The organism is Haloquadratum walsbyi C23 (genome assembly GCF_000237865.1).
GTDB classification, from domain to species: Archaea; Halobacteriota; Halobacteria; order Halobacteriales; family Haloferacaceae; genus Haloquadratum; species Haloquadratum walsbyi.
In genome coordinates this window covers 3,107,397-3,148,033 of record NC_017459.1, presented here as the reverse complement: position 1 = coordinate 3,148,033, position 40,637 = coordinate 3,107,397, and the positions used below count along the sequence as shown (strand labels likewise).

General features: G+C 46.6%; 37 protein-coding genes and 1 pseudogene (1 of these 38 only partly in view). 15 read left to right on the top strand and 23 right to left on the bottom strand.

What is annotated here, in order from left to right; translation table 11 throughout:
• Window positions 1–225 precede the first annotated feature (225 nt).
• The 5 genes from HQRW_RS14210 (at window position 226) to HQRW_RS14195 (ending at window position 3,486) form a co-directional block, all read left to right on the top strand.
• Window positions 226–867, top strand: a complete 642-nt coding sequence (locus HQRW_RS14210) for an Era-like GTP-binding protein (protein WP_011572905.1) — start codon at window positions 226–228, stop codon at window positions 865–867.
• Between the two features lie 5 nt (window positions 868–872).
• Window positions 873–1,274 (top strand): DUF2073 domain-containing protein, encoded by a 402-nt coding sequence (locus tag HQRW_RS14205; RefSeq protein WP_011572904.1) that lies wholly within the window; start codon window positions 873–875, stop codon window positions 1,272–1,274.
• Between the two features lie 93 nt (window positions 1,275–1,367).
• The gene (locus HQRW_RS14200; protein ID WP_014557140.1) at window positions 1,368–2,315 is read left to right on the top strand and encodes an OapC/ArvC family zinc-ribbon domain-containing protein; all 948 of its coding nucleotides are present in this window, start codon (window positions 1,368–1,370) and stop codon (window positions 2,313–2,315) included.
• Between the two features lie 104 nt (window positions 2,316–2,419).
• Entirely contained in the window at window positions 2,420–2,509 is a 90-nt protein-coding gene (locus HQRW_RS17190) for a hypothetical protein (RefSeq protein ID WP_455429224.1), read from the top strand.
• A gap of 179 nt (window positions 2,510–2,688) precedes the next feature.
• Complete coding sequence (locus tag HQRW_RS14195; RefSeq protein ID WP_014557139.1) at window positions 2,689–3,486, top strand: DUF7089 family protein; 798 nt, start codon at window positions 2,689–2,691, stop codon at window positions 3,484–3,486.
• A gap of 192 nt (window positions 3,487–3,678) precedes the next feature.
• Here the strand turns inward: HQRW_RS14195 and HQRW_RS14190 are convergent, their stop codons facing one another.
• Complete coding sequence (locus HQRW_RS14190) at window positions 3,679–4,257, bottom strand: DUF7090 family protein (RefSeq protein WP_011572901.1); 579 nt, start codon at window positions 4,255–4,257, stop codon at window positions 3,679–3,681.
• Between the two features lie 184 nt (window positions 4,258–4,441).
• Here HQRW_RS14190 and HQRW_RS14185 point away from each other — a divergent pair, with 184 nt between their 5' ends.
• The 3 genes and pseudogenes from HQRW_RS14185 to HQRW_RS14180 all read left to right on the top strand — a co-directional run bounded on the left by HQRW_RS14185 (window position 4,442) and on the right by HQRW_RS14180 (window position 6,654).
• Window positions 4,442–5,122: a class I SAM-dependent methyltransferase gene (locus HQRW_RS14185; protein WP_014557138.1), complete on the top strand. Its 681-nt coding sequence runs from the start codon at window positions 4,442–4,444 to the stop codon at window positions 5,120–5,122.
• A gap of 108 nt (window positions 5,123–5,230) precedes the next feature.
• Window positions 5,231–5,380, top strand: coding sequence for a DUF2080 family transposase-associated protein (locus tag HQRW_RS15740; RefSeq protein WP_014557137.1), 150 nt, complete (start codon window positions 5,231–5,233; stop codon window positions 5,378–5,380).
• Between the two features lie 3 nt (window positions 5,381–5,383).
• A pseudogene (locus HQRW_RS14180) lies at window positions 5,384–6,654 on the top strand (RNA-guided endonuclease InsQ/TnpB family protein).
• Window positions 6,655–6,675: 21 nt separating this feature from the next.
• On the opposite strand, the gene HQRW_RS14175 reads toward HQRW_RS14180, so the two are convergent.
• A complete protein-coding gene (locus HQRW_RS14175) occupies window positions 6,676–7,620 on the bottom strand; it encodes a sulfurtransferase (protein WP_014557135.1) in 945 nt (314 codons plus the stop codon).
• A 254-nt stretch (window positions 7,621–7,874) separates the two neighbouring features.
• Between HQRW_RS14175 and HQRW_RS14170 the strand changes: the two genes are divergently transcribed.
• Complete coding sequence (locus tag HQRW_RS14170) at window positions 7,875–8,741, top strand: sulfurtransferase (RefSeq protein WP_014557134.1); 867 nt, start codon at window positions 7,875–7,877, stop codon at window positions 8,739–8,741.
• A gap of 89 nt (window positions 8,742–8,830) precedes the next feature.
• Here the strand turns inward: HQRW_RS14170 and HQRW_RS14165 are convergent, their stop codons facing one another.
• Complete coding sequence (locus tag HQRW_RS14165) at window positions 8,831–10,366, bottom strand: stage II sporulation protein M (protein WP_014557133.1); 1,536 nt, start codon at window positions 10,364–10,366, stop codon at window positions 8,831–8,833.
• Window positions 10,367–10,573: 207 nt separating this feature from the next.
• Between HQRW_RS14165 and HQRW_RS14160 the strand changes: the two genes are divergently transcribed.
• Window positions 10,574–11,233, top strand: coding sequence for a hypothetical protein (locus tag HQRW_RS14160; protein ID WP_014557132.1), 660 nt, complete (start codon window positions 10,574–10,576; stop codon window positions 11,231–11,233).
• Window positions 11,234–11,302: 69 nt separating this feature from the next.
• Here the strand turns inward: HQRW_RS14160 and HQRW_RS14155 are convergent, their stop codons facing one another.
• Entirely contained in the window at window positions 11,303–11,596 is a 294-nt protein-coding gene (locus tag HQRW_RS14155; protein ID WP_014557131.1) for a DUF7553 family protein, read from the bottom strand.
• 443 nt (window positions 11,597–12,039) lie between these two features.
• On the opposite strand from HQRW_RS14155, the gene uvrB reads away from it, so the two are divergent.
• The 4 genes from uvrB to HQRW_RS14135 all read left to right on the top strand — a co-directional run bounded on the left by uvrB (window position 12,040) and on the right by HQRW_RS14135 (window position 17,367).
• Complete coding sequence (gene uvrB, locus HQRW_RS14150) at window positions 12,040–14,142, top strand: excinuclease ABC subunit UvrB (protein WP_011572893.1); 2,103 nt, start codon at window positions 12,040–12,042, stop codon at window positions 14,140–14,142.
• Window positions 14,143–14,598: 456 nt separating this feature from the next.
• Window positions 14,599–15,699, top strand: coding sequence for a sulfite exporter TauE/SafE family protein (locus HQRW_RS14145; protein WP_014557130.1), 1,101 nt, complete (start codon window positions 14,599–14,601; stop codon window positions 15,697–15,699).
• 3 nt (window positions 15,700–15,702) lie between these two features.
• Window positions 15,703–16,140, top strand: a complete 438-nt coding sequence (locus HQRW_RS14140) for a universal stress protein (protein ID WP_011572891.1) — start codon at window positions 15,703–15,705, stop codon at window positions 16,138–16,140.
• A gap of 675 nt (window positions 16,141–16,815) precedes the next feature.
• Window positions 16,816–17,367, top strand: a complete 552-nt coding sequence (locus HQRW_RS14135) for a 2'-5' RNA ligase family protein (protein WP_014557129.1) — start codon at window positions 16,816–16,818, stop codon at window positions 17,365–17,367.
• On the opposite strand, the gene HQRW_RS14130 is transcribed toward HQRW_RS14135, so the two are convergent.
• The 16 genes from HQRW_RS14130 to HQRW_RS14055 form a co-directional block, all read right to left on the bottom strand.
• Window positions 17,354–18,715 carry a cytochrome P450 gene (locus tag HQRW_RS14130; protein WP_014557128.1) on the bottom strand — a complete coding sequence of 454 codons (1,362 nt, stop codon included), beginning with the start codon at window positions 18,713–18,715 and terminating at the stop codon, window positions 17,354–17,356. The genes HQRW_RS14135 and HQRW_RS14130 overlap by 14 nt on opposite strands.
• A 39-nt stretch (window positions 18,716–18,754) precedes the next feature.
• Entirely contained in the window at window positions 18,755–20,950 is a 2,196-nt protein-coding gene (locus tag HQRW_RS14125; protein WP_014557127.1) for an ATP-dependent DNA helicase, read from the bottom strand.
• A gap of 126 nt (window positions 20,951–21,076) precedes the next feature.
• On the bottom strand, window positions 21,077–21,979 hold the full coding sequence (gene argF / locus HQRW_RS14120; protein ID WP_014557126.1) for an ornithine carbamoyltransferase: 903 nt from the start codon (window positions 21,977–21,979) through the stop codon (window positions 21,077–21,079).
• Between the two features lie 164 nt (window positions 21,980–22,143).
• The gene (locus HQRW_RS14115) at window positions 22,144–23,493 is read right to left on the bottom strand and encodes a [LysW]-lysine hydrolase (protein ID WP_014557125.1); all 1,350 of its coding nucleotides are present in this window, start codon (window positions 23,491–23,493) and stop codon (window positions 22,144–22,146) included.
• Window positions 23,490–24,629, bottom strand: a complete 1,140-nt coding sequence (locus HQRW_RS14110) for an aspartate aminotransferase family protein (protein ID WP_011572885.1) — start codon at window positions 24,627–24,629, stop codon at window positions 23,490–23,492. Before HQRW_RS14110 ends, HQRW_RS14115 begins: the two co-directional genes overlap by 4 nt.
• Entirely contained in the window at window positions 24,626–25,618 is a 993-nt protein-coding gene (locus HQRW_RS14105; protein ID WP_014557124.1) for an acetylglutamate/acetylaminoadipate kinase, read from the bottom strand. Before HQRW_RS14105 ends, HQRW_RS14110 begins: the two co-directional genes overlap by 4 nt.
• Window positions 25,618–26,658, bottom strand: coding sequence for an N-acetyl-gamma-glutamyl-phosphate reductase (gene argC, locus HQRW_RS14100; protein ID WP_014557123.1), 1,041 nt, complete (start codon window positions 26,656–26,658; stop codon window positions 25,618–25,620). The genes HQRW_RS14105 and argC overlap by 1 nt, the downstream gene beginning before the upstream one ends.
• Window positions 26,659–26,687: 29 nt before the next feature.
• Window positions 26,688–27,587, bottom strand: a complete 900-nt coding sequence (gene lysX, locus HQRW_RS14095; protein WP_014557122.1) for a lysine biosynthesis protein LysX — start codon at window positions 27,585–27,587, stop codon at window positions 26,688–26,690.
• Between the two features lies 1 nt (window position 27,588).
• On the bottom strand, window positions 27,589–27,768 hold the full coding sequence (gene lysW, locus HQRW_RS14090; protein WP_014557121.1) for a lysine biosynthesis protein LysW: 180 nt from the start codon (window positions 27,766–27,768) through the stop codon (window positions 27,589–27,591).
• A gap of 219 nt (window positions 27,769–27,987) precedes the next feature.
• Window positions 27,988–29,496, bottom strand: coding sequence for an argininosuccinate lyase (argH, locus tag HQRW_RS14085; RefSeq protein ID WP_014557120.1), 1,509 nt, complete (start codon window positions 29,494–29,496; stop codon window positions 27,988–27,990).
• A 6-nt stretch (window positions 29,497–29,502) separates the two neighbouring features.
• Complete coding sequence (locus HQRW_RS14080; protein WP_014557119.1) at window positions 29,503–30,696, bottom strand: argininosuccinate synthase; 1,194 nt, start codon at window positions 30,694–30,696, stop codon at window positions 29,503–29,505.
• Window positions 30,697–31,008: 312 nt separating this feature from the next.
• Window positions 31,009–31,836 carry a diacylglycerol/polyprenol kinase family protein gene (locus HQRW_RS14075; protein ID WP_014557118.1) on the bottom strand — a complete coding sequence of 276 codons (828 nt, stop codon included), beginning with the start codon at window positions 31,834–31,836 and terminating at the stop codon, window positions 31,009–31,011.
• A 9-nt stretch (window positions 31,837–31,845) separates the two neighbouring features.
• A complete protein-coding gene (gene glyS / locus HQRW_RS14070; protein ID WP_014557117.1) occupies window positions 31,846–33,654 on the bottom strand; it encodes a glycine--tRNA ligase in 1,809 nt (602 codons plus the stop codon).
• Window positions 33,655–34,085: 431 nt separating this feature from the next.
• On the bottom strand, window positions 34,086–34,793 hold the full coding sequence (locus HQRW_RS14065) for an L-threonylcarbamoyladenylate synthase (RefSeq protein ID WP_014557116.1): 708 nt from the start codon (window positions 34,791–34,793) through the stop codon (window positions 34,086–34,088).
• Between the two features lie 9 nt (window positions 34,794–34,802).
• Window positions 34,803–35,318: a redoxin domain-containing protein gene (locus HQRW_RS14060; RefSeq protein ID WP_011572875.1), complete on the bottom strand. Its 516-nt coding sequence runs from the start codon at window positions 35,316–35,318 to the stop codon at window positions 34,803–34,805.
• Complete coding sequence (locus HQRW_RS14055) at window positions 35,318–35,626, bottom strand: glutathione S-transferase N-terminal domain-containing protein (protein ID WP_014557115.1); 309 nt, start codon at window positions 35,624–35,626, stop codon at window positions 35,318–35,320. Before HQRW_RS14055 ends, HQRW_RS14060 begins: the two co-directional genes overlap by 1 nt.
• A gap of 459 nt (window positions 35,627–36,085) precedes the next feature.
• Here HQRW_RS14055 and HQRW_RS14050 point away from each other — a divergent pair, with 459 nt between their 5' ends.
• A complete protein-coding gene (locus HQRW_RS14050) occupies window positions 36,086–37,558 on the top strand; it encodes a hemolysin family protein (protein WP_014557114.1) in 1,473 nt (490 codons plus the stop codon).
• Window positions 37,559–37,674: 116 nt separating this feature from the next.
• Here HQRW_RS14050 and HQRW_RS14045 read toward each other — a convergent pair whose 3' ends face one another.
• From HQRW_RS14045 to HQRW_RS14035, 3 genes are all read right to left on the bottom strand, one after another.
• Complete coding sequence (locus HQRW_RS14045) at window positions 37,675–38,865, bottom strand: inorganic phosphate transporter (protein ID WP_014557113.1); 1,191 nt, start codon at window positions 38,863–38,865, stop codon at window positions 37,675–37,677.
• Between the two features lie 9 nt (window positions 38,866–38,874).
• Window positions 38,875–39,072 carry a DUF7859 family protein gene (locus HQRW_RS14040; protein ID WP_394324566.1) on the bottom strand — a complete coding sequence of 66 codons (198 nt, stop codon included), beginning with the start codon at window positions 39,070–39,072 and terminating at the stop codon, window positions 38,875–38,877.
• A 238-nt stretch (window positions 39,073–39,310) separates the two neighbouring features.
• Window positions 39,311–40,637: the 3' portion of a single-stranded-DNA-specific exonuclease RecJ gene (locus HQRW_RS14035; RefSeq protein WP_014557111.1), read on the bottom strand. It continues 143 nt past the right edge of the window; 1,327 of the gene's 1,470 nt are visible here — the last part of the coding sequence; its start codon lies beyond the right edge, outside the window — the gene reads right to left on this strand; its stop codon occupies window positions 39,311–39,313.

The following is a 40,637-nucleotide window of genomic DNA, read 5'->3' as shown; positions in this document are numbered from 1 at the left end:
GTTAATATCAATTACCTGTAAAAACAAGTGCAATAGTGCTATCCACTATATTCATCAAGGCTAGACCTAAGATGCCAGATGCTAGATATAATTTTGAGCGGGGAATCCTTAGATGTCATATTATATGTTGATGTCTGACGCGGTTTTAAGTGACCACAACAACGTGATACCGCCATACGCCACTTCGGGACAGTTGGTACCACTCAAGAGGCGTGGGAGGACAGGATGGGATTAATTACAAATCTACGTAAAAATATTGTACGGGTCGTCGACCGGCTCTTTTCGGATTCAGACCCGAAACGGATCGGTATTTATGGTCCACCAAACGCTGGGAAAACGACGCTCGCAAACCGAATTGCCCGTGATTGGACTGGTGACGCAGTGGGTCCTGAGAGTCAAATCCCACATGAGACGCGTCGCGCACGACGAAAAGAGAATGTTGAGATTAGCCGAGACGGCAAGACAGTCAACATTGATATCGTTGATACGCCTGGTGTCACAACTAAAGTCGACTATAAGGAGTTTCTGGAACATGATATGGAGAAAGATGATGCTGTCCGGCGCTCTCGTGAAGCGACAGAGGGAGTTGCTGAGGCAATGCACTGGCTCCGAGAAGATGTTGATGGTGTTATATATGTTCTTGATAGTACGCAAGATCCATTTACACAGGTGAACACAATGCTTATCGGAATAATTGAGAGTCAAGACCTCCCAGTGCTTATATTTGCAAATAAGACTGATCTCACAGCATCAAACGTCCAACAAATATCGAACGCGTTCCCACAACATGAAACTGTGCCACTGTCAGCACTTGAAGGAACGAACATGGATGAGGTATACGGCAAAATTGCGGAGTACTTTGGGTGAATGCAATGCCAGAAGTAACACCTGATGAAACTGAGGACCCACATATTGATGGCGTTCAGATTGATATGATCAGTGGATCTCGAATGGAAGATCTCGCGACCATGGAGAAGATTCGATTAATTCTTGATGGTGTTCGTGAGGGTAATATCGTTATTCTTGAAGAGGGACTCTCGCCAGATGAGGAATCTCGTCTTATTGAAGTAACAATGACCGAAATCAGCCCTGATGAATTCAACGGTATCGAAATTGAAACATACCCACAATCAACTGCTAACAATACCAGTCTCTTTGGACGACTAATTGGAGGTGAATCTCCGCAGAAACTCACAGTCATCGGACCAGCAGACCAGATTGAGACACTTCATAAGGATGAAAACCTCATTAGTGCGTTTATTTCACATAAATAATCCACCGTGAGAGAAAAGGCTCAACGTAAAAATAATCACATATTACGTCACACTACATCATACAACGACTATCATACGGACACCACTAATTAAATGCCACACGAATGTACAAACTGCGGTCGCGTGTTCCCTGATGGATCCAAACAAATGCTCTCTGGGTGTCCGGACTGCGGCGGAAATAAGTTCCAGTTTCGCCCATCATCACAGGAATCTGAATCTGGAATGCAATCTGACCCCCAACGGTCCGACCCTGACCGTGACTCACAACCACAATCAGATACGCACTCAGCAGCGAATCATCAAAATGAGTCCAAAATCAACACGAATACTCAACCTTCACGATCTAACAGTGATCCAGTTCCAAAACCAGACACGACAGAGTATGATGGCGTAGGTGCTGGGTCAAGTCCAGAGCACAAACACACCACGAATACATCCACGGATAACGAGCATACCAATCAATCAGATTCAGACTCTCAGTTTGACCCATGGCCACATGCTGATCCAAATCAAGGTAATGAGGAAAATGACGATAACACCGATCCGATTAGTACTCCTCACCATATTGATAATCCCACATCGGACACCACAACTTCGGCTGAAGATTCAAAATTACATAATCCCTCTGAGAAAGATGATGAAAATAACGCACAGGCAAGCGCTCGGGGAGATATTATTTCACCTGAAGAGCTTGCAGCCATGGGGGCATCCTCAGACGCCGAAGGGCACCCACAACAAGAGGTTCAATCACACTCGGAGTCATTAGACTCATCCTCGAAAGATCACTCTCAGACGTCCACAGGCGATTCTCAATCATCCTCTGAATCATCGACTGATACTGATGATCCAGGTCTCGATGACCTTCGAACTGAATTAAATCAGCAGTTCGAGAGTATCCGCATTGTCGCACCAGGGCAGTACGAACTCAATCTGATGGAATTGTATGACCGCTCGGAGTATATTATCTCATTACAAGAAGACGGACGATATGTCATTGAAGTCCCTAATGCCGGTCGTGAATTATCGGACAACACAAATTAATTCGCTTGTAGACAGAGTAATTAATCTCTGGAATATGATTCAGTAGTTATCTCTTGGCGAGCGATATTGAAGCATTTAAGAATAATGACTGAGTTCAGCCGAGCATGAGTCGCGCAACAAAGATTGTTCTTGGAACGATTAGCATATCGGCTGCTCTGACGATTTTTCTGATATTCGTTATTGCTTTTGGCTAGGCAATTATTAGTGAAATGATATTTCGATTCACTTCGAGTATATATACACTCCCTATTTCTATCAATATCTTTGATATGTTCATGCACAAATCTTCGCTAGTTTCGATTGATTTCTCATATGTTCTTTATCTTGTGTCGATAATCCGGATGCTGAAGACCCCGGACCACAAACACAGGATATGTTCGACCACCGAGAACTCTCATCCCCTGTTGCAGCAATTAAAGACGCGTATGCTCCTAACGCGATTATCCTTGATGTTGAATCGGACTTTGAGACAATTCCACCAGCAATAGCAGAAGGACTTGGAATATTCGTTGAGAGTGTTACCCCTTCCAGTTACCCAACAGATTGGCTTCCATCAGATGCTCCATCACCACTCATACAATATGCTGGATCAGAATTCACAATCGGTATGCCTGGTGATGGTACTGTTACATGGACCCGTCAAACAACCCCTCCAACAATATTGATTAAACAACGGGCGGCAGGAACACCAACACAATTTCTTGAATTTCTTATTGCAGAGGCAATTGTTCAAATCGATACTGGCGTTCCTGAGCATTTCCTCCCATTTTTCGAATCAGCGTACACTGAATTAGATTCAGCTGTTCCACTTGGACCAGCAGAGGTGTATCAACTTGCGGTTGCATTATATGACGCATGGGTCGGGTTGCAAACACGACCAACGTTCAATTCTTTGGATGAGACACACCCAGAATTATATACCGCATGGCATGATGCGGGTAATCGACTTAATGATCGACTTGAGGAACTCCCAGGTGCCGTTGCTCGGGGTGAAACAGGATTTGCTGATGCAACTGAATATGCATGCTCAGCAATTAAACATGATCTTGAACTTCCAACACCATTCACCGCGCTGGATACTCAGGCATTTCTTGAGTATGATGCTGAATATGCTGTTCGATGGGGACGAAAGACGTTCGAAAAGCTTGATGAGAGTGAAAGTCTGGATTAATTGATTCAATTCAAATGAATAATGAATACCACAACCGCAGTCATATGTCCCTCATTTACCCAAATCATCAGATATGAGTAATGTGTCATTCATATATACTGTTAATATATTTTGAGTTTTTGACTAACTACGGTAATGATGAGTTTGCAATCAAAAGATATCTGTCGGAAATATTAGCTGTGGATCATTTACTCAGAAATCAACAGTGACATTTCCATCAACACCAAGTTCAACAACAGCATCAAATCGATTACGGAAGCGTTCAATCGTTGCTGTCTCATGAACCTCCTTTGAAAGATGGAAAAGCCCGACTGCGTCATTTTCAACAAGCAGCTTCAGCAATTTATCAGTCGCCTCATACGCACCGTCAACATCAGCGTAATACGCCAATTCAGTCACTGAATCAAGACTTATCCGGCATTTTCCATCATATTTAGTTAAGAATTCGTCTGTCCGATCAACGATTCCATCAAGATCATCAGGTGCTGAAATATAATGAACACGGTCTGATTCCCGCCGTGAGTACCCTCGCTCAACTGAGAGCGCATCAAGAATGACGGCTCGTGACTCATCGACATCGTAGTATTCGAGTTTCTGATTAACCTCCCGAGCTGTCGTCCGCGTTGAAATGACCAAGAAATTATCAGTATCTGTTTTCAAAAAGTCTGTATCAATCCGGTCAGTTTCACCAATACTCGGATGTAATAATAATACTCCAGTTCCAGCAGGAATTGATTCTGGCGCACTCTCGATAGCGAGACCATACTCCATACCTGTAGCATTGATTCTGCTGACTTAATTTCACTGGAGTCATTTGCATAAATACTACTGTTCGATCATTACATTTTATTATCAATTAAGCTATAGTAGTCAGACTCAATTATCGTAGAGATTGTTACTAAGAACATATGTCTAAACCGACACCACCTTACAGAAATAGGAATAAATATCAATAATGAGTGTCCGACAGGAGTTCGACCAATGGGCAAATACAGGAAGGGACCGCGGAATGGAAGAGCGACATTGGCACACGGCAAAATATGCATTATCACGCATGCCCATTGAGGATGGGGAAACCATTCTCGACCTTGGAACAGGGTCAGGATATGCCCTGCGTGCTCTTCGGGAAACACAGGATATCGGAATGAGTGTCGGTCTCGATGGAAGTCCAAAAATGGTACAGAATGCACGAGAATATACGACTGACTCGCTATTATCATTCATTGAGGGGGATTTTCATCAACTTCCATTCGCTGATGGAGCTATTGATCACATCTGGAGTATGGAAGCCTTCTATTATTCTCAGGACCCGCTTCAGGTACTTACTGAAATTCGGCGAGTACTCCGAAGTGGTGGGAAATTCTTCTGTGCAGTCAATTTCTTTGATGAATCACAACACACACACAGGTGGCAGGATAGAATCAGCGTCGATATGCAATTATGGGATCAGACACAATACCGAGAGAAGTTTCGTGAAGCTGGACTATACATTGCCGAACAGGACACAATACCCGATGAGGAAACTGAAATACCGCCAGCTGATGATTTTCCAATAGAAGACTGGGAGACTCGCGAGGCAATGATCGACCGCTACCGGACGTGGGGTACACTCCTCACAGTAGGTGTCGCGCCGTGAATCATACTAAAATTATTTCCGCCAACTGCTGAAGCATTCTCCGGTATCGATTGTAAGCCGATATCGATTCATCTCTATTAACATATCATAATATAAATATGATTAGTAATGGATAGACATGAAATTGAAGATCACGAAGTCATCAAAGGCGAAATAAAAGCCACCGGCAACGGCGCACACGTCCTCGTTCCGAAAAACTGGCGAGACGCAGACGTGAAAAATGTCCAAAACGTCCGAACATCAGAACCCAACGAGTAATCCATGCATTACGCCTACAGGTATCGACTGCACCCGACCGAAGCCCAGCGAGAGACACTGGACTATCACCGTGATACCTGTCGGAAATTATACAACAACGCGCTTACCAAGTTCAACAAAATCGCCAAATCAGTGGGAACGCTCAACCAACGAGTGCGCCAAGTCCGCGACCAACTCACTGACCTCAAGGACTGGTGGACCGACCTCAACGACCTGTACTCTACGGTGTCGTAACCACTGTGATGCGCATTGAAAAGAGTATCAAAGCTTTCTCAGGACTCAAACAGAACGGGTACAACGTCGGGAGTCTCAATTGGAAATCACCAAGCGAGTTTCAGATTTTCACGTATGTACAGTCTGGCTTCGAGTTCGACAAGAAGAACGGTCAGACCGTCCTCTCACTCTCGAAAATTGCTGATATTCCTATTACTGTTCACCATGATTTTCCCGAGGATGTCACTGTCAAAGAGGTCTATATCAAGAAAGAACGGACTGATGAGTGGTGCGCCTCCTTCGCTGTCGAAGGCAAAAAAGAACCGAAGAAACCAGACAACCCCAACCGCTGTATCGGCATTGACCTTGGCATCCTCAAGTACGCTCACGACATGGGTGGGCGTGCGGTTGGCTCAGTTGACCTGAGAGGCGAACAAGAGCGACTCAAGCGCGAACAGAGGTCGCTCTCACGGAAACAACAGGAACAGGGGTCGAACAACTGGGAGAAACAACGGTTGAGGGTGGCTGAGTGCCACCAGCGAGTCAAGCGGAAGCGCCACGACTTCCTGCACAAACTCTCCAATTACTACGCTACCGAGTACGACTTGGTGGCTATCGAGGATTTGGATGTGAAATCGATGCTGGAGTCTGCTGGGAATAGTCAGAACACAGTTTCGGCAGCGTGGGACACATTCACCACACTGTTTGAACACAAGTGCAAGCGTGAAGGCACGCACTTCGTGGAGGTTGACCCGGAAGACACGAAAGGAATGTGCGTCATGTGGCGTCAAAACAGACAAGTCGCTGTGTGTACGTGACCACACTTGTCCTGTGTGGCTTCGAAGCGGACAGAGATGTGAACGCTGCGATTAACATGTTGTCGCGTGGTTTCAAGAAATGAGGACTGGACAGTCCGAAGACACAACACCTGTGGAGACTGCACTCCCGCTGGTTATGTTCATACCCTCTCGGGTAGTTCCGATGTTGTGGATGTACAGCGCGTCGTTGAGACAGGAAGCCTTAGTCTCAAGGAGCGACCGGCATCAACTGTGAGCGAGTAGGGTAAGGTAGGGTAGGGTAGTTCACGTTGTCCCCTCGGTTTCGAGTGCTCCATCACGAGCCCGCCATTCGGTGAGACTTCCCTCATAGAAGTCAATATCTGTGTATCCGAGTGAGCGCAAAACAATATATGTGTGACTGATCCGACGAGCCGTATTACAATATAGAACAACATGGGTCTTTGAGGTTATCCCAGCAGAGTCAAATATTGCTTTCCGCTCTTTCGGAGGTTTCAATCCTCGCGTTTCATCATCAACAACTGCCCGCCAATCGAGATTAATCGCACCAGGGAGGTGACCGGCTGCGTACTCTGAAGGATCGCGGGTATCAACCAATACAGCCGCTGGATCATCAACTGCAGTCCGCACCGTTTCATATCCAACAAGTGGCGAAGATGATACATCTGATTGGGCAGTTGCTTGATATGCTGATGAGTGAGTCGTATTAGTGTCTGTCCCGGATATCGTGTTATATGCTTGATTCCATGCACTGTAATCCCCGTTAAGCAGATGAAGTTTCTCAGGTGGATGCCCGTATACCTCCGCTGTGAGAAGGAATCGGGCAGCAAAGACACCATGTGTATCATCATATGCGACGATATCGTCAGTCTTCGCGATTCCAGCCGTTGTTAGAAGCCTTTCCCAATCATCACGCTCAGGTAACATTCCAGTATCGCCTGCTTCGCTGCGAAATGAATCAAACGGAATATTTACTGCCTCTGGAATATGTCCAATCCCTTCGAACTCCCATGTATCTCGAACGTCAACAATCGAGAGTTGGTCTAGATTAATATCGACGCTGTTGTCCAACTCAATATTGCTATTTGTGGTGTCTTGCGATTCGCTCATATCACCGCGCTGTGAACCGGTCCCTGAACGTGTATCTGGCTTTGATATCGGTGCTGCTCCTGTTATTGCGTCGACCCGTGTAGCGAGCCACGACATGTCGACGACGGCTCCTGTTTCCATACCCAAATACACCGTCTCATACTATTGAACGTGCTCAATTTAAATTTCGTGAGTAATTTTATTATTAATTTTGTCAGAGAAATAAGAATATATTGCTGGTAGTTATTGCCACTGTCTTTGTTGTTCTCTCCATCTACCTGTGTTGATATTCATCACGCCGATAACTCGGCAAAAAACACCGGTTAACCGGAGGATTGGCAGGACACGCCGTCGCTGTGGGAGTTAAACCGACACAGTACATCCACGTAGACGTAATGACAACTGATGATTATGCAAAAGATGTGTTAGTATCACCTGAGTGGGTTACAGACAGACTCGATGAAATCCAAAGTGATGATCCTGACTATCGTCTTGTTGAGGTCGACGTTGATACGGAGGCGTATGATGAGGCGCATGCGCCCGGTGCGATTGGATTTAATTGGGAAACACAACTTCAGGACCCAACCACTCGTGATATTCTTGATAAGGAAGATTTTGAAACACTTCTCGGAAATCACGGGATCTCAGATGACTCAACGGTTATCATTTATGGCGATAATTCTAATTGGTTTGCCTCATACACCTACTGGCAATTCAAATACTATGGTCACGATGACGTCCGGTTACTGAACGGTGCTCGCGACTATTGGCTTGATAATGACTATCCAGTAACCGATGAGGTTCCGGAGTACCCTACTGTTGAGTATGAAGCCCGTGGTCCCTTTGAGTCAATCCGCGCATATCGAGATGATGTTGACCATGCCATTGACCAAGATCTTCCACTCGTGGATGTTCGATCACCAGAAGAGTTCTCTGGTGAGATTCTCGCACCACCTGGACTCAATGAAACCGCACAGCGTGGAGGTCACATCCCAGGAGCATCAAATATCTCTTGGGCTGATACGGTCAATGATGATGGAACATTCAAATCTGCGGAGGAACTCGAATCAATCTATGCAGACTATGATATTGATGGTTCAGAAACAACTGTTGCGTATTGCCGAATTGGCGAACGCTCCTCAATTGCTTGGTTCGCGCTGCATGAACTTCTTGGCTATGATGAAGTTGTGAACTATGACGGCTCCTGGACTGAATGGGGCAATCTTGTTGGCGCACCAATTGAGACTGGTGGGGCAGACTAACGCAATTGCTCAAATAGTGCAGTTGAGTGAAGTAAGCTTTCTTTTTTTGATGATTAATATGATACACTGGTAACTGCATCATTCAGTGTTCACAGTATCATAGCCACCATTTCGAGTAATAACCCAGCAATTGATGCTGTCAGGAACGCCTCAATGAATGCTGCAAGAATAAAGAACGGTATCAATCCAAGTAAAATTTGATATGCTTGATAGATTGCATCTGCCCCCGATTCAGTGGTGACATCACCACGGACTGCGCGTATCAATACGCTTCCAAGCCAAAGCCCAGTGCCTCCGCCGACAATGATTGCTGGAATCTCAATGATACCATGCGGGGCGACGGATGCGATAAATACCTCTTGCGGGACTGCCCCTCCAACAGCGCCGATAATAATTCCGTTAAATACAAGCCCGACAATGGCAGGTACACCAACTACAATACCGCCATAAGCTAATCCGGCAGCGACAAGCCAATTATTCACTGCGAGATTGATGAACACCCCAAACGGAAACATCCCGAAGCTAGCACCGATATTATCAACCGAGACCGGTGTCGAGATATTCATCGTTTTCTGCCATCCAATAATTCCGCCAATAATAAGACAGCCGACTGATCCTAAATTTGCGATTGGATGTTCTCGCATAAATCTCACGACAGCTCGAATACTCCGATTGATTGCGCCTCGCTTCCAGATACCTCCTTGTTGTAGTGATGAAGTCGATTTATCAGTAAATGTCTGATTTGCGTATGCTGACGTTTTGAATCCATCAATAACCGCTGGAATAATAATCAATGCGATAATAGTTATCAGACGACTGACGCCACCGAACATAGCAATTCTGCCAGCTATTATACTGAACATGATCGCTCCAACAGTAATCATGAGATACTCGATGAGGAGGCGTGGACGATGCATTGGAAGCCGTGCACTTTGAGCTACAGCCTCGGTTCCACTTTGATTATCGATGACAACAGCCTGCTCGGCGAACGCAAATAACACCCATATAACCACAACCCCAACAATCCCGACCAACCCAAATAATACACTAATAAGCGTACTAATCACTCCCGCTGTTGTCCCGTCTCCTGCAATCCCAAATCCAAATCCGATTCTTATCACCGCAAGCAATCCGAGCGCACTGATAACACTCACAGCAAATACTAATCGAACGATCAACATTGCACGCCAGTGTTGCTTTGCACTTTTGAGACCGGATTCAATGCCATTGACATCATTCAGCACCCCGATAATCGCTCCGACAGTCATTGCTCCATTGAGAGCTGAGGATACCACTATTATTGCAATAGCGAGTATCACACTGACCGCTATGACCAGAATGATTGCTGGCGTAATGATTGAACCGAGTGTCTCGTTCATCGCTTGTGTGACCACTGCTGGATCACTCCCAGTTGCACTTCCTTCGCGTGCCTGATTGATAGTATCAATAAGAGTTCCAAGTTGTCCATTCTGGTCAATAATCCAGACCGTGAGCAGCCCAGCAATAATAATTGGGGCGCGAGCAACACCATATAGACCAGTTGCAAGCAAATACACCGGTAGTATCGCCGATGATCGCGCTGTTAAGAGGCGCAAACCAGTACGGAGCGCACGAATTGCAGGCACAACTGCATTATATCATCTACCAATTCGAGACTTTCGGAAATTGCTAATATGGCTTCCTAAGAATATCATGATAGTCATAGCGTTACTTTCGTACTCGAGTGAACTCTCTGATTAACAATGATCTGCATCACCCATTATGACTGAGAGACACCTTTCTGACGGCAACGATGGGTACAAACAGTCGCATCTCGAATATCAGGGCATATGATGGACGCCTCAGACCTTGCAGCAACACTTCGAGACGATCATGAAACCGCATTCTCCCGACTTGGCTCCTCGAAAGCAATGTACGCAATAACCAACGGGGAGATGGACGGTGGTATTGTTCGCGCTGCAGCAGCAATCAATGCCGATGCAATTTCAACAGTTACTGACGAATGGATTGATAATAACATTTCAGATACTGACGGTCATGTAGACGAAATCGATGAAACAGACCCGGATGCGGTATTTGCTCTTATCGCAACTGATGCAGGTAAACGCGCTATGGATCTTAACCCTGATATATCTCAAAAAGAAGCAGTCAGCCGACCTCGCTTGTATGATGTATTAGAATCAATGGAAACAATAGCCTCCCGACTTGGTGGACTTCTAGCACGCTCACTTATTACGATTGAGCAAGTGAGCCAAATGGTTGGCTTTTTTATCGGAAATGCCGACACAAAAACGGCCAACGAGTTCCGTGATCTTAAACGCATGATTGAGTCTGACCGTGATCGTATACTCACAGCGCTTAATTCAACCTGTGAGAGTGATACTGCGTGGGAGGATGCGCAAAACAGCGCCGACGCAGTTATTGAGGCAGCATATGACGAATACGTTGATTCACTTGAACAAATGGGAATCAAGCCAAAGAATGTCTGCTGATGTCGATATGCTCGCTTACAACTTGTTTCATTTATTTTTCTAGGACAAACTATTCTATATTCAATATATTCAGTGAGCACTCGAGTCAGACTCACCATGAGCCGCTGTAAGATCAGATTTGGCTTGATGGAGATACTCGTTCACATCCTCTGGAGTGTCATCTGCCTCTTCAACGGTCTCTATTAGGGTCTGAAGATCATCTAGTTGCTCAGTAAGTTGACGTTCATGTATTTGCTGACTGCGTGCTGCCAGTTCTGCGATACTATTTGATTGCTCATATAATGTTCGTTGGATACTTCCATCCGCAGTCTCGCTTGCTGCACGGAGCTTTTCACTTGCATTCTGCAGTCGTTCTTGATCCATGTGATATAATATATCACTGCAGCGCAAAATGTTTTACAATATAAGCATCATGATATATTAATATATTTAGTAGTTCACAGAAGAATTTGATGCTTAACTAGACATATATCGGTCAGAATAGTTCTCTCGCATCGAATGAGTGATAGTGATTAGTGCAAGTCTTTACCGCCGTGATTATCCGTGCCGTGATAGGAGCCGCTGAAACCGCGTCATTCGACACCGTCGGTGAAACTATTCGAACTAATCACTATGAATCAGTTCACCCAGAAGTTTGTTGAATCACTATGATATATTGATATTGCTGATACTTATCATCACCAGACAGTATCACACGTTGATATGATACTCAGGAGTCTGCATACTCGATTACCCAGTTCACGTTGTCATACTATCGACCCTATAGACCAACTCGCTCAAGTATATCGGCCTACAAAAAATTAATAATGAGCAATACATCCAAATCGGGGCCGCTCTCGCCTGATCGACCGGCGGTTGATCGTGATTTCCGCGTTGACGCGCCTTTTGACCCAGCGGGAGATCAGCCGGATGCAATTAATTCGCTTGCGTCAGGATTTGACGCTGGGATGACTGAGCAGACGTTATTGGGTGTTACAGGCTCTGGAAAGACAAATACCGTTTCGTGGGTTGTCGAAGAAATACAGCGACCAACGCTTGTTATTGCACATAATAAGACGTTAGCAGCACAACTGTATGAAGAGTTTCGTGAGTTGTTTCCGGATAATGCAGTCGAATATTTTGTTTCATACTATGATTATTATCAGCCAGAGGCATATGTCGAACAAACGGACACGTATATTGATAAAGACCTCTCAATAAACGAAGAAATTGACCGACTTCGTCACTCAGCAACTCGTTCACTCCTCACGCGTGATGATGTCATTGTTGTTGCTTCGGTTTCTGCTATCTATGGGCTCGGTGACCCGGCAAACTACACCGATATGGCTCTCAGATTTGAGGTAGGTAGTCAAATCAATCGAGATGAACTTCTTGCACAACTTGTTGACCTGAATTATGAACGCAATGATGTCGACTTCCAACAGGGGACATTTCGCGTTCGTGGTGATACTGTTGAGGTATATCCAATGTACGGTCGGTATGCCGTCCGGATTGAGTTCTGGGGTGATGAGATCGACCGATTGTCAAAACTTGACCCGCTTACTGGCAATGTTGTCTCTGAGGAACCAGCAGTGCTTGTCCATCCTGCAGAGCATTACTCGATTCCGGAGGCAAAACTCGAATCGGCTATCGATGAGATTGAAACATTGATGACCGACCGAATCCAATACTTTGAACGTCAGGGTGACCTTGTGGCAGCACAGCGAATTGAAGAGCGCACAACATTTGATATAGAGATGCTCCGAGAAACGGGATACTGCTCGGGAATTGAGAATTACTCAGTGCATATGTCTGATCGAGATTCAGGCGACCCGCCCCATACATTATTAGATTACTTCCCCGATGATTTTTTGACTGTTGTTGATGAGTCACATCAGACACTCCCACAAATCCGAGGACAATTTGCAGGCGATAAATCTCGAAAAGATTCTCTTGTAAAAAACGGATTTCGTCTTCCAACAGCATACGATAACCGCCCACTCACCTTCGAAGAGTTTCAGAAAAAAACTGGGACCCGATTATATGTCTCAGCAACGCCTGGGACATACGAGCGCGAGCACTCTGAACAAGTAGTTGAGCAAATTGTCCGACCAACACACCTGATTGATCCTGCAATTGAGGTTGCGGATGCAACTGGGCAGGTTGATGATCTGCTCAATCGAATTAACAAGCGTGTTGAGCGCGATGAACGAGTCCTTGTTACGACGCTCACAAAACGAATGTCTGAGGACTTGACTGAGTTTCTTGAAGAGGCGGGTGTTGATGTGGCATATATGCATGATGAGACGGATACGCTTGAACGACATGAACTCATTCGTGACCTTCGACTGGGTACAATTGATGTCCTTGTTGGAATTAATCTTCTTCGTGAAGGACTTGATATCCCCGAAGTATCACTTGTCGCCATTCTTGATGCTGATCAAGAAGGGTTCCTTCGATCTGAAACTACACTTGTTCAGACAATGGGCCGTGCAGCGCGTAACGTCGAAGGTGAAGTCATTCTTTATGCAGATGAAATCACAGACTCAATGTCAGCAGCAATAGATGAGACTCGGCGACGCCGTCAGATCCAGCGTAAATATAATGAAGAGCATGGGTATGACCCACAAACGATTCAAAAAGCAATCGGTGAGACGAATCTTCCAGGAAGTGATGATGACTCTACGACAAGAACGACCGAGACCCCGGTTGATAAACAGGAAGCGCGCATACAGATTGAAACGCTAGAGGAACGAATGGAGTCAGCCGTATCAGATCTTGAATTTGAATTAGCCGCTGATATTCGGGATCAGATCCGTGACATCCAACGTGAATTCGGATTAGATCATAATGAGGCTGAGGATGGAGCCAATGGAGTTAATCCTGGTCAAGACCCACTTGCATCACCCTCATCTACCGATAGTAATTGATGGACCTCTCTCCACTCGAGTATGTCTAATATCCAAGTATTAATGATCGATAATGACAACAACAGAGATGCTCAGATACTGTTCGTGTCCACATAACGAATTTCTCCCGCAAATATGAAGTTTTATTCTTATCGATTGGAATATTATATTATGGCACAATATTACTTATCATTGGAGCAAATCAATACTCCCCAACAGCAAAACACGAATAGGAGTATAACGTAAGATGTCACAAAGCACCACTTTTCATTCTTCATCCGTCGTGTCGACCCATCATCCTCTGTTACCATCGTCATTTTCGCGGTTGATGACTTTTTTATTACACATATCGATAATTCAGTTATGTTTGCTGATACCCACCAATCATAACAACGCACCTATTCGCGTAACCCACACGCAACGCTTTGCGCTCGAGTAATCCTGTTTCAATAAAATTACACTATATTCAATTCACACATGAGTTCCGTCTCATATAGTCATATTCAGAAGTCGTTCTTGCGATACCAGCATATCTTCGTCCTGATTGCACCTATTGCATTTATTACGACTGTATTACTTATTGCCCCTACCCCGACTAACGTCGGCATTGAGTATTGGGTTCAATACTGGTGGCTCTTTCCGGCGTTCCTTCTTGGCGCAACAATGGTCAATACTGTCGGGATTAGCGGTTCTGCGGTATTTGTCCCATTTTTGATTTTTATTTTCCCACTGTTTGCCCAACCGCTCGAGCCTGAAACGCTCGTCAAAGTCGGATTGATTAGTGAAGCATTTGGGCTCTCAAGCTCGGCTGTTGCGTTCATCCAGCATGGTCTTGTTGATCGTCGACTGTCGATTGCACTTGTTGCTGGCGCCATTCCATTCGTCGTCGGTGGCGCACTCTTATCATTCATTATCCCAGAGCCGCTGTTCCATGGTCTCCTTGCAATTGCATTACTTGCTGCTTCGTATCTGCTATTTCAGACCGATCTTGATCATGAAAATGAAACATCAGCTGAAAGCGTTGATGATGACACAAATATCGATCGTACGGCATCCGATGGTGGTATCTCATCACTTCCAAATGATGAAGATAAACTTGGACCGGCTGGTGTCAGCACAGATGAAAATGGTCAGGTCACACGCGTCGATCGTCAAGGTGATGATTATCAGTATACCCGCGCTGGATACCTCCGTCGATTTGGAAATTATAGCATTGGTGGGATATTTCAGGGATTAGCTGGATTTGGCGTTGGTGAACTTGGGATTATCTCAATGCTTGGGACAAAGGTCCCAGTCCGCGTTGCCATTGGGACAAATCATATTGTCGTTGCCCTGACCGCTGTTCTTGCTTCGGTTGTACACGTCTTTGGTGGCGGGCTGGTCGGTGGGCATAGCATTAGTCTTGCCTCAACACCATGGAATATGGTTATATTCACCGTTCCAGCAACTGTCCTTGGGGGACAGATTGCCCCATATGTCTCAAATGCACTCAGTACAAACACAATTAAAACATTCGTCGGAGGTTTATTTGCGATCATCGCTGTAGCACTATTTATGATGGCCGCTGGTGGGATCTGACTGATGTATGAAACAATTCTTTTACCAACAGACGGGAGTACTGCCTCATTGATTGCAGCTGATCATGCTGGGTCACTCGCTGCGCTCGCTGACAGCACAGTTCATGTTATCTCCGTTGCTGATGGACGCAATCGATTCAATAGCCCAAGTAGCGGCATTGCCCCTGATGTATGGAAAAACGCCGAACATGAGCATGCAGTGTCAGCGACTGAAAATGCCATTGAGCGAATGCCTGATGATATTGACACCGAACAAACAATCACTGAAGGAATCCCGCATGAATCAATACTTGAAATAGCTACAGATGAATCAGTTGATGCCGTGGTGATGGGAACACATGGTCGGACTGGGCTTGATCATTACCTTGTCGGAAGTGTCACAGAGCGAGTTGTTAGACACTCGCCGGTTCCCGTTATTACCGTTCGTGAGTCAGCGGAATAATTGAGCTGAAACAAAAAAGCAGCTCTAATTACTTTTTTGAACTGCGCATTGACATCCTCCTGACGCTGAAGGGCGCCGGGATTTCTCTTTGTGCTTCTGTGATCAATCCTGACGTCCTACCCGAGCGCTGACTCGCATTGAGACATACCGGTCCGACCAAGTGTTCAAGTGAGTCTGAATCCGTGCCCACAATCGTTGATTTAGCCCTGATTTTGTTCGTTCTGATGACCCTTTCGACCCGGATGGTACACGCTGATGAGACATGCATATGATTAGCAGAGTCACGTAATAAAATTATAACGGTTATTCAGGTTAAATCAATCTCCTGCTAATACCTAGCTCACTAGTAACATTCAGCAAGGACTGAGCTGAGCGGTGTAGGCTGAGCGGTGTGAATTATTTTCCGACTCAATGTTATAAATTAGAAAATTGACACAAACCTTGGTCAAAGCAGCCTCAAAAAGCGCTCATTTAATATATCTCAAGAATCGATCAAATGGATTCTACTGGAGTGAATTGATGTGCGGTCAACCCTTAGATTCCTGTGAGAGGTCCTCCTATCCGCCATTTCCAGCCCTCAAAATGTAAGATACCTCACGCTCAGAACCGAGTTATGATTTGCAAGTTTGCTTGAGCAATGAGGCTTTTTACTCTAATCACACGTATGTAATATTAATGTTCAGTGTTAATGTGCCACTTCCAAGCCATGTTTCACGGCTTGCAACCAGTCTTCACGCTGATTTGATGTCTTTCGATAGTCGACGCGAGCGTCAAACCCTTGTGCTCAAACGATTTGAAGCAGACACTACCAACGGATATAATAAACAAACCTCTACAGATATCTCACTCCCTGTGCTCCGTGAACAACTTCGTCCGATTCTTACATCAACTGCTACTCCTAATCAAATTGAACTATCAGTCACTGGGATTGACTTCTTTGAGAATCCACCGGGAGGGACCGCCCCCGTTGTCTATCTTGTTGTCGAGAGTCAATCACTCATGACATTACATACTCAATTATGCAAATCGTTTGATACTATTCGTGATCTTGAGGGTAGCAATTATATTCCACACATAACACTCGCACGGGGCGGTGATATCGCAGATGCAACACAATTTATCGAATATCAATCAATTGACCCAATCACATGGACAGTTAGTAGTCTTCATATATGGGATAGTCGATACCGCGAAAATGCGGCGACAATCAGTCTTAGCGCTCGATGACTCGCATTCCCATCGGCTCATCAGGGTGCATTGTCAATGATCCTCGAAGATCAAATGGACGGTCCCGTACGTAATCCAATTCATATGTTTGAGCGACTGTTCCTAAAATAAGCTTTGCCTCTAGCATTGAGAGATGTTTCCCGATACAATGACGTGGTCCTCCACCAAATGGGAAGTATGAAAATCGTGGTCGGTCTGCTCGACGCTCTGGACGCCATCGATCTGGATCAAATGTTGTTGGATTATCATACCATCGTGGCGACCGATGAACAACCCATTGTGGTAACATAATTGCTGACCCTGCTGGGATTCGATACCCACCAAGCCGTACGTCAACTTGTGGCTCACGAAAAATAACATACACCGGCGGATACATGCGCATCGATTCTTGTAAGACACGCTCGGTATAATCTAATGACCGGGTATCAGCCATTGTCGGTGTCTCCCCACCGCAAACCGACGCAAGCTCTTCATGCACTTGATCTCTTACTTTTGGGTGCTCCGAGAGAAGATACCATGTGTAAGTCAGTGTAAGCGCTGTGGTATCATGTCCAGCTAACAGTATCGTCATCATCTCATCGCGAAGCTGTTTATCTGTCTGCTCACCCCGTTGTTTTGCCCGAAGTAAAATAGATAATAAATCCATCGGGTCATCATCACTACCCGCACCCGGGTCAATATCAGGATTTGTTTCGGTTCCACGACGCTCGGAGACAATCTCATCGATTATATCCTCAAGCACGCTGACAGATTTATTATATTCCTGATTTTCCTGTGTTGGTACCCAATCTGGAATAATAAATCGAAGCGGATCCGGTTCAAATCGTTTACCTAGTGGTTCAAGATTTTCCTGAACTGCTGTTGTTTGCGTGTCAGTTAATGATGTACCAAACATGGCTTCAACGATAATCCGTACCGTTACGCGCGCCATTTCGAGGTGAACATCCTTAATATCTCCAGACTCCCACTCATCAAGCATTCCCCTCGTATGATCAGTCATTGTCCCCGCAAGCGATGTGATTCGCTTCGGACCGAACGCTGGCTGTGCGAGTTGACGTTGTTTCTGCCATGTTTCACCTTCACTTAGGAGCAGTCCATCTCCAAGGAGCGTTCCGATGGCATCATCCTGAAAGTCTGGTTTCTGATACTTTTGATCATCTGTGACCAGCACACGCTCAATATCTACAGGATTTGTCAACATATACGTGTCAAGTGGACCAAGACTGAATCGTACCACATCACCGTAAGCGTCTGCAACGCTCCGAAGGAAAGTGAACGGATCGCTTGCATACTGGCGACTGTTACCAAACACCGGCACCCCGTTTGGGCCCGGCGGTTGCGTACTCATTACATAATCTTTTATGCTGAAGCGGTATCAGCCGTTCGGCTAAGGAGATGGAGATGGTACTGTTTCATCATACGCATCAAGATCATCATAAAAGTTTAATAACGAAAACTGTACTTTTGATGGCTCAACATCAATCAACTCTGCACGCTCTTCAGGTGGGAATTGATCTCGGACACCATACTTTCCCATCTCAGCACCTTCCTGTGTATATCGCTTATCAATCAGCAGACGCACTCCATAATCTGATGGTGAGCGAATAACACGACCAAGTGCTTGCCGTGTTTTTCGGATTGTCGGGATTTCAATCCCATATCGCCATCCGGCATCTTTACGCCCACTATACGCTCGATCATATGCGCTTTGGACTGCCTCAGCTCGTTCAGAAAGATGCGGATACGGGACTCCAACGACAGCAACAGTCCGTGCATCATCATCATCAAAACTCACACCCTCTGCAAGTGTCCCCCATAATGAGGTGCAAAGCACGCATCCGTTCTGATCAACAAATGATTGCCGGAGCGGTTCTGTTTCAGTACCTGATTCATCAAGCATCACCGGCTTTGAGACAGCATCGTGCTGTCTAAGCTGCGTTGCATAACGTTCGGCTTCTGCATACGATGGAAAGAAAAATAATGCATTTCCAGGCGTGAAGCGTGCAGCATCCGCAAGCGTGTCAGCGATAATCGATTGTGTATCAGGATCATTCCGTGCCGAGCTAAACAGTGCTGGTGTTTTAACTGCGAGTGTTCGACGGTTCTCCGCTGGGTATGCTAGTTCATATGCCATTTGAACCGGATTTGATAACCCAAGTACATCCTCAGCGACGTCGAATGGGCGTAATGTGGCCGACATCAAAATGCTCGCATGAACTTCATCAAATAGATCTGCAGTAACAGCTCGTGGAATGCATGTGTACAGCTCTGCGCGGGCATATACCTCATTTGTTGTCTCATCGCGTCGAACTGAGATTAGCGGATGGGTGCCGACTGTATCACTATCTGTCATCCATGCATTGAGAAATGTTGCCGCGTGTAGTGCCTGACATTCTTTTCGTGTTGCTGTTTCCCCGTTTTTGTACGCTGTTTCATACCGTGAGTCGATTGACTCAGCAAGTTGGCGTGCAAGATCAATTTCGGTATCAATCCCCCGACCCTCATATTGTTGAAGAAACTCCAGTGTTAGATCGTCTCGGCGGTCAGTATTAGCAACCGTGAGGTCATACCACTCTGATGTGACCTGTTCGCGCTCACCGAATCCAAATGCGTCAGCATACGTTGTTTGAAGTGCTGTGAGAAATGCCTCAAATACATTTGCTGCAGGTTCAGCGCGTGAGTCCTCACAGTCTTTAATCTCAGTAAGTGCCTCCTCCAATGTGTTTTCTGTCAATGTCCGCCCAGCGTGATCACGTGCGGCTGACTCGATGTTATGTGCTTCATCAAAGATGGTAACAATATCGTCTGGATCACGACCAAGCCAGCGGAAAAATTGCTCACGAATCGCCGGGTCGAGTAGATGGTGATAGTTACAAATAACCAGATCCACACCCTCGATTCCTTCTTTGAGGAGCTCATATCCGCATAATTGTCGTTGCTCAGCGTATGCATAAATTTCTTCAGCCGTTCGGACATCATCAAATAGCCATTGAAAAAACGCCTCAGTTGCGTCAGCTTCAGTAAGATTATTGCGATAATATTCACAGATGTTCCCTGAAGAAAGGTCCTCAATCTCGGATGTAACCGACTCAAGCTCATCTGTCACCGCACTTCGCGCTGATGCAGCGCCATCATTTCCCTCACGAATCTCATCTAACAGTGCTGTTGCCTGCTCGCGGAGTTGTGTACGCTCACGCTCTTTATCTACAAGACTTCGCGTTGTATCTCGAAGCGTTTGACATTCTTGATATCCAACGTCGATATGACACATTGACGATTTACCTTTGAACACCACAGCGCGAATTGTGTCTATACCACTGTGAACAATAGCGCGTGCGTCCGCGACGAACTGCCGCATCTGCTGATGGACATTCGTTGTAATGACAACTGTTTTATCTGTCTGTCGAGCGTACGCAATCGCCGGACACAGTGCAGAGAGCGTTTTTCCTGTTCCAGGTGCCCCTTCGAAGAGAACGTCCCGTTGCTCATCAAGCGCTTCGGCAATCTCAGACATTGCCGAATGTTGGTTTGGATATGGTTCTTCATATGGAAAGAACCGTTTGTGATTGCCAGTTGTCGACACACAATATATTACTCTTTGATTAGATTAAAACTCTTGCACGGAATATCCCGGTAAGATAGTGGTTTCTCTGAATAATCGACCTTCTGGGGTTATATTTAATAATTCAGGGTAACAACATGTAACTCATCAATTTTCAGATAATAACTCGACAAGAAGTCCTTTTTGAGCATGTAAGCGGTTTTCGGCTTGGTCCCAGACAAGCGTTCGAGTGCCTGTTAGCACCTCATCGGTGATTTCTTCACCACGATGCGCCGGCAGACAGTGCATCACTTGAGCACTGTTATTTGCTAGTAACGATTCATTGATTTGATACCCTTCAAACGCTGTTAATTTCTCATTGCGCTGATCCTCTTGCCCCATCGAAATCCAGACATCGGTATAGACCACATCCGCATCACTTACCGCAGCCCCTGGAGTGTCAGCAATAGTCGGTGGATGACCAAGTGCAGTCGCTTGATCCAATACTGATTGATCCATTCCGTATCCTGATGGGGTGGCAACAATCAAATCAAGCCCAACCATTGCTGCACCGATTACAAATGACTGCCCAACATTGTTACCATCTCCAATCCATACCACTGTCACATCATCAAACCCGCCAAATTCCTCTTTGATTGTCAAGAGATCTGCAAGCGTTTGACAAGGGTGTGCATCATCAGTAAGTCCATTGATTACAGGGATATCGGCATGAGCAGCAATTTCAAGCAGATCATCGTGATTGAATAATCGAGCCATCACGACATCAACATAACCTGAAAGGACCCTTGCAGTATCTGACAACGGTTCACCATGTCCTAACTGGATGTCATCCGGTCCGAGAAAGATTGCATGTCCACCGAGTTGTGTCATTCCGGTTTCAAACGAAATCCGTGTTCGAGTGCTTGGTTTCTCAAAAAGCATCCCAAGTGTCTGCCCGGGGAATTGTGCATTATCACCACCATGCTTGAGTGCAGTTGCACGGTCAAGAATAGTCTGCAGTTCATCGGTGGTCAAATCATCAATATCGAGAAAGTTGCTTGATTTGGGCATGTTTATACGTTGATATTTAATTTATTCCTTACGCGCAGGTCGACTGTCGGATACGTTGGATTGTCCAATCATTGAATCGTTACTATCTGTATTTTCTGTCATACATTGATTCTCATAGGTTTTCACCAACCACTACAACACTATGATATACAGCAGGCTCGGAATCATGCTTTGGTTGGCTCTGGGTCTGCATCACGGTGATTTGATCTGCTTTTTATCTGATCCCGCCCCGTCTCAGAGTCCATATCTGGGTCTGTCACAGTGGATGTCTTTGTCTCTGAATCCGTGAGCCGATTACAAACATCAACCAGCACCGAAGTTGCACTGTCGTATTCTGCGAGATCAAGATGCTCATTTGGCGCATGGTCAAGATCAGAGTCGCCAGGACCATACGTTGCCATCGGACAATCCCATGCCCCGGAGAAAATATTCATATCACTTGTTCCAGTCTTTCGGAGCAACCGGGGTTCACCACCAGCCGAGCGGATTGCAACACGAAATGCTCGTGCCACATCTGTTCGGGGACTTTTCATGACTGGTGGAATCGGCTTTTTCCAGTGAACGCTTCCATCACTCAACTCGCCTTCAGCAACCTCTCGTATATCCTCAATTGTGTACTGTGGTGGCACACGGAATTGGACATCGACAGTCGATTCAACGACAAGCCCATCCTCAGTTGGACCACCATCGAATGCAACTGGCTTTGTTGTGACTGTCTCGAAAACACCATCGGTATTGTGTGTACCCTCGGATTCGAAGAATTCAGCCACGCTCGACCACCAATTTACTGCTGATTGAATTGCATTGTCTTCTGGTCGTGATGAGTGACCGAGTTCGCTCGTTGCAACATATGTTCCCGAAAGAAACCCGCGGTATCCGAGAGTAATCCCATCCCACCCAGATGGTTCACCATTAATTACAATCTCTGGGGGTGTGCGGTTCTCGATAAGATGCCATGCTCCCGCGGATGTCGTCTCCTCACGAACAACTCCGGCAAAAGAGACACCAGTTTCCACAGCAGCAACAGCCATTGCAGCTAATGGTCCAGTCGCATCAACACTCCCTCGTCCCCACAATACTCCATTTTCAATTTTGACAGGGACATCCCCTGGAACGGTGTCGATATGCGACGTTAATAACACACTATCATCAGCCGGTGCACGAACATTCCCAACTGAGTCAATCCACGCATCGCGACCGTGTGATTCAAAAAATCGACATAATCGCTCAGCTGCTGCTGATTCTTCACCAGAGGTCGATGGAATCGACACAAGATCAGCAAGAAGGGTCTGTGCATCATCAAGCCCATCTGTCAATCCTGGCTGGACATCGAATACATTGTGATGAGTCGTGAATGAGGTGCCCCCATCAGTAACTATGCTACTAGTAGTGGGATCTGCGTTGACATCACGAACTGTGTCAATACTATCTGCCACTTTATTATCGGGTATCTCCTCACTCATGCGGGCATGAACATGCGCATTGGTATGACTGCAAGCATCGTCGTTATTCATCCAAGTACCTCAACGAATGACTCAATAAATGTGTCAGCGTGTGCTGTATCGATGGTCAATGGTGGGAGTAATCTCACAACTGTTCGACCAGCAGGAAGTGCAAGCACTTGCTCGGATAGGGCGAGATTTTTTAATACGCGATTTGCCCCGCGTTTCACCTCAACCCCAATCATCAATCCTTCGCCGCGTATCTCCCGGACTGGAAGGTCATGATCCTCAACTGCATCCGTAATCGCTGCTTGTAGATGCTCTCCAATCATAGCAGCATTGCCTGGGATATCTTCCTCAACAATCGTCTCAAGAGTCGCATTTGCTGCTGCACAGACAATTGGTGTTCCCGAGAATGTTGATCCATGATCCCCGCTCTCTTCTGCAATCCAATCACGAACGAGCGTTGCCCCTAATGGGAGACCATTGGCGATTCCTTTCGCAGTCGTGAGAATATCTGGTGTCACACCAGCACCATCGGAGGCCCAAAGCGACCCAGTTCGACCGACACCTGTTTGAATCTCATCAAACACAAGCGCCGCCCCTGCCTCTTGTGTTGCCTCGCGTGCACATCTCAGATATTCTGTGTCAGCAGGATGGATTCCTCCTTCCCCCTGAACGGGTTCAAGAAAGACTGCTGCAGTCTCCTCATCAACGGCTGCTGTGAGTGCCTCTTGATCGCCATATGGGACAAAGTCAATACCGCCAGCAAGCGGTTCGAAGGGCGCTTTGTATTTATTCTTCCACGTCATTGCTAGCGCTCCCATTGTCCGTCCGTGGAATCCGCGCTTCGTTGCAACGATTTTTGATCGCCCCGTAGCCGATCGTGCGAACTTCATCGCCGCTTCATTTGCTTCGGTCCCTGAATTACACAACCAGACATTCTCAATGTCGCCAGGGGCAAGTGTTGCTAATTTCTGATATAGTTCCGTTCGTGTCTCAACCGGATATGAGGCCTGTACATATGTCAAATCAGCCGCCTGCTGTTGGACAGCCTCAGTCACTGCTGGATGCGCGTGCCCAATAGATGCAACAGCGTATGAAGCACCAAAGTCAAGATATGACGTGCCATCGCTTCCATATAAATATGCCCCCTCTCCAGATTCAATTTCGATTGGTTTCTCAGAGAATACAAATCCGCCAGTCATTGTGTCTGCTCCTGGGTATCGATTACATTCATCTCCGATTCAACTGCGTTCGTGTCGATATGGGTACCACGACCGGCTAACGCAGCAGTAATTGGCTCTGCTGCATTCGCATTTGCAATTATTACAGTCGTTGCACCGCTGTTGAGTGCTTCCTCAGCAGCCATTATTTTCTTTGTCATAAAGCCCTCTGCAACGTCATTTAGGATATCAAACTCTGCTGGTGTTTGAACTGATTCAATAAGTGTCGATTCCGTATCAGGGTCGCGATATACGCCGGCAACGTCGGTGAGAACGACTAGTTCTCCACTGAGTGCTCCAGCAATTGCTGCAGCAGCGCGGTCCGCATCAGCGTTAACCGCAACCCCATCATCGGCAAGCATTGGCACTGTCACCACCGGTGTATAGTCATTCTGTAGTAGCGTTGTTAATAGCGACTCATTCACCGTCTTGATCATTCCTGAGTGGTCTCCACGTTTGATCTTCTTCCGTCCATCTTCAACGATACGGACTGCTGACTTCCGAGGACCACAAAGCAACTCCCCATCAACGCCTGACAATCCAAGAGCATTGACACCTGCGGACTGCAGGGAGACGGTTAGATCTGTATTAATTTTTCCTGGAAGCACCATTGAGAACACCTCCATTGTCCTCTCATCTGTAAACCGTCCAACAATCCCTTGAGGGGTCTCAACATACGTCGGCTCCTCACCAAGTGCTTCAAGTGTCTTATCTACAGCCGTTGATCCGCCATGAACAACAATGATATCTCGCCCATCAGCAACAAGCGTTGCGATATCCTCAACTGCATCAGCCGGATCCACTGCACGAGCACCGCCGATTTTTATTACAACCGGATTATCTGGGTGAGCAACTTTCTCTTCATGTCCCGAATTACTATTCACTTCTTGACCAGTGTGAGCATCATTACTCATATCTTCAGATCTGACATCTGTTTCTGCAAAGTCTAATTCATCATCTGTCTGTTCCATTATGGTGCCCCCACCGGGTGCAATCCTGTAAACTCGAGTCCTGTCGTCTCATCAATCCCAAGCGCAATATTTGCTGCATGAACTGCTTGTCCAGCTGAACCCTTCATCATATTATCAATCGCTGAGAATATGACAAGCCGATGATTCTCTGGGTCACGCTCAAATCCAACCTCAGCGTAATTACTTCCGGCGACTGACTTCGGCTCTGGATATCGATATACACCACCACCACCTGCGACTGTCCGCATGAATGGCTCCTCAGCATAGACATCATGGTATGCACCCCATAACTCGCTATTTGAGACCGGTTCGGATGGAAATACATGACAGGTCGCGCTTGCCCCTCGGGTCATCTCAACGGCATGTGCAGTAAATGATACCGAGAGTCCAAGAAACTGCTCAATTTCGGCTTCATGACGATGCCCTGTCGGCGCATATGGTCGGACAACCCCTGATCGCTCCGGATGGCTTGAGGCATCTCCGCCACCAGCTCCACCCTCTGAGGAGCCGACCTTTAGATCAACAACGACCTGCTCGTCGCCAGTGAGAATATCCGCATCAAAGAGTGGCTTCAATCCAAGGATTGTTGCTGTTGCATTACATCCACCGGATGCAATCAACGATGCACCAACGAGATTCGACCGATTGATCTCTGGAAGGGCGTACTCTGCATCTTCAAGATACTCTGGACAGGCATGTCCATCATACCACTCATCATACTGCTCAGCTGAATTCAACCGAAAATCCGCAGATAAATCTACAACGGTATCAGCGGCTGCAGTAAATGACTCAATCTGTTGCATTGAGACTCCATGCGGTGTCGCCGCAAAGAGTATATCAACCGACTCAAGCTCGCTTGGATCTGTAAAACGAAGGTCAACCGAGCGAAGATTAGGATGGACATTCCCAATAGTTTTATGAGTCTTCGATCTACTCGTCGCCTGAACTACCTCAAAATACGGATGTTGCGTGAGCAATCGGAGTAATTCTCCCCCAGTAAATCCAGACCCACCAACAACAGATGCAGTGTATTTATTCATGTGTGCTTTGCTCTTGCTCATGCTCATGCTCATGTTGTCTCTGCATCGGTGATTATCTCGTTGCCATTGCTATCACTTAGCGCGTCAATAGTCATCTCCAGCCAATCAATGACCTCTCCCGGCACATCAGTACTCACAGCGTCGTTGAGCGCTTTGAATTCAACAGTGTGATTGATCTCATGGACGGTATAATCACCACCACCAGTTTCCATCAAATCAATTCCAAGAAGCCCGCCTCCAACGGCTTTTGATGCGTCTGCGACCAATTCACGAGCTCTGTCATCAAGACTAAAGGGAGCTGTCTCTGCTCCTTTTGCGGCGTTTGTCAACCAGTGGTCTGCGGTTCGTGTCATTGCAGCGATTGGCTCACCGTCAGCAGCAAGCACACGAATATCCCGACCAGGCTTTGAGACGAACTCCTGGATATAGAACACTTTATGTTCATAATGCCCAAGCGTCGACTTATGCTCAAGAATAGCCTCTGCGGCAGATGCTGAATCGATCTTTGCCATTAGCCGCCCCCAAGAGCCAACGACTGGTTTTAAAATACAAGGGTAGCCAAATCGCTCAATTGACTCCATTGCACTGTCGGTGGTGAATGCCACCTCCGTCCGTGGTGTCGGGACTTCTGCAGATTGTAATGCAAGACTGTTTTTTACTTTATCCGCACATACATCCGCTGTTGTGGCGTCATTAATGATGGGTATGCCATATGCTTCCAGAAATTGCGTTATGTAGTAACTTCGGCTCGTTGCCAAACATCGATCAAGAACGACGTCAACCTGTGTAAACGCTGCTGGTGGGTTGGCGATATCGAACTGCTCATCTCGGATATCGATTTTCGTGATGGTGTGTCCACGACTCCGCAACTCAGACAGCAGAAGCTTCTCATCCTGCCGAATCCGAGAGTAAAGCAGCCCGACGTTCATCTCACTCGCCCCAATCCTCTTCGAGCTCTGGAGCCTCTTCAAGTGTCAATGGATCGGTGGCAACAATTTCAAGCTCGGCCCCTGTTGCAGGACTATCAACGATTTCTCCAACCTCTACATTAGCTGGGATTTCAATCTCCTCTCCCGTGAGCGGATCTTCTCCCATAATGGTTTCTACCATAGCTAATATTCTGCGAGGAGGAGACTTAAACCCATCGAAATTGTAGGATAATTTACAATACTGCAGAGGTGACTAATGATGGCATACGGGCGCTCAGACGACTTATTCAGAATCAATATCAAATTTCATATATTATGTGTCCCCAACTGGGGACGTCGTAATCCCGGTGGGTCATCTGTCACATCGAGTGGGGTCCCCCGGTGATATTGAGGGAAGCAACTAGACATATTCCTGTACCTCCTGGTCTAATAATGCATTAGCACTGGTGATTTTATTGCGACGCGTCTCATGCGCGGTTGTCTGTGTAGTGTGATTATTTTCATACATTTCGATTGTTGCAGTGACAGCCGTTGTCGCTGGTCCTCCGCGAGAGTCTCGAGTACTGACGTTCATGACGGGATCGAGGATATCAATAATTGTGTCCTGATCAACATACGTGAATAGCGACTCTCCAAGAATGTCTTCGGCGGCATGGTTCAACGTCTCAACTGTTGGTGTTTCATTACCTGCACGGTCGGTTGCAACTGCAAGGACCTCATGTGCGGTTCGAAATGGAATCCCCGCCATTGCAAGTGCATCTGCAATGCCTGTTGCTGTCGAGAATCCATCCCCAGCAGCCGATTCAAGTGCTTCATCAGCCCACTGTGCTGTTTTGATTGCTCCACCAACGATTGCTGTTGTTTCGGTGGTATCGTCAATTGCTCCCCAAACGTGCGGCGTTGCACGTTGAAGATCCCGATTGTACGCCCGCGGGAGTCCTTTCAATGTTGTCAACAGTCCAGTCAACTCCCCTGTGACATCCCCAGCGACCGCCCTCACGAGTTCAAGTGTATCTGGATTGACTTTTTGTGGCATAATTGAGGATGTCGAGGCGTATTGATCTGCAAGCTTCACATATCCTTTATTAGCGAATATTATGAGATCCTCAGCCATCCCAGACAGTGTTATCGCGTGCGCTGCAAGTGCGCTGAGAGTCTCTATCAAACTATCTCGAGCAGCGACAGCATCTATCGTATTCTCAAGTACATCATCGAATCCCAACAGGGTCGCTGTTCGCTCACGATCAATCTCGAATGGCGTCCCAGCGAATGCAGCAGCACCAAGCGGTGATGTATTCACACGGTCATATGCATCAAGTAACCGGGCAGTGTCGCGCTCTATTCCAGCCGCATATGAACATAACCAGTGTCCGACAGTGATTGGCTGTGCCGGCTGAAGATGTGTATATCCGGGCATTATGGTCTCTGTATAAGCCTTTCCAGCCTCAAGCAGTATCTTCTCTAACTCTAATGTTGCATCGATTGCCTGAAGCAAATCCGATCGAAGTCGATATCGAATACATGTTGCAACCTCATCGTTTCGGCTTCGTGCAGTATGCATCTTCCCGCCTGCTGGACCGACACGGTCGATGACCGCTGTTTCAATCGCCTCATGAACATCTTCACCGTCTGGAAGCTCATCATGACCTGCGGTCTCAACTGAGTCAAGCGCAGTGAGTATTGACTCCCCAGTTGCCGCGTCGATGATATCCTGTTCAATCAACATGACAACATGCGCACGGTCAACAGCAATATCGGCTGCAAAAATTCGCTCGTCGGCAGCAAGACTTGAGAGGAACCCACGAGCTGGACCACCGCTAAATCGCTCACGTCGGACGACACCTATATTATCTGATGGATCTGTTTCGTTGGTATCGTTGACAGCATTCGCCGGGTTCTCCTCACTCATGATTAGTTATTTTGTATCAGTTTCAGTAGCTGCATTCGCAATGCGACCCTGGTATCCATGATACTTTGCGATACCTGTTGCATCCTGTTGCGTTATCTCGCCAATCGAACTTGTATTGAATGATGCGGCGTCCGCAGAATATGCGGCAGCGGCAGATTCACGACCGACTGGGCGTGCTTGCCCACCCTCAAATTTGATTGTGACCGTTCCGGTTACTCGCTGTTGTGTTGCATCGATGAATCCTTCCAACGCACCCATTAGTGGATGATCGACAAGCCCCTCATATCCCTTCTGTGCCCACTCACTGTCGATATGACGCTTGAAATCTCGCTCATCCTTCGTGAGAACAAGCCCTTCAAGGGCTTTATGAGCGTTTAATAATGTTGTCGCAGCGGGATGTTCATAATTTTCGCGCACTTTCAACCCGAGCATACGATCTTCCATCATATCTGTTCGCCCGACACCATGCTCTCCTGCAACCTCATTAAGCGTCTCAACGAGTTCGACAGGGTCGTACGCGTTATCGTTGATGCTCACTGGATATCCCGATTCAAACCCAATGGTGATGAGTTCGGTCTCAGTGGTAGTTGCTGGATCAGCTGTCCATTCATAGACGTCCTCAGGTGGGGTATAGTTCGGATCCTCAAGCTTCCCACCCTCAATTGAGCGACTCCACAGATTCGTATCAATCGACCAAACACCATCATTTCCAGCTTGAACCGGAAGATTATGTTCAGCAGCATACTCTTGTTCCCATTCCCGTGTCAACTCAAGTTCACGAATCGGAGCGATAACGGTAAGATCTGAATTTCGCCACACAGCCTCGAAACGAAGTTGATCATTCCCTTTCCCCGTACAGCCGTGTGCGAGTGCATCGCAATTCTCAGCCTTAGCAACGGATACGATCGATTCTGCGATTATCGGACGAGCCAGTGCTGTCCCAAGAGGATATCCTTGATACGTTGCATTTGCCCGGACAGAATCAAAGCATAGATCAACAAACTCGGCTGTTGCGTCGACAACATGCAGATCAATACCATGCGCGTCGGCGGTCGCTTGTGCCTCTTCAAACTCGGTTGCTGGCTGACCAACATCGACAGTGACGCCGATTACCTCATCGTACCCGTATTCTTCCTTGAGCAGTGAAACACATACTGTCGTGTCGAGCCCGCCAGAAAATGCGAGTGCCACACGTGTCATATATCACCATCTCAGGCGCTCTTTCGTATAAAATACACGGTTTAACGTTATGAATAAAAACGAGAGAGATGCCTATAGATAAAATAATAGCATCTAATCAATTTCTGTCGAGACATGTAGTAAAAATATATCTGGGCCTAAACGGCCCGTCGCCGCCGTCGAGTCTGACTCACGACGTCATGACTCATAGACATAACAACGATGTCTTTCGTTGGTGAACGCATATTTTGCCAACTACACCAATTCATTACACTAAATATTCAATGGCATGTACTAAATCTTTTCGAGAGCAGTCTCACACGAATTTTTCGATCAGTAAAGCGAAATGATTGGCTGATGTCCACCTACAGATAATATAATGCTTGATCCAGTCGCTGCTATCAGTGGAATCGAAAAGTTATCATCAATAACATAACCACCAACAACTGGCTTTATTCCGTCTGCAACCGTCGCTCCAACCGCAGCGACCCCAGCGCTAATTACTCCGGTCGTTCCCGCTATTGGAAACAAAAAGACCAGTCCAATCACAAAGCACACCGTAAACATCACAACAAGTGTCCGCGGACGCTTTGACTCCCCAGCAGCCCGTGTTGTGCCCAACAACCCAGAGATTGGATCGCCAAGCGTTAACATCATCATTGCTGGAACCGCAATTACAGGAGTAAATACAATAATGACTGTGGTGCTACTGAATGCGTATAACGCATATCCAGCAATATTCGTCTGCTCGTATGATCGGGTAAGTTCATCATAGATACGCCATTCAAGCCCAATAAAAAGTCGAACCGTCTCAAGCAAAGCCGCTGTAGCTGCCCCGATAATCATGATTATCTCAAATACTGACCAACTGAGTATGTTAATCACATATAGCAGTGGTAACACAGTACCACTTGCATGCACAAGTCGACGCTTTATTTCATTACCCGAAACTGATCTGGAATTTGAGTTGTCGCTGTGATTCAACACCAACGTAACATACTTGTTGTCCTCAATAGATACGCTCACCACATTTAGTACAGTAAACACCGACTCAACCTGATCAGCCTCTGCGGATGATTCGGTGCCACTTTCTGATTCTGCTCGTCCATCAGTATCAGCGTCAGTATTGCTCCCTATCCGCTCGTCGGGATTTGGTGTCACGACCAGTGCTTACTCGCTTTTGTTTGCCCACTCGACAGCGTCATATGCGTCAGTGAGGTTCTCGAATATTATTTCATCAGATTGTACAGATTGAATCAACTCAGTGACGACTGCAATTGGTGCTCGGACTTGTCGACCTGTGTCTCGCTGCCGAATCGTCACCGTATCTGGATCTGTGCCCTCTATTCCATCACGGTCGACAGTAATACAGAACGGTGTTCCAATTTCATCTTGTCGCCGATATCGTCGACCAATACTCCCGGAATCATCAGCAACAACACTCAATCCTGCTGCCCGAAGTTCACTTACAATATCTTTGGCTTGCTCAACAAGCTGTTCGACATTTGAGATAAGTGGAAATACGCCAACGTCAGTTGGTGCGACTTTTGTTGAGAGCGATAGATATGTTCGAGTCTCATTATCAACTGTATCCTCTCGATAACCGTGTGCTAAGAGGGTATATACTGTTCGATCGATTCCAAAAGAGGGCTCGATTACATGTGGTGTAATATGCTCACCATTCACTGTTTTGGTCTCTATGTGGAAGTTCGTCTCTTCAACATCAACAGTGATGATCTCGCCATCGACGCTGACATCGACTGTCTCTTCACTGAATGCGTCTGGATTCCGTTCAGCAAGTGTTTCAAGTGCTGTTTTAATCTCGCCTGCCTGTGAACCAAATTTCGGTCCAAGTACACTCATATCGGGATCAACGACAGCACGCTCAACTGTCTTTGATTTTTCATATTCCTGAAATATACTAAATTCATCATCACCATATTCAGCATGTTTCGAGAGGTCGTACTCACCGCGGTAAGCAAATCCTGCAATTTCAATCCAATCACCGTCAACCTCACTCTCAGCGTCCCAACAATCAGCAGCATAATGCGCTCGCTCACCACTCAGATGCTGCCGAAACCGAAACCGGTCGGTATCGACGCCAATCGTCTCATACCACTCTTGTGCGATTCCAATGAAATATCCAATCCATCCATCATCAATAAGACCCGACTTGACTGCCTCGCCTACGGTTGTTTCGATGTAGTCACCATCATCAGCCTGCTGTTGACGTGCCGAATATAGCGTTACCGTAATATCAGCGACTTCATCAAGCGCTGGTTCGTTGCGCTCTGGATCGATGAATTGCTCTAATTCTGCCTGTGTGAACTCCCGCGTTCGAACAATTCGCTTTCGAGGCGAAATCTCATTACGGTATGCCCGCCCGATTTGAGTCACGCCGAATGGAAGTGTGTTTCTCGCATATTGTTTGATCTGTGGGAACTCAACGAAAATTCCCTGTGCAGTCTCTGGGCGGAGATATCCCGATGAGGCAGATCCAGGACCAATGTTTGTTTCAAACATCAAATTGAACGAGTCAACTGGCTCACCTCCAAGTGTCGCCTGACACTGTGGACAAACGAGGTTGTGTTCGATAATCAAATCCTCAACTTCCTCGATTGGTGCTGATTCTGCATCTTCGATATCCGTTGCATCCTCGATAAGATGATCTGCCCGGTGAGCTGTTCCGCAATCGGGACATTCGACAAGCATATCATCGAATCCGTCAAGATGTCCTGATGCTTCAAACACCGGTTCGGGCATAATTGTTGGTGCCTCAATCTCATAGTTACCCTCCCGGACAGTAAATCGCTCTCGCCATGCAGCTTCAATATTTGATTTTAATGCTGCACCCTGAGGACCAAAGGTATAGAACCCAGCAACGCCGCCGTATGCACCGTTTGATCCAAAAAAGAACCCACGGCGCTTCGCTAGTTCTGCGAGCCGTTCACCCTCTGTTTGATCTTCGTTAGTGCTCATCGATCGAGCCTCCACGAAATTAATATCACGAACCACATCGGTGACGGTATGCTATTCAAGCCATCGAAGTTGATTAATATCTCATGAGACGTAATTCTACAGTAGTTCTTGACATCTTCAATCTGTTTGACAACTGGACCCGATAAAAATGCACATTTTCTCAGATTCACTAATGCATCATTGCAGATGCCCGAGAGTTCGGCGGTCATACTCCCTTCTCGGGGGGTAATCGCATCGGCGACATTCATACTCCGCTCTACAGAATCGCACGACAAAAGCCCACGGCTTTGACGCTTTGTATCATCGTCTCAACTGAATGATACCTAATACGATCTAACAAAATGCAGACGCATCTATGATATTCAGATTCACATATTGAAACCGTGGTCGACGCTAACGAAGAGGCACAATTTTTCTGGCTGATTATCTGATCATGATTCAATCGTGGGTCGTGTCCCGGAAACATCACTCAACCATGCAATAACCGCGTCAGCCATGGCACCGCGACGATGGATGATATTTCGCGTCGGATCGACAACAGTACTCTCAGTTCCGGTTGTCTCACCAGCCTCAAGAACAACGGCTACGTTCTGTTGAATCGATTGGGCTAGCATATTGGTATCAACGATACTTCCAGTTCCACTTTGGTTCGCACTTGTTGCTGTTATTGGTGTCGGAGCAGCACGTTCAAGCAATGATAATGCCACGTGATGATCGGGAATTCGAATCCCAACTCGACCTCGTCCAGCAGTAAGGATATCTGGAACCGCTGTTGAGCACTCAACAATCACAGTAACTGGTCCTGGAAGAAATGCTTTGATGAACTGCATCGCTCGCTCACTTGGATTAGTGTGACGTGCGACTGCGCTCACGCTCTCAACCGCAAGCGATAATGGATTGTCATATGTTCGACCTTTAGTGTCAAATACACGCTTTATTGCATCAGGATTTAACGCGTCGACACCCAGTCCATAGACAGTTTCTGTTGGATATACAACTAATTCTCCAGATTTAATTGCTCTCACTGCAGCTGAAAGCATATCCGAGTCAATTTTCGTTGTATTGTCATCGCTTCCTGATCCTGTGGTATCCATGTTTGCTTCCCGATCTGGATTATTCATGTTTGAATCGGACGTCATTATCGCTTCTTATGTATATTTCGCGATGGCAGCTGTGATCTCGTCATAATCTGGAAACGCTGGCCATTCGGTTGCAACCCACACATACTGTATAGTCCGTTTAGTATCAAGAAGGAATATAGCTGGTCGGTGTTCTGTTATCCCGGTCATATCATCAAGTGGATTTGAAATGTTATACAACTCTGCGAGCTCCGCAGACGGGTCAGCGTACAGTCGTGCGTTTATATCACGTGACTCAAGTAAACTGGAATGCTCATATGGAGATGATACCGAAACCCCAATTAGCGTCACCTTGTCCCCAAAGTCATGATCGCCGATTGCATTCCACATATATGTTGTCGGGAATGCCCCATCCATTGGATGAAACACCAATAGCGTCGGTCCTGTGTCAGTCACCGTTGATAATGCTATATCTTCCCAGTACTCGTCGCTCACCAGTGGTCGAGTGAAATCCGGGGCTGTCTCTCCGACTTCAGGATGTGATGTAGATGGCAAATCTGTTACTGGAAAGTCAAGATCAGCCATCAGACGCCCTCCACCGGCTTTTCAATGCTCGCTGTGGAGTCAGACCCATATGTCTGCTCTAGATATGTGACAATATTTCCTGATTCTGACATCACCACGCCGGTATTGGTATCAACCAATGCTGGAACGGTTCGTTTTCCTGATATCCGTTTAACCACATCACGGTCTGAATGCATTGGTTCGACGAAGCGCGAATGATATGATAGCTCAAGTTCCTCAAGTAGACGAATCACACGCTCACAGAACGGACATGCTTCCAGTCGATACACTGTGATTGACACATCACTGTTGGTACTATCTGCACTCATACTACGACATACGTGTGACCCGTGCCTAAGCGCTTCGGCTACCGCATCAACGACCACCGTCCAATCTGTAAATTAATCATTATGCTATTGTCCTGTTGGCTTATGATGTTAGCGATGGATACATGTAATCCTCATGAAATATATCGATTTTTTCTATATGAAGAATATCACCATTTACTCTATATCAAGAATAAATTATTGGCAATGATAGATTGGATATACCCACTAATCCTTCTCATCACCCGGTCTTCGAACGGACGAGCACAGCTAGTTTAATTCAATTCGTATAGCGACTGATACCGCCGATCCTACAGTAGATCAGTTCAAGCGTCTTTGATCCAAACTTAACTCAATTTATATAATTTAAAATATACTTTTAATCATGCTGTAAAGAGTGCCAGTTTGGATATCCTGAGGGGCAAATCTTAATTTATGCACCAGATAAGATATCGTAGTCGTATGGGCTTATCCCCGTCACTCTCACTCTTCATTGGTCAACTCGCCCCGATTCCGGTCACGCAGACGACAATTACAGTCGCTGGTGCATTTGTAATTTTTTTGCTGATCGGCTTCTCCGCGTTCTTTTCCTCATCGGAGATTGCAATGTTTTCGCTTGCGAAACATCGTGTTGATGCCCTCGTCGATGATAATGTTCCTGGTGCTGATGTTGTCGATGAACTTAAATCAAACCCGCATCGACTGCTTGTGACCATTCTTGTTGGCAACAATATTGTCAATATCGCAATGTCATCACTCGCGACAGCGCTTGTGAGTCTGTACTTTGACCCTGGATCAGCGGTGTTGGTGTCAACATTTGGCATTACATCACTTGTGTTACTCTTCGGCGAGAGCGCACCAAAATCATATGCTGTTGAACACACGGAATCATGGGCATTACGGATTGCCCGACCACTCAAATACTCTGAATATGTATTACTTCCGCTTGTTATTGTGTTTGACCGTCTCACTCGTATTATAAATCGCATTACTGGTGGTCGATCTGAGATTGAGACATCATATGTCACTCGTGATGAAATTCAAGATCTCATCCAAACAGGTGAACGAGAAGGTGTTATTGAGGAAGATGAGCGAGAGATGCTCGATCGTATTTTTCAGTTCAATCAAACAATCGTTAAAGAAGTAATGACACCTCGACTCGATATGACGGCTGTCGCAAAAGATGCAACAATTGAAGAGGCAATCGAGACGTGTGTCCACTCTGATCATGAACGGATTCCTGTTTATGATGGTAATCTTGATAATGTCATCGGCACTGTGACTGTTCGCGATCTTGTTCGGGAGAAGCACTATGGTGAGGGTGATATACCTTTGACCGACATTGTCCAGCCAACATTACACGTGCCGGAATCAAAAAACGTTGATGAGCTTCTTACTGAGATTCAGGATAATCGGCTCCGAATGGTCATTGTTATTGACGAATTTGGGACAACAGAAGGGCTTGTGACGCTTGAGGATATGGTTGAGGAGATTGTCGGCGATATTCTTGAAGACGATGAAGAAGAGGCATTTGAATTTATTGATACCAATGAGACACTCGTTCGCGGGGAAGTAAATATTGATGAGGTCAATGATGAACTTGAACTTGATCTTCCTGAAGGCGAGGAGTTCGAAACGCTTGCTGGATTTATTTTCAACCGAGTTGGACGCTTAGTTGAGGAAGGCGAGCAGATCACCTTCGATAATATCACCATCTGTATTGAGCAGGTTGATAACACACGAATCATGAAAGCACGTGTTATTACTCCTGATTCATCTACCACAAAGGAGCACTCTGAATCACAATCAGAGTCGCAACCAGGACTAGAAACAGCACCTCCCGACGATAATATCGCAGACTCAGACCCAGACTCCCGACCAGAATCTGACTCAGACGAAGACTTGACATCGACACAGGATATCGAGGCTGAATAAATAAAATCGATTCAATACACTGTGCTGATTCTTGTGTAGGTGTCGAGAGTGATTCCGCAGTTTAGCGTTTTCGAGGTGGAGCCGGAGCCCCTGGCCTCAAACCGACTGCTTAGGTATCATATAATATCAATTAGAGTAAATATAATATATGAGAGCGCAAACGCGAGTGCAAGCGAGCTAATCCATGCAAACACCGTCTTGACCATTTTTTCCCGACTTACATCAGATCCACCAGCAGCATAGCCGCTTCCGATGATTGCGCTGACGATAATTTCATTGAATGAAACCGGAATCCCGAGTGCAACCGCAGTCTGTGCAATTGCAAATGATGGAATCATCGCAGCGATTGATCGGCGTGGTCCAAGTGAAGAGTAATCCTGTGCGAGTGCTTTGATCATCCGAGGGGCCCCAGTCCATGACCCAATAAGAAGTCCAATCCCTCCACCAAGAAGTACAACTGGTAATGGAATGACAATCACATCCAGAAGTGGCACGAGTGGTCCAAGTGCAAGCCCGACTTGACTCCCACCGGCTGAGAACGCAACAAGCCCGCCGAGAACAAGCAAAAACCGCCGCTGTCCACGCGCCGTATCCTGTTTCATATCCTGATAGACCAATGCTGTGCTGATCAGTGCAAATCCCATCGTAATAATGAGCGATCCAAGTACAACATTTCCTCCGTCTGCTCCGAGCGGTATGGTTTCAGCGCCAGCACCTGCGACTGACCGCCCACGCTCACCTCCGAGTGCTGCAAATCGAATATTTGCAACGAGTGCTCCGACGAGTCCTGCAAGAGCTGGAATAGCTATCTGCTCAACAACGACTTCATGTCTCAGTGCTCGGGCAGTTGTGTATGCGATTCCACCGCCAACAATCGGTGTGAGCGTCCATAGTGCTATAATCTCTTGATATTTTACTATCGCCGGCGACCCACCATTTGCAAGACCCACACCGACTACAGCCCCTGTGACAGTGAATGCGGTCGCGATTGGATACCCGGCGAACACACCGACCGCCACAAGCGCCGCAGCGGTGAGTAACGCCACAATCGATGCTGTTGCAGTGAGTACATTACCAATTACAAGCTCGGACCCGACTGCTTGTGTCACATTTGCTCCTTGTAAAACAGCACCAGCAAGCCCAAGTAGTCCAACGATGAAGCCAGCCCGCATAATTGAGATCGCGTTTGCGCCGACTGCTGGCGCAAATGGTGTTGAGCCTGAGGACCCGGCACCAATTGACCATGCCATAAACAGACTTGCCGACGCAGCAATACTGAGCGTTAAAACCGTTCCAACTCCGACCATTATCGCCCGTTAATTCTCCCGATAAGCTTCATCATACCCTTCACGAAGCCCAGTAAGTATCCGTCTGATGAATAGATATGAGAAGAAGACAAATCCAAGCAGCAATGCGAGCAATCCAACGAGTGCTGGATGTGACACCATGAACTCAATAGCGGTGTCAACCTGTCCAACAATTATATCGATGTATGCTCGCTCTCGAAAGAGCATATCCGGCTGTTTCATAGGCGTGAGTATAGTCGTTTCGCCACCCGGATGAATGTTAGATTAAGATGGCTACCTCAACGAATCACCCTACTTCGCTCGCCGTAACTGGCTCGCTCGGTGAGGGTGGGGCTTGTCAGTGACCTCGACCTCTTCCTCTCACCTATGTTCGGTAGGTGTGAGAGTGTATCTCTCAACTAAACGAATCGTGCAAGTGGCGAGTGAGTCAGACAAAGTAGTTATTTTATAATTGCTCACCGACAGTCTTGTCAACTATTTCAAGAAATGCTGAACGTTCATTTATCGGGATTGTTGCCCCTGCCGCGATATCATGCCCACCGCCCTCACCACCAACAGCGCTTGCTGCCTCTTGCATCACTGTTGAGAGGTCAAGCCCATTACGAACAAGCTGCTGTGATCCACGTGCACTCACCTTTAGTTTCGTTTCTGACTTCTCAGCGAACGCTAAAATGGGAAGATCATCCCGAATTCCCTCAGCACCGACTGCCATTCCAGCGATAATACCGACGATTGTCTCGCGAATCCGCCCACCAGCATCAAACCACTGCACATTTGATTCAGTCGTTGTCCCCTCTGCGGTAACCCACTGCAGTCCCTCTGAAAGATTCTGTCGATGCGTCTGCAGCAAATGACGAGCCTCGGTTAGTGCTGCGTCACGATTCCCAAGACACACTGCAAGCCCAACATCAGCTCTGCTGTATCGTGCAGTCGCATTCAGTAACGTCGAGAACTCGCTTACATCGCGTAATTCTGTGCCAGGCGCTTCTGTAGTGAGCGTATATGTTGTTCCAACAAGATCATTCACCTGTTCAGCCGAAACACCAGACGCGATTGCGCGGTTCAACAGTCCGCTCACAACGGTCTGACGTTCATCCATTGTCAGGTCAATCCATCGACGCCACTCACCATCTGATCGTATTGGAATATCAATATCGTCGAGGAACGCTGCAACACCAGATTCGTTATTTGTGATTCCTGGGATTTGGACATCATTTGCGTACTCAAGGAGTTTCGGAAGTGGACGGGTCTGACGACCATATATAAGAATATCCGTAGTTTCTTCAATCACCCCAGCAGCTATTCCCTGTTCAACAATCGCTGCGTTCGCACCGGTAAGTCCATCTGTGGAACTTTGCATATCACCGACTGCCCCGACAACTGCAAGAGCAGCGAGATCACGATTATCGGTCTCTGTAGTGTCACCCTCAAGTGCTTGTGCAAGAATATAACTCGCACCTGCTCCTGAAAGCTGACTCGCCCCATCAATCCCAACCAACAGTGGATTTAGATGATATTGTAATGAAAAGGCTGGATTATCATCATGAGTCATCGCTGGCTGATGATGGTCAGCGATGACCGCCTCAAAATCTCCATTCCTAACATATGGATCAATGATATCAAGCTGTCCACTTCCAAAGTCGGTGAACAAGACTGTATCATACTTACTCGCTGCAATTCGCTTAACTTCACCGGCATCAAGCTGATTTGCAAATACTGCTTCACACGGAATATCAGCCCGTTTGAGTGCCTGTACTGCAATCGCAGCACTT

What these genes read in the sequence shown, in the direction of transcription:
- HQRW_RS14210 (WP_011572905.1), top strand. Translation starts at nt 226, where the DNA reads ATGGGATTAATTACAAATCTACGTAAAAATATTGTACGGGTCGTCGAC.
- HQRW_RS14205 (WP_011572904.1), top strand. Translation starts at nt 873, where the DNA reads ATGCCAGAAGTAACACCTGATGAAACTGAGGACCCACATATTGATGGC.
- HQRW_RS14200 (WP_014557140.1), top strand. Translation starts at nt 1,368, where the DNA reads ATGCCACACGAATGTACAAACTGCGGTCGCGTGTTCCCTGATGGATCC.
- HQRW_RS17190 (WP_455429224.1), top strand. Translation starts at nt 2,420, where the DNA reads ATGAGTCGCGCAACAAAGATTGTTCTTGGAACGATTAGCATATCGGCT.
- HQRW_RS14195 (WP_014557139.1), top strand. Translation starts at nt 2,689, where the DNA reads ATGTTCGACCACCGAGAACTCTCATCCCCTGTTGCAGCAATTAAAGAC.
- HQRW_RS14190 (WP_011572901.1), bottom strand. Translation starts at nt 4,257, where the DNA reads ATGGAGTATGGTCTCGCTATCGAGAGTGCGCCAGAATCAATTCCTGCT.
- HQRW_RS14185 (WP_014557138.1), top strand. Translation starts at nt 4,442, where the DNA reads ATGAGTGTCCGACAGGAGTTCGACCAATGGGCAAATACAGGAAGGGAC.
- HQRW_RS15740 (WP_014557137.1), top strand. Translation starts at nt 5,231, where the DNA reads ATGGATAGACATGAAATTGAAGATCACGAAGTCATCAAAGGCGAAATA.
- HQRW_RS14175 (WP_014557135.1), bottom strand. Translation starts at nt 7,620, where the DNA reads ATGGAAACAGGAGCCGTCGTCGACATGTCGTGGCTCGCTACACGGGTC.
- HQRW_RS14170 (WP_014557134.1), top strand. Translation starts at nt 7,875, where the DNA reads ATGACAACTGATGATTATGCAAAAGATGTGTTAGTATCACCTGAGTGG.
- HQRW_RS14160 (WP_014557132.1), top strand. Translation starts at nt 10,574, where the DNA reads ATGGACGCCTCAGACCTTGCAGCAACACTTCGAGACGATCATGAAACC.
- HQRW_RS14155 (WP_014557131.1), bottom strand. Translation starts at nt 11,596, where the DNA reads ATGGATCAAGAACGACTGCAGAATGCAAGTGAAAAGCTCCGTGCAGCA.
- uvrB (WP_011572893.1), top strand. Translation starts at nt 12,040, where the DNA reads ATGAGCAATACATCCAAATCGGGGCCGCTCTCGCCTGATCGACCGGCG.
- HQRW_RS14145 (WP_014557130.1), top strand. Translation starts at nt 14,599, where the DNA reads ATGAGTTCCGTCTCATATAGTCATATTCAGAAGTCGTTCTTGCGATAC.
- HQRW_RS14140 (WP_011572891.1), top strand. Translation starts at nt 15,703, where the DNA reads ATGTATGAAACAATTCTTTTACCAACAGACGGGAGTACTGCCTCATTG.
- HQRW_RS14135 (WP_014557129.1), top strand. Translation starts at nt 16,816, where the DNA reads ATGTTCAGTGTTAATGTGCCACTTCCAAGCCATGTTTCACGGCTTGCA.
- HQRW_RS14130 (WP_014557128.1), bottom strand. Translation starts at nt 18,715, where the DNA reads ATGAGTACGCAACCGCCGGGCCCAAACGGGGTGCCGGTGTTTGGTAAC.
- argF (WP_014557126.1), bottom strand. Translation starts at nt 21,979, where the DNA reads ATGCCCAAATCAAGCAACTTTCTCGATATTGATGATTTGACCACCGAT.
- HQRW_RS14115 (WP_014557125.1), bottom strand. Translation starts at nt 23,493, where the DNA reads ATGAATAACGACGATGCTTGCAGTCATACCAATGCGCATGTTCATGCC.
- HQRW_RS14110 (WP_011572885.1), bottom strand. Translation starts at nt 24,629, where the DNA reads ATGACTGGCGGATTTGTATTCTCTGAGAAACCAATCGAAATTGAATCT.
- HQRW_RS14105 (WP_014557124.1), bottom strand. Translation starts at nt 25,618, where the DNA reads ATGGAACAGACAGATGATGAATTAGACTTTGCAGAAACAGATGTCAGA.
- argC (WP_014557123.1), bottom strand. Translation starts at nt 26,658, where the DNA reads ATGAATAAATACACTGCATCTGTTGTTGGTGGGTCTGGATTTACTGGG.
- lysX (WP_014557122.1), bottom strand. Translation starts at nt 27,587, where the DNA reads ATGAACGTCGGGCTGCTTTACTCTCGGATTCGGCAGGATGAGAAGCTT.
- lysW (WP_014557121.1), bottom strand. Translation starts at nt 27,768, where the DNA reads ATGGTAGAAACCATTATGGGAGAAGATCCGCTCACGGGAGAGGAGATT.
- argH (WP_014557120.1), bottom strand. Translation starts at nt 29,496, where the DNA reads ATGAGTGAGGAGAACCCGGCGAATGCTGTCAACGATACCAACGAAACA.
- HQRW_RS14080 (WP_014557119.1), bottom strand. Translation starts at nt 30,696, where the DNA reads ATGACACGTGTGGCACTCGCATTTTCTGGCGGGCTCGACACGACAGTA.
- glyS (WP_014557117.1), bottom strand. Translation starts at nt 33,654, where the DNA reads ATGAGCACTAACGAAGATCAAACAGAGGGTGAACGGCTCGCAGAACTA.
- HQRW_RS14065 (WP_014557116.1), bottom strand. Translation starts at nt 34,793, where the DNA reads ATGACGTCCGATTCAAACATGAATAATCCAGATCGGGAAGCAAACATG.
- HQRW_RS14060 (WP_011572875.1), bottom strand. Translation starts at nt 35,318, where the DNA reads ATGGCTGATCTTGACTTTCCAGTAACAGATTTGCCATCTACATCACAT.
- HQRW_RS14055 (WP_014557115.1), bottom strand. Translation starts at nt 35,626, where the DNA reads ATGAGTGCAGATAGTACCAACAGTGATGTGTCAATCACAGTGTATCGA.
- HQRW_RS14050 (WP_014557114.1), top strand. Translation starts at nt 36,086, where the DNA reads ATGGGCTTATCCCCGTCACTCTCACTCTTCATTGGTCAACTCGCCCCG.
- HQRW_RS14045 (WP_014557113.1), bottom strand. Translation starts at nt 38,865, where the DNA reads ATGGTCGGAGTTGGAACGGTTTTAACGCTCAGTATTGCTGCGTCGGCA.
- HQRW_RS14040 (WP_394324566.1), bottom strand. Translation starts at nt 39,072, where the DNA reads ATGCTCTTTCGAGAGCGAGCATACATCGATATAATTGTTGGACAGGTT.